This window comes from Vibrio mytili, assembly GCF_000830505.1.
GTDB classification, from domain to species: domain Bacteria; phylum Pseudomonadota; class Gammaproteobacteria; order Enterobacterales; family Vibrionaceae; genus Vibrio; species Vibrio mytili.
This window is the reverse complement of the sequence record NZ_JXOK01000061.1, coordinates 1-57,671: the sequence shown is the minus strand read 5'-3', so window position 1 is coordinate 57,671 and position 57,671 is coordinate 1. Positions and strand designations below refer to the sequence as shown.

General features: G+C 44.5%; 51 protein-coding genes, 2 tRNA genes and 5 pseudogenes (1 of these 58 running past the window's edge). 22 read left to right on the top strand and 36 right to left on the bottom strand.

The genetic code is table 11. From position 1 onward, the window contains the following. The 3 genes and pseudogenes from phnW to phnX all read left to right on the top strand — a co-directional run. Positions 1-38 (top strand): annotated as a pseudogene (gene phnW / locus SU60_RS15605) (2-aminoethylphosphonate--pyruvate transaminase) (it extends 1,077 nt beyond the left edge of the window). A gap of 6 nt (positions 39-44) precedes the next feature. Beyond that, positions 45-1,436 (top strand): aspartate aminotransferase family protein, encoded by a 1,392-nt coding sequence (locus SU60_RS15600; protein ID WP_041156330.1) that lies wholly within the window; start codon positions 45-47, stop codon positions 1,434-1,436. Positions 1,437-1,490: 54 nt separating this feature from the next. Next, on the top strand, positions 1,491-2,306 hold the full coding sequence (phnX, locus tag SU60_RS15595; RefSeq protein ID WP_041156329.1) for a phosphonoacetaldehyde hydrolase: 816 nt from the start codon (positions 1,491-1,493) through the stop codon (positions 2,304-2,306). A gap of 57 nt (positions 2,307-2,363) precedes the next feature. Here phnX and SU60_RS15590 read toward each other — a convergent pair whose 3' ends face one another. From SU60_RS15590 to SU60_RS15580, 3 genes and pseudogenes are all read right to left on the bottom strand, one after another. Continuing rightward, positions 2,364-3,758, bottom strand: coding sequence for an efflux transporter outer membrane subunit (locus SU60_RS15590; protein WP_041156328.1), 1,395 nt, complete (start codon positions 3,756-3,758; stop codon positions 2,364-2,366). Position 3,759: 1 nt separating this feature from the next. Continuing rightward, positions 3,760-5,721, bottom strand: a complete 1,962-nt coding sequence (locus SU60_RS15585) for a MacB family efflux pump subunit (RefSeq protein ID WP_041156327.1) — start codon at positions 5,719-5,721, stop codon at positions 3,760-3,762. A 9-nt stretch (positions 5,722-5,730) separates the two neighbouring features. Next, positions 5,731-6,890: pseudogene (locus SU60_RS15580) on the bottom strand (efflux RND transporter periplasmic adaptor subunit). 291 nt (positions 6,891-7,181) lie between these two features. On the opposite strand from SU60_RS15580, the gene SU60_RS15575 reads away from it, so the two are divergent. Beyond that, entirely contained in the window at positions 7,182-7,616 is a 435-nt protein-coding gene (locus SU60_RS15575; RefSeq protein ID WP_041156326.1) for a hypothetical protein, read from the top strand. A gap of 104 nt (positions 7,617-7,720) precedes the next feature. On the opposite strand, the gene SU60_RS15570 is transcribed toward SU60_RS15575, so the two are convergent. Continuing rightward, positions 7,721-8,260 (bottom strand): NUDIX domain-containing protein, encoded by a 540-nt coding sequence (locus SU60_RS15570; protein ID WP_041156325.1) that lies wholly within the window; start codon positions 8,258-8,260, stop codon positions 7,721-7,723. 67 nt (positions 8,261-8,327) lie between these two features. Continuing rightward, the gene (gene yjjG, locus SU60_RS15565; RefSeq protein ID WP_041156324.1) at positions 8,328-9,002 is read right to left on the bottom strand and encodes a pyrimidine 5'-nucleotidase; all 675 of its coding nucleotides are present in this window, start codon (positions 9,000-9,002) and stop codon (positions 8,328-8,330) included. Between the two features lie 123 nt (positions 9,003-9,125). Between yjjG and SU60_RS15560 the strand changes: the two genes are divergently transcribed. Continuing rightward, on the top strand, positions 9,126-10,040 hold the full coding sequence (locus tag SU60_RS15560) for a LysR family transcriptional regulator (RefSeq protein ID WP_041156323.1): 915 nt from the start codon (positions 9,126-9,128) through the stop codon (positions 10,038-10,040). A gap of 231 nt (positions 10,041-10,271) precedes the next feature. After that, on the top strand, positions 10,272-10,454 hold the full coding sequence (locus SU60_RS15555) for a hypothetical protein (RefSeq protein WP_041156322.1): 183 nt from the start codon (positions 10,272-10,274) through the stop codon (positions 10,452-10,454). Positions 10,455-10,589: 135 nt separating this feature from the next. Here the strand turns inward: SU60_RS15555 and SU60_RS15550 are convergent, their stop codons facing one another. Both SU60_RS15550 and SU60_RS15545 read right to left on the bottom strand, forming a co-directional pair. Continuing rightward, positions 10,590-11,144 carry a sugar O-acetyltransferase gene (locus tag SU60_RS15550; protein WP_041156321.1) on the bottom strand — a complete coding sequence of 185 codons (555 nt, stop codon included), beginning with the start codon at positions 11,142-11,144 and terminating at the stop codon, positions 10,590-10,592. A 152-nt stretch (positions 11,145-11,296) separates the two neighbouring features. Then, positions 11,297-11,695 (bottom strand): OsmC family protein, encoded by a 399-nt coding sequence (locus SU60_RS15545; protein WP_041156320.1) that lies wholly within the window; start codon positions 11,693-11,695, stop codon positions 11,297-11,299. Between the two features lie 184 nt (positions 11,696-11,879). On the opposite strand from SU60_RS15545, the gene msrB reads away from it, so the two are divergent. Further along, entirely contained in the window at positions 11,880-13,019 is a 1,140-nt protein-coding gene (msrB, locus tag SU60_RS15540) for a peptide-methionine (R)-S-oxide reductase MsrB (protein ID WP_041156319.1), read from the top strand. Positions 13,020-13,046: 27 nt separating this feature from the next. Continuing rightward, a complete protein-coding gene (locus SU60_RS21460) occupies positions 13,047-13,208 on the top strand; it encodes a DUF2256 domain-containing protein (RefSeq protein ID WP_084735899.1) in 162 nt (53 codons plus the stop codon). 9 nt (positions 13,209-13,217) lie between these two features. Here the strand turns inward: SU60_RS21460 and SU60_RS15535 are convergent, their stop codons facing one another. Together SU60_RS15535 and SU60_RS15530 are read right to left on the bottom strand one after the other, a co-directional pair. Beyond that, entirely contained in the window at positions 13,218-13,925 is a 708-nt protein-coding gene (locus tag SU60_RS15535) for an SDR family oxidoreductase (RefSeq protein WP_041156318.1), read from the bottom strand. Then, complete coding sequence (locus SU60_RS15530) at positions 13,925-15,469, bottom strand: cryptochrome/photolyase family protein (RefSeq protein ID WP_041156317.1); 1,545 nt, start codon at positions 15,467-15,469, stop codon at positions 13,925-13,927. The genes SU60_RS15535 and SU60_RS15530 overlap by 1 nt, the downstream gene beginning before the upstream one ends. Positions 15,470-15,824: 355 nt before the next feature. On the opposite strand from SU60_RS15530, the gene SU60_RS15525 reads away from it, so the two are divergent. Further along, entirely contained in the window at positions 15,825-16,838 is a 1,014-nt protein-coding gene (locus tag SU60_RS15525; protein WP_041156316.1) for a GGDEF domain-containing protein, read from the top strand. A 143-nt stretch (positions 16,839-16,981) separates the two neighbouring features. On the opposite strand, the gene SU60_RS15520 is transcribed toward SU60_RS15525, so the two are convergent. Then, entirely contained in the window at positions 16,982-17,560 is a 579-nt protein-coding gene (locus tag SU60_RS15520) for an aldolase/citrate lyase/malate synthase family protein (RefSeq protein ID WP_041156315.1), read from the bottom strand. Positions 17,561-17,732: 172 nt separating this feature from the next. Between SU60_RS15520 and SU60_RS15515 the strand changes: the two genes are divergently transcribed. Beyond that, the gene (locus tag SU60_RS15515; RefSeq protein WP_084735890.1) at positions 17,733-19,304 is read left to right on the top strand and encodes a DUF3612 domain-containing protein; all 1,572 of its coding nucleotides are present in this window, start codon (positions 17,733-17,735) and stop codon (positions 19,302-19,304) included. A 291-nt stretch (positions 19,305-19,595) separates the two neighbouring features. On the opposite strand, the gene SU60_RS15510 is transcribed toward SU60_RS15515, so the two are convergent. Next, a complete protein-coding gene (locus SU60_RS15510; RefSeq protein WP_041156313.1) occupies positions 19,596-20,957 on the bottom strand; it encodes a diguanylate cyclase in 1,362 nt (453 codons plus the stop codon). A gap of 138 nt (positions 20,958-21,095) precedes the next feature. On the opposite strand from SU60_RS15510, the gene SU60_RS15505 reads away from it, so the two are divergent. From SU60_RS15505 to SU60_RS15490, 4 genes are all read left to right on the top strand, one after another. Further along, a complete protein-coding gene (locus SU60_RS15505) occupies positions 21,096-21,695 on the top strand; it encodes an alpha-ketoglutarate-dependent dioxygenase AlkB family protein (protein WP_041156312.1) in 600 nt (199 codons plus the stop codon). 91 nt (positions 21,696-21,786) lie between these two features. Continuing rightward, the gene (locus SU60_RS15500; RefSeq protein ID WP_041156311.1) at positions 21,787-22,890 is read left to right on the top strand and encodes a DUF3541 domain-containing protein; all 1,104 of its coding nucleotides are present in this window, start codon (positions 21,787-21,789) and stop codon (positions 22,888-22,890) included. A 206-nt stretch (positions 22,891-23,096) separates the two neighbouring features. Then, positions 23,097-23,180, top strand: a tRNA-Leu gene (locus SU60_RS15495). 32 nt (positions 23,181-23,212) lie between these two features. Further along, a complete protein-coding gene (locus tag SU60_RS15490; RefSeq protein WP_041156310.1) occupies positions 23,213-23,833 on the top strand; it encodes a DUF2913 family protein in 621 nt (206 codons plus the stop codon). Between the two features lie 11 nt (positions 23,834-23,844). Here SU60_RS15490 and lhgO read toward each other — a convergent pair whose 3' ends face one another. After that, positions 23,845-25,095 carry an L-2-hydroxyglutarate oxidase gene (gene lhgO, locus SU60_RS15485; protein ID WP_041156309.1) on the bottom strand — a complete coding sequence of 417 codons (1,251 nt, stop codon included), beginning with the start codon at positions 25,093-25,095 and terminating at the stop codon, positions 23,845-23,847. A 131-nt stretch (positions 25,096-25,226) separates the two neighbouring features. Next, positions 25,227-27,262 (bottom strand): annotated as a pseudogene (locus SU60_RS15480) (PhoX family protein). A 302-nt stretch (positions 27,263-27,564) separates the two neighbouring features. Between SU60_RS15480 and SU60_RS15475 the strand changes: the two are divergent. The 5 genes and pseudogenes from SU60_RS15475 (at position 27,565) to SU60_RS15455 (ending at position 34,693) form a co-directional block, all read left to right on the top strand. Beyond that, positions 27,565-27,903 carry a YggL 50S ribosome-binding family protein gene (locus SU60_RS15475; RefSeq protein ID WP_041156308.1) on the top strand — a complete coding sequence of 113 codons (339 nt, stop codon included), beginning with the start codon at positions 27,565-27,567 and terminating at the stop codon, positions 27,901-27,903. Positions 27,904-29,502: 1,599 nt separating this feature from the next. Further along, a complete protein-coding gene (rimK, locus tag SU60_RS15470; protein ID WP_041156307.1) occupies positions 29,503-30,408 on the top strand; it encodes a 30S ribosomal protein S6--L-glutamate ligase in 906 nt (301 codons plus the stop codon). 55 nt (positions 30,409-30,463) lie between these two features. Further along, the gene (locus SU60_RS15465) at positions 30,464-30,892 is read left to right on the top strand and encodes an ATP-dependent zinc protease family protein (RefSeq protein WP_041156306.1); all 429 of its coding nucleotides are present in this window, start codon (positions 30,464-30,466) and stop codon (positions 30,890-30,892) included. Positions 30,893-31,139: 247 nt separating this feature from the next. Then, positions 31,140-32,344 (top strand): annotated as a pseudogene (gene emrD / locus SU60_RS15460) (multidrug efflux MFS transporter EmrD). 183 nt (positions 32,345-32,527) lie between these two features. Then, positions 32,528-34,693: a S9 family peptidase gene (locus SU60_RS15455; protein WP_041156305.1), complete on the top strand. Its 2,166-nt coding sequence runs from the start codon at positions 32,528-32,530 to the stop codon at positions 34,691-34,693. 60 nt (positions 34,694-34,753) lie between these two features. Here the strand turns inward: SU60_RS15455 and SU60_RS15450 are convergent, their stop codons facing one another. The 19 genes and pseudogenes from SU60_RS15450 to SU60_RS15360 all read right to left on the bottom strand — a co-directional run bounded on the left by SU60_RS15450 (position 34,754) and on the right by SU60_RS15360 (position 51,902). Next, positions 34,754-35,638 (bottom strand): metal ABC transporter substrate-binding protein, encoded by an 885-nt coding sequence (locus SU60_RS15450; RefSeq protein ID WP_052481549.1) that lies wholly within the window; start codon positions 35,636-35,638, stop codon positions 34,754-34,756. A gap of 34 nt (positions 35,639-35,672) precedes the next feature. Beyond that, a complete protein-coding gene (locus tag SU60_RS15445) occupies positions 35,673-36,551 on the bottom strand; it encodes a metal ABC transporter permease (protein ID WP_041156378.1) in 879 nt (292 codons plus the stop codon). Then, positions 36,551-37,279, bottom strand: coding sequence for a metal ABC transporter ATP-binding protein (locus SU60_RS15440; protein ID WP_041156304.1), 729 nt, complete (start codon positions 37,277-37,279; stop codon positions 36,551-36,553). Before SU60_RS15440 ends, SU60_RS15445 begins: the two co-directional genes overlap by 1 nt. Beyond that, positions 37,279-38,217, bottom strand: coding sequence for a metal ABC transporter solute-binding protein, Zn/Mn family (locus tag SU60_RS15435; RefSeq protein ID WP_041156303.1), 939 nt, complete (start codon positions 38,215-38,217; stop codon positions 37,279-37,281). Before SU60_RS15435 ends, SU60_RS15440 begins: the two co-directional genes overlap by 1 nt. Positions 38,218-38,227: 10 nt before the next feature. Next, positions 38,228-38,779, bottom strand: a complete 552-nt coding sequence (locus tag SU60_RS15430) for a DUF6162 family protein (RefSeq protein ID WP_041156302.1) — start codon at positions 38,777-38,779, stop codon at positions 38,228-38,230. Further along, a complete protein-coding gene (locus tag SU60_RS15425) occupies positions 38,776-39,114 on the bottom strand; it encodes a hypothetical protein (protein ID WP_041156301.1) in 339 nt (112 codons plus the stop codon). Before SU60_RS15425 ends, SU60_RS15430 begins: the two co-directional genes overlap by 4 nt. 72 nt (positions 39,115-39,186) lie before the next feature. Beyond that, positions 39,187-40,014: a DUF4198 domain-containing protein gene (locus tag SU60_RS15420; protein WP_041156300.1), complete on the bottom strand. Its 828-nt coding sequence runs from the start codon at positions 40,012-40,014 to the stop codon at positions 39,187-39,189. A gap of 14 nt (positions 40,015-40,028) precedes the next feature. Further along, complete coding sequence (locus tag SU60_RS15415) at positions 40,029-40,568, bottom strand: DUF2271 domain-containing protein (RefSeq protein ID WP_041156377.1); 540 nt, start codon at positions 40,566-40,568, stop codon at positions 40,029-40,031. A 41-nt stretch (positions 40,569-40,609) separates the two neighbouring features. Continuing rightward, complete coding sequence (locus tag SU60_RS15410) at positions 40,610-41,239, bottom strand: PepSY-associated TM helix domain-containing protein (protein ID WP_041156299.1); 630 nt, start codon at positions 41,237-41,239, stop codon at positions 40,610-40,612. A gap of 167 nt (positions 41,240-41,406) precedes the next feature. Beyond that, a complete protein-coding gene (locus SU60_RS15405; protein ID WP_041156298.1) occupies positions 41,407-42,579 on the bottom strand; it encodes a tetratricopeptide repeat protein in 1,173 nt (390 codons plus the stop codon). Beyond that, positions 42,576-43,196: an energy transducer TonB gene (locus SU60_RS15400; protein ID WP_041156297.1), complete on the bottom strand. Its 621-nt coding sequence runs from the start codon at positions 43,194-43,196 to the stop codon at positions 42,576-42,578. The genes SU60_RS15405 and SU60_RS15400 overlap by 4 nt, the downstream gene beginning before the upstream one ends. Then, the gene (locus tag SU60_RS15395) at positions 43,196-43,600 is read right to left on the bottom strand and encodes an ExbD/TolR family protein (RefSeq protein WP_041156296.1); all 405 of its coding nucleotides are present in this window, start codon (positions 43,598-43,600) and stop codon (positions 43,196-43,198) included. Before SU60_RS15395 ends, SU60_RS15400 begins: the two co-directional genes overlap by 1 nt. Continuing rightward, positions 43,597-44,151 carry a MotA/TolQ/ExbB proton channel family protein gene (locus tag SU60_RS15390; RefSeq protein WP_041156295.1) on the bottom strand — a complete coding sequence of 185 codons (555 nt, stop codon included), beginning with the start codon at positions 44,149-44,151 and terminating at the stop codon, positions 43,597-43,599. Before SU60_RS15390 ends, SU60_RS15395 begins: the two co-directional genes overlap by 4 nt. Continuing rightward, complete coding sequence (locus tag SU60_RS15385) at positions 44,151-45,515, bottom strand: MotA/TolQ/ExbB proton channel family protein (RefSeq protein ID WP_041156294.1); 1,365 nt, start codon at positions 45,513-45,515, stop codon at positions 44,151-44,153. Before SU60_RS15385 ends, SU60_RS15390 begins: the two co-directional genes overlap by 1 nt. After that, positions 45,516-46,283 carry a DUF3450 domain-containing protein gene (locus SU60_RS15380; protein WP_041156293.1) on the bottom strand — a complete coding sequence of 256 codons (768 nt, stop codon included), beginning with the start codon at positions 46,281-46,283 and terminating at the stop codon, positions 45,516-45,518. Between the two features lie 74 nt (positions 46,284-46,357). After that, positions 46,358-48,445: a TonB-dependent siderophore receptor gene (locus tag SU60_RS15375; RefSeq protein ID WP_041156292.1), complete on the bottom strand. Its 2,088-nt coding sequence runs from the start codon at positions 48,443-48,445 to the stop codon at positions 46,358-46,360. Positions 48,446-48,646: 201 nt separating this feature from the next. After that, positions 48,647-49,953 (bottom strand): annotated as a pseudogene (locus tag SU60_RS15370) (histidine kinase sensor domain-containing protein). Between the two features lie 68 nt (positions 49,954-50,021). Further along, a complete protein-coding gene (locus SU60_RS15365) occupies positions 50,022-50,687 on the bottom strand; it encodes a response regulator transcription factor (RefSeq protein WP_041156291.1) in 666 nt (221 codons plus the stop codon). A 261-nt stretch (positions 50,688-50,948) separates the two neighbouring features. Next, the gene (locus SU60_RS15360; RefSeq protein WP_041156290.1) at positions 50,949-51,902 is read right to left on the bottom strand and encodes a lactate/malate family dehydrogenase; all 954 of its coding nucleotides are present in this window, start codon (positions 51,900-51,902) and stop codon (positions 50,949-50,951) included. Between the two features lie 346 nt (positions 51,903-52,248). On the opposite strand from SU60_RS15360, the gene SU60_RS15355 reads away from it, so the two are divergent. After that, complete coding sequence (locus SU60_RS15355; protein ID WP_041156289.1) at positions 52,249-52,956, top strand: glycerophosphodiester phosphodiesterase family protein; 708 nt, start codon at positions 52,249-52,251, stop codon at positions 52,954-52,956. Between the two features lie 35 nt (positions 52,957-52,991). On the opposite strand, the gene SU60_RS15350 is transcribed toward SU60_RS15355, so the two are convergent. Continuing rightward, on the bottom strand, positions 52,992-53,474 hold the full coding sequence (locus SU60_RS15350; RefSeq protein WP_041156288.1) for a L,D-transpeptidase family protein: 483 nt from the start codon (positions 53,472-53,474) through the stop codon (positions 52,992-52,994). A gap of 196 nt (positions 53,475-53,670) precedes the next feature. Here SU60_RS15350 and SU60_RS15345 point away from each other — a divergent pair, with 196 nt between their 5' ends. After that, positions 53,671-54,666: a 2-hydroxyacid dehydrogenase gene (locus SU60_RS15345; protein ID WP_041156287.1), complete on the top strand. Its 996-nt coding sequence runs from the start codon at positions 53,671-53,673 to the stop codon at positions 54,664-54,666. A 73-nt stretch (positions 54,667-54,739) separates the two neighbouring features. Then, the gene (locus tag SU60_RS15340; protein ID WP_041156286.1) at positions 54,740-55,096 is read left to right on the top strand and encodes a YibL family ribosome-associated protein; all 357 of its coding nucleotides are present in this window, start codon (positions 54,740-54,742) and stop codon (positions 55,094-55,096) included. 363 nt (positions 55,097-55,459) lie between these two features. Here the strand turns inward: SU60_RS15340 and SU60_RS15335 are convergent, their stop codons facing one another. The 3 genes from SU60_RS15335 to SU60_RS15325 all read right to left on the bottom strand — a co-directional run bounded on the left by SU60_RS15335 (position 55,460) and on the right by SU60_RS15325 (position 57,565). Continuing rightward, positions 55,460-56,491, bottom strand: coding sequence for a hypothetical protein (locus SU60_RS15335; RefSeq protein ID WP_041156285.1), 1,032 nt, complete (start codon positions 56,489-56,491; stop codon positions 55,460-55,462). A gap of 42 nt (positions 56,492-56,533) precedes the next feature. Next, complete coding sequence (locus SU60_RS15330) at positions 56,534-57,352, bottom strand: hypothetical protein (protein ID WP_052481548.1); 819 nt, start codon at positions 57,350-57,352, stop codon at positions 56,534-56,536. A gap of 122 nt (positions 57,353-57,474) precedes the next feature. Then, positions 57,475-57,565: transfer RNA gene (locus SU60_RS15325), tRNA-Ser, on the bottom strand. Positions 57,566-57,671: the final 106 nt, after the last annotated feature.

Below are 57,671 nucleotides of genomic sequence, written 5' to 3'. Positions count from 1 at the left end.
ATGCCATGTACTGGCAACAACAGCAAACGCAGAGCTGACACGTGATGACTCAGAATACAAAACTCACTCATTTCCGTAGCGAAGGAGATGTGAATACCACCTCAGCCCGCCAAACGTGGCATGCTTCTATGGATGATGAGCGAACACAAAGCTTACTCAAGCGTGACGCGGATGTTTTCCTGCATCAAGCCATGTCATCACCGTGCCTTGACACTCTGGAAGCAGCGGAAGGCATCTATTTACAAGATGCGAACGGCAAAAAGTACATGGACTTTCATGGCAATAACGTCCATCAGCTTGGCTACGGTCACCCACATGTGATTAGACGTATAAAGGAGCAAATGGCCAAATTACCGTTTTCACCGCGTCGCTTTACGAACCAAACCGCAATTGAATGCGCCGAAAAACTCACTCAAATTTGTGGTGGCTCGCTCAATCGGGTGCTGTTTGCTCCGGGTGGAACATCAGCCATCGGTATGGCTCTGAAGCTTGCTCGCCACATCACTGGGAACTACAAAGTCGTGTCGTTGTGGGATTCGTTCCACGGTGCGTCTTTGGATGCGATCTCCGTCGGTGGTGAAGCCTGTTTTCGTCACGGTATGGGGCCTTTGATGGCGGGTGTCGAGCGCATTCCACCAGCAATATCCTATCGCGGGGCATTCCCTTCTTATAACGACGCATCAACCGAAAATCGCGATGTTCACTATGCCGATTATTTGGAATACGTGATTGAAAAAGAAGGTGGCATAGGTGCCTTTATCGCAGAGGCCGTCCGCAACACGGATGTTCAAGTACCTAGTAAAGCGTACTGGAAACGCATTCGTGAAATCTGTGACAAACATAATGTCATGTTAATTATCGACGATATTCCAAATGGTATGGGTCGTAGTGGCGAATGGTTTACTTACCAAGCCTACGATATCGAACCAGATATTCTGTGTATCGGTAAAGGTTTGGGCGGCGGTGTCGTGCCCATTGCTGCCATGGTGACCAAAGATAAGTACAACACCGCCAAACAAATCTCGATGGGACATTACACCCATGAGAAAAGCCCTATTGGTTGTGCCGCTGCGCTGGCGACCATTGAAGTTATCGAGCAAGAAAACTTGCTGGACAAAGCGAAATTAGACAGTGATTTCATTCATAAAAAACTCTTAGCAATGAAAGCAAAGTACCCATTGATTGGTGACGTTCGCGGTATCGGTATGCTGTGGGGAGTGGAGTTGGTTACCGATCGAAATACCAAACAGCGCGCGTTTGATGAAGCAGAAGCCATCTTGTACCAATGCCTCAACAACGGCCTGAGCTTTAAAGTGTCTCAAGGTAACGTTATTCAGCTTAGTCCGCCATTGATCATCACTCGCGAACAATTAACACAAGCACTAACGATACTTGAAGATGCCATCGCCAAAGTATGTAAAGACGTTAACCACTAAACTAGGTTGCATTAGAACGCCGAGTGCGTTTGGTGTAAGAAAGAAGGATTGAACATGAACAAATCACCAATTCAAGCGGTAATCTTTGACTGGGCTGGCACGATTGTCGATTTTGGCTCATTCGCGCCAACGAGCATCTTTATTGAAGCATTTAAACAAGGCTTTGATTTTAACATCAGTCTCGAAGAAGCACGTGAGCCAATGGGTCTTGGTAAATGGGACCATATTAACGCGGTTGGTCGCATTGCTGCGGTTGATCAACGCTGGAATGAGAAATTTGGCCGCTCAATGACCAGCGAAGACATTGATGCTATTTACGCAGCCTTTATGCCTCTGCAAAAAGCCAAAGTCGCGGATCACGCCGCGCCCATTCTCAACGCCGTTAAAGTGGTCAATGATCTGAAAGCAAAAGGCATTAAAATTGGTTCCTGCTCGGGCTACCCACGAGAAGTCATGGACGTATTGATCCCTGTTGCCGCGGATTACGGTTACCAACCTGACTGCGTAGTCGCGACGGATGACTTACCACAAGGTGGTCGCCCAGCGCCGTTCATGGCTTTAAAAAACGTCATTGAACTTGGCGTATCAGACGTGAAAGCGTGCATCAAAGTAGACGATTCTGCACCCGGTATTTTTGAAGGTCACAATGCCGGAATGTGGACAGTTGGTCTGCTGCTTTCAGGCAACGAAGCGGGACTTACTTTAGGAGAGTATCAAGCGGCTGACAAAGCGACGCTAGACGTGGCTCGTGAAAAAGCACGTGCGAAATTTGTTAGCAGCTCCCCCCACTACTTGATCGACACCATTGCCGATTTACCTCAAGTGATTGCAGATATCGAGCGTCGGTTAGCTGCAGGTGACCGCCCGTAAAATTAAAGCAAACGCTCTATATAAAAAGCCCTGCACAAGTTCAGGGCTTTTGGTTGTTTAGGTATCGTTCGGCACGATGTCTGTGCCGCCTAATGATTGATATAGGGTTACCTGGGTAATAAATTGGTTGTATCGATTTTCAAGCAGTGAAGCTTGTGCGTTTCTTGTGCTTTCTTGCGCGTTCAAGTAATCCATAATCGACGTTGAACCGTACTGGTATCTCGCCGCATAAATCTTCTCGGCTGCGCTGGCTGCATCGTATTGCTCTTGTAAGCGATTTGACTGATAGATCAACTTTTCACGTTCCGACAAAGCATTTTCGACATCCTGAAATGCGGTGTATAACACTTTTCTGTAATTAACGATCGCAGTTTGAAAATCAATATCCGAAATCGCTTTGTTGTTCTCCATCTCACTCCATCGGAGGAATGGCAGGGTAATATCCGCCCCCAAACTGCCAATCGGGTTTGATAGCAAGTCTTTAAGAGCTTCCGAAGACCCTCCTAGAGCTCCCGTGAGAGTTAACTCGGGTAAATAATCGAGATCAGCAGCATCTTTGTTTGCCAACGCCGATTTCACTTTATAAATCGCGGCTTTGATATCCGGGCGACGAATTAACAAATCGGCTGGTACACCGACATTTAACGATGGAATACGCTCCTCAGGTAACATTCGAATGTTGTCACCCATTGTCTTTGGCGGCTGATTGAACAAGATAGCAAACGCATTATTGGCTTCTACCAAGCTTTGCTCGAACGCGCTTTGCTGGGCTTTAAGGCTCGCCAGTGCACTTTTCGCTTCCAACACATCAAGCTGATCAACCGCCCCCAACTCATATTGTTTCTGAATAAGATTCAGCGTTTGCTGCGCATCGTCAATGTTATGTCGACCTAACTGCAAACGCTGCTTCAGGTACCCAACTTGCCAATAGAGCGATGCCGTTGTCGCCACCAAGCTTTGAGCAGTGGCTTCACGATCTTGTTGACTTGCCATTGCCGTCCATTTCGCCTGATCAATATCAGCAGATATTTTCCCCCACAGATCAAGCTCATAGCTGACAGACAAATTGGTGCTGTAACTATCGGTTGATTCGCCTGAGTCTAACGACTTTGCAACTTGCCCGGATGTCGATGAGTTGAAGGTTGGGAACAAATCATCTTGCGCTAACCCTAACTGCAAACGCGCTTTCTTTAAGGTCAATGTCGCCAGCGCCATATCGTTGTTTTGTGCAAGAACCTGATTGATGTAGCGGTTCAAATTTGAATCGTTAAACGCCAACCACCAAGGATCAACGGCAACATCACTGGCAACCTGAACCTGTTGCCAGTGGGTCGGCACTTGAACTTCTGGAGCCTGGTATTCTGTGCGCATCAAAGAACCACAGCCAGACAGGAAAAGCGCAACTATTGCCATCGCAACACAGCGTGCGTTAAATTTCAGTGTCTTAGTCATGTTAGTCTCTCGCTAATGCTTCTATGGGATCGAGTTTTGCTGCGTTGCGCGCTGGCAAAAAGCCAAACGCAATACCAATCAGTGTTGAACAGATAAACGCCCAAAGAATAGAGTTCATCGAGTAAATCATTTGGAAGCTGCTGCCGGACGAACTAAATATAAAACCAACCAGAAACGCTAAGCCAATGCCCGTTACTCCGCCGAATAAACAGACCAGCACTGCTTCTATCAAAAACTGTCGTAGAATATCGGCCTGCCTTGCACCGACCGCCATTCGCACACCAATTTCTTTGGTCCGCTCAGTAACCGAAACCAGCATAATGTTCATAACACCGATACCACCAACGATAAGAGAAATCACTGCAATCGCAGAGATAAGCAACGTCATCGTTGCCGTAGTCTTCTCAATATTTTGGCGGATGGTATCCGTGTTAATAGTAAAGAAGTCTTGCGTACCATGACGCATTTTGAGTAACTTGATGATACTTTGTTCCGCCGCACTGCTTGGGGCATTTTCATCAATCCGCACTGTGATTCCATTCAGGTATCTCTGTCCCATCATGCGCCCAGACATGGTCGTGTATGGCACCCAAACTTTCAGGGCTTCACTGTTCCCAAATGCATCATTTTTCTTCTGCGTGACGCCAACTATGCGCACTGGCAGCGAGCCAAGGAAAATCACTTCGCCTATCGGGCTACGATCAGCGAAAAGCTCTTTTCTAGTATTGTCATCTATCACCGCTTCTTGTGCCAGTGAGCCAACACTGTCTTCGTCCCAAAACTGCCCTTGTGAGATTTCATAGCCTCGTACACGGAAGTAGTCTTCCCCAACCCCTTCCGCTGAGGCTGAGGCATCCTGATTGCCATACCGTACCGTGACACTGTTAGATAATGAAGGCGTCACACTGTCAACAAATGGTAGGTTCTTTAATGATTCAGCATCGGCCGCCGTTAGCGTTCTAACCCTTCCAGAGCGACGATCACCGAATCCCTGTCCGGGCCGAATATCGATGGTATTTGTACCCATGGAAGCAATATTAGATAAAATCTGCTGCTGAGAACCGTTACCCAATGCAACCACAGATACGACAGAAGCGATGCCGATAATAATGCCCAACATAGTTAAAAAGGTACGCATTCTATGGCTGGACATAGCAAGCAACGCCATCTTTAGCGCATCAACAAAACTATCCAATTTCCACCACTTACTGGCGTCTTGATGACTCTGCTTGTTGGTTGTTTGCGCCGTTTGCGCCTGCTGCTGGTGATTGGTTTGGGTATTATGTTTGTCGGAGATGATTTCCCCGTCTTTGATTTCGATAATACGATCAGCAAAATTTGCCACGCTCATATCATGCGTCACTAAAATGATCGTGTGGCCCAATTGGTGAAGTTCTCTAAGCAGAGCCATCATCTCCTCTCCGCTATGGCTGTCTAAGGCACCAGTCGGTTCATCCGCCAGAATCACTTCACCGCCATTCATTAGAGCACGAGCCACACTGACCCGCTGCTGTTGCCCGCCGCTCAACTGATTCGGTTTATGCGTTAGTCTCTCTCCCAAACCGAGTCGTGAAAGTAAAAACTCTGCGCGCTCAGTGCGTTGACGATAAGGCACGCCAGCATAAACCGCCGGCACTTCAACATTACCCACCGCGGTCAAATCACTGAGCAGATGGTATCTCTGAAAGATAAAACCAAAATATTCGCGTCTTAGTTGCGCCAGTTCATCCGAACCGAGTGCCGATACATTTTGTCCATTGATGAAGTAACGCCCGCTGGTAGGCTTATCTAAGCAACCCAGCACATTCATTAGCGTCGATTTGCCTGAACCGGAAGCTCCCACGATTGCTACCATTTCACCGCGTTTAATCTCTAAATTGATGTGGTTAAGCACAGTGAGTGACTCGTCACCAGAAACAAAGCTTCGCGTTAAGTCTTCGACCTTTAATAGTACCTGACTCATGCTAGAACCTCATCCTAGGTCGCCACCACGGCCAGATGAGCTAGCATCCAACGTTGAGCCAAGAACCACCTGCTCTCCTTCTTTCAAACCAGAAAGAACTTCTACCATCACTTTATTGTTGATACCGACTTTGACTGGCTTTTGTAACACTTGCCCATTTTCGAGAACCGGAACCGTGTAAGCCTCTTTGCCACTCGCTTTTTGCAATACTTGTGCTGGGATAAGTAATGTATCTTGAGACTCTTGCAAAACAATTGAGACTTGAGCAGTCATACCTATGCGCAAGATGCGGTTGGGATTCTCAACATCAAACACAGCGTTGTAATAAATTGCATCGCTATCAGAAATGGCTAAATCACTGTCGTCACCATCCATGATGGTTGGACCTGGCTCAATCGCACGTAGCGTGCCTTCAAATTTTTGACTTGGCTTACCAAGAATAGTAAACACGGCAGTTTGACCCGGATGAACAAAGATGACATCCGCTTCAGAGATCTCAGCCTTTACCGTCATTGTATCGAGCTTTGCCAGTTCAATAATAGTTGGTGTGGTCTGGTTGGCGTTGACCGTTTGGCCTTGTTCTACGGCGGTATAAACCACGGTACCGTCCATTGGGGCGTTAATCGTTGTATAACCAAGATCAACTTGAGCGCTGTCTACATTTATTTTGGCCTTTTCAATTTCCGCCTCAAGCTGCGCCAATTCCGCTTTGTAGATAGTTAAGGATGCTTCCGCTTTTTCATACTCAGCTCTTGAGCTCGCATTTGCGGCCAACATGCCTTTCTGACGTATATATTCATAATGAGCTTGTTTAATTTGAGCCTGCTTGGCTGTGTATTGTGCATTGAGGCTATTGAGTGACGCCTGGGCTTCTTTCAAACTGTTTTGTTGCGTCAAACTGTCAATTTGGGCAATAAGATCACCTTGCTCAACCTCGTCACCCAGACTGACTGCTAAACTCTGGATTTGACCAGACACCTGAGCGCCCACATTGACGAGCTTCGATGCTTGGAGCATCCCATTGGCAAGAACGGCTTTTTCGATATGACCTTTCGCACGGGTTCTGTCGCATATCCTGCGACCGGTTCGGGACGTTGCAAAAAGTAGCCAACAGCCGCACCAACGAGAATAATCCCACACAAAAATAGCCATTTTTTCTTATGATTCATAGAAATTGAGAAGTAAATAGTTGTTACTATTTTATACTGCTAATGGACGTATAGGCACAAGGTGAGGAGTCGTAAAGATAAGTAAATTACCACTAGTGTCTTGTAAGTGACTTTTGAATAGACTGCAGAATCGGCGTCAGTAACACGCAAACAGTTACGCAATAAATTGCACTAAAATCCAAAAGTTCAGCTATTATCGTACGATGTTAGCAAAGCGTCATTTCATTCACGAATCAACCAAAGCGAAATATAAAGTCATCGAATTACACTTCATCAAGCTAAGGGACACATATGAAACTGTTAAAACTCATAACTCTCTGCCTATTGATCGCTGTTGCATCTTTTCAATCGATCGCCAGTGATAATGATTGGAATACCATTGCCGATAAAACCGTCAGCTTTAAATCCGAAACCGATACCGTGAACCCTCTATCACCCTTTGCAAAAACACGTTTTAGCCATATCAAGATAAAGTGCACCCAAGGCACCGTAAACTTGAAAAGCATCAAGGTAATCATGAGTAATGGAAAGGAGAAAACGTTCGATAGCCTAGGGGTTCTTACCAAAGGTATGTCATCAAGAAGTCTGAGCCTACCAACCAAAGACGATGCAAAAATCGACAAGATAGAATTGGGCTACGAATCGGTTGGTAATACTGCGCTGCAAGTCGCAGGCGTAACTAAAAAAGCAAAAGTCGAAATCCTAGGTAAGAAGGTAGACAAATAACCTTCAGCACTTGCTTTGCCTCTGTACCCAAGCAGTTAAGACTTGCTTGGGTACAGCGCCCTGAATAGTAAAGCTCTTTATAGTACTGTTTATTAGGGCTTTTTTTAAATCAAACCTTTCAGCTTCGCCAACCCATAGGCGGCGATAGTGACACTGTCTTTAATGGTGCCATCTAGCATCATCTGCTCGAACTCTTTAACAGTAAACGCCTGAGTAATCAGATCCTCTTCTTCGCTGTCTAGCTGATTCCCTACTTCAGTAAGATGAGTTGCGAAGTAAACATGGCAAGTCTGATTTAAGAAACCATAAGCAGTAAACTGCGCACCCACGTACTCCATTGACCCCGCAAGCATACCTGTTTCCTCACGTAGCTCTCCTTTGGCGAGCTCGAGAGGATCAACATCAGGATTCGACTCCCAAGATCCTTGAGGAATTTCCCAACAACGTTGGCTTATCGTATAACGATACTGCTGAACCAAATGAATCATGCCATTATCGACAGCCAGAATCGCGACAAAGTCTGGCTTGTCTACCACACCATAAATACCTTCGGCTCCGCTTTGACGTTGAATTTTATCCTCACGAACGGTCATCCATTTATTCTGATAAACGACTTTACTGTCTAACGTCTTTATATCTGTCATGGTTTTCCCTGCTTTTTTAGACTTATATTTTATCGTCGTCCACTACGCTTACTGTACTGCGAATGAGCTACGCGACCAAAATATTCTTTAACTCGCAAAGAGACTTAACGGTATAACTCGGAGTGATTTTTTCATCCACACTTGCGCCCGCAGTGTTGAGCCAACACGTTTCAATCCCAAAGTTATTGCCTCCAAGAATATCAGAATGCAGATTATCGCCGACCATCAATACGCGGGTTTTACACGGTTGCCCCATTTGCTGCATCGCGTATTCAAATATGCCCAAATCTGGCTTTGCAACCCCCACCTGCTCAGAAATGACCACGTGGTCAAAATAGTGCGCCATGCCAGTGCGTTCAAGTCGAATAGCTTGAAGCTCTGTAAAACCATTGGTGATGATCCCCATTTTAGCCTTACCTTGGAGCGATTCCATCAGCTCTTTAGCACCCGGCAATAAACGGCATATGTCAGCCATGGCATCTAAAAATGCACTGTTTAGTTCTGCCGTGGTGGTATTGAGCTTTTCTGCCCATTCAGTAAAACGACGATGTTTTAATTCATCCGCGGTCACTTTACCGTCTTGATAATCGACCCACAGAGGCTTATTCACTTGTTGATAGTGAGTAAAGTCTTGTTCGGTAAAGTCGACACCTTTGCGTGAGAACATCAACTGCAAACCTTTGAAGGCGTCAAAGTGAAACAAGGTTTCGTCAGCATCAAATAGAATCCAATCGTACTTCATTTTCTCATCTCTATATCAGACCATGTTAATAAGAGCCCAGTTTAGATTGTTTTCTTCCTGAAGATAATCTCTATAATAGGAAATTAATTGTATCTTTAAATTCAACAATCACTGGAAATTCGTGTGAATACACTCGCCTCTCTACCGATATTTGTGGCGGTGGTTGAGTGCGGCAGTTTTTCGCTTGCCGCAAAACAGCTCAATCTTACCAAATCTGCTATCAGCAAACGCATCAATCAACTTGAAGACGAACTCGGCATCCGATTGCTTAACCGCACTACACGCAAGTTGAGTCTGACCGAAGCGGGGAAACGATATTTTGAATATGCTTCCCAGGCTGTCAACCTCGCTCAGCAAGGCATCGATGCCGTATCGGAGCTACAAGGCTCTCCGCAAGGCATACTTAAGCTTACCGTACCGATGTCGTTTGGTGTCTTGCACATCGCACCTTTAATCAGCGAGTTTCTTGCTCGATACCCTAAAATTGAAGTGGACTTGCATCTTGAAGACAAAATGGTCGACTTAGTAAAAGACGGCTTTGATCTGGGGATTCGAATTGGCAAGTTAGATTCTTCAAACTTGGTAGCAAAGCGTCTTGCGCCATGTAAGAGTGTGCTATGTGCCTCACCACAATATCTGGAGCAACACGGAACGCCTCAAAAACCAAGTGATTTGGTCATGCATAATTGCCTCCTCTATTCTTATTTCCGCGGCGGAGTAGAATGGCTATTCATTCACAATGGTAATGAATACAAGGTACTACCGCGGGGAAACTTTGTCGTCAATAACAGTGAAGCGATCCGCCAGATGCTGCTGAAAAGTTCCGGAGTTGCTCAACTTCCTACTTTTATCGCTTCTCGTGATATTGCTGCTGGCAACCTCAAGCCGATATTGGAAGGCTATGACCTCCCAGAACACGCGGTTTATGCTGTCTTTCCAGAACGAAAACACATGCCGTTAAAAGTCAGAGTGTTTATTGACTTTATCAGTGAAAAGTTAGGGACAGACATGCCTTACTGGGACCGTTATGATAAGTAACCTCGACACAAGCCCGAAATAAAACGTTGATCTAAATCAAAGAATTTACCGCCTATAAAGCATAAAGAACAGCACCATTTGGTTAAACTAATGTTTCACTTTTAACCACTGCGTAACAGCAAAAAGCCCGTTAATGTTAATATACTCAAGTAACCTTAAGGTGTTTGTTCAGCGAGAAATTCTCTTGAAGTCACTTGAGTATAAGACTCAACATACATCAAGGAAAACGATATGAAAGTACTTATTCAATATACTCAATCGGGCAAATATCGAGATCAAGCTTGGGAAACATCAACACTAAAAATAAAAGGTGATATTCAAGCAGTCACGCCTCCTTGCGCAGCACAACTTATTAAACAAAATAAGGCAAGCCTAGTCATGGCTGATGGCGATCAAATTATTATTCAGTCTTAATTTGAATAGTGAAAATGACGACAAAACGTGAGTTGCAAAATGCGCGATTTCTATTGTTAGCGCTCACGTTCTGTCCACTAACAAGGAGACCCGCTAGAATCTGCACAACCGAGCTAGCTGGTTCAGAATATACGTTTATGTTTCCTCATTTAATCGACGAATCAATTTAGCTGGCGTACCGCCATACAGGCTGTCCGGTGGAACATCACTGTTAACGACAGAGTTCGCGGCAATCACCGAGCGTGCACCGATAGTCACGCCTTGGTTGATGACGACATTCCCTCCAATCCAAACATCGTCTTCCACTGTGATTGGCTGGCAAAAGGTTTCCCAATCACGGCGACGACGATAATCAAGCGAGTGAGACGCGGTATAAAATTGCGCACTCGGACCGATAAGCACATGATTGCCAATGGTGATTTTGGCACCATCAAGCATCACAACGTTCATATTAATAAAGGTCTGATCTCCAATTTCAATGGTTTTACCAAACTCACAATGAAATGGAGCTTGAACAATACACAAACCAGCTTTACCAAACAGCGCCTTCTGCAGCTCGTCACGTTGACACTCATCCAAGTTATTGTTCAACGCTCGCAGTGCATGCTTGGCATGAATGCGTATAGAATCAATCGATTCGTCCATACCATTAAATAATTGACCTGACATCATTTTTTCTAACTCTGTCATAGGAACCCCCTATATCTTTCAACGACGTCTACAGTACGTGAACCAGGGAATAAAAAAAGAGAAAAGCACACGCTTTTCTCTTTCCTATTTTCTGAATATTACGCCGCAAGAGTTCTAGGCGTTTCTACAACAGATGCTTTTACCTCAATGGCTTAAACAATTTCCCAACTGTGGGTCATTTCAACCGCTTCACTAAGCATTAAACAAACTGAGCAATACTTCTCCAAGGAATCCGCTGCGACTTTGGCCACCACATCAGGATTCAGATCATCACCAGACACCTCGAAGTGAATGTTAACTTGGGTAAAAATACGTGGTGCTGTCTCACGACGTTCTGTGGTTAACTTCGCACTAACCGATGTAACTTTTTGATCTGCTGTTTTTAAACCATCTACGACATCTACGGAACTGCAGCCGCCCGCAGCCATTAAGACCATTTCCATTGGGCTTGGTGCGGTTGCACCACCATTACCATCCATTACGATAGCGTGACCAGATTGAGACTGACCTAGGAATTTAAAATCTTCGATCCATTTTACTTCTGCTTGCATGGTTTACCTCATTGAGTACTCGTCACAGTGACTCATCAGCCATTGTGTTCTATGCCGATACTGTAGCTTTCTCAAAGTAAAGGGCAAACAAATTTTTGGACTCGGTGTAATTTTTTCGTTCTACAACCTTTCTAATTACGTATCAAAGGAAAACAAACAACTGAAGATAAGGTTTGAGGTAGTTATGAAAGTAATATCTAAACTGTTGATTGGGCTCTCTCTCGTACTTCCGGTATTACTACTGGTGAGCCAGACGAGCAGTGCTGACACGATGGACAAGATGGACACAAAAAAAGACCTGCAGGTCGCGACACTCGCAGGAGGCTGTTTTTGGTGTACAGAGTCGGATTTAGAGCAACTTGACGGGGTTGTCGATGTCATCTCTGGGTATTCTGGAGGACATGTGAAAAATCCAACCTATCGCCAAGTATCCTCAGGAAAATCTGGCCATATCGAAGTGGTCGAAGTCAAATACGATCCAAGCGTCGTAAGCTACGAGCAAGTGCTAGATTATTTCTTCCGCCATATCGACCCAACCGACGATAAAGGATCTTTTGTTGACCGAGGACCGCAATATCGTCCAGCAATTTTCTATCACAATGCTGAGCAAAAACACATTGCCGAACAATTCATGATGGAAATCGACCAAGCGATGATCTATCCCAAACCACTGAAAACAGAGCTCATCAAATTTGAGACTTTCTATCCAGCCGAAGAGTACCATCAAGATTATTACAAAAAGAGCAGCTTGAAGTACAAGTACTACCGCTATGCATCAGGGCGCGATAAGTATCTGGACCAAGTGTTTGGCGATGATCGAAAAGAGCATCCTAAAACATTACGTCAGCTTATTAATGAGAAAAAACTGCTGAAGAAAGTGAAGCCATACAAAAAGCCTTCACAAGCGGAAATAAAGTCCAATCTCACCGAATTGCAATATTACGTAACTCAGGAAGACGGAACAGAAAAGCCCTTTGACAATGCGTATTGGGACAATAAAGCTGCTGGTATCTACGTTGATATTGTCACCGGTGAGCCGCTATTTTCCTCGACAGACAAGTACAAGTCAGGGACAGGTTGGCCAAGTTTCACTAGACCAATAAATCCAGGTTACATCGTGGAAAAAACTGATTACAAACTGTTGTACCCAAGAACCGAAGTCCGAAGCAAATTTGGCGACTCTCATTTGGGTCACGTGTTTGAAGATGGCCCAAAACCAACTGGGTTACGTTATTGCATGAACTCCGCTGCTATGAAGTTTGTCTCCGTCGATCAAATGGCGAAACAAGGTTATGAGGAATACTTGTACCTCTTTGGCAAATAAACCGGGCGGCGATGAGTGGATTTGAGTATGAAAGGTTTTAAAACTCATCTACCGACGAAAATCTGTCCCGTTTGTGCGCGCCCCTTCTCTTGGCGAAAGAAGTGGGCGAAAAATTGGCAAGATGTGGTGTACTGCTCTACACGCTGCCGAAGCAGCAAGCCGAAAAAGAAGCCTACCCTTAAGGCTTGAAACATGGTTTTACCATGGGAGTATTTCACCATCGTACGCCCAAAATGCCCCGCTATCTTGCGGGGTAGCTTTTTCCAGCAAGCCAAGCAAATCCTCCGCGACGTGTTGTGGTGTGAATAACTTACCGACTGGTACATTGTCCTGAAATGGCTCGGATAGCGCGGTATCGGTTGTCCCGGGGTGGAAAGCTAATACGACACCATTTTTTACAGTTCGTTGCCATTCAATCGACATCGTTTTAAGAAACATATTGAGAGCGCTTTTTGATACGCGATAACTGTACCATCCACCTAATCGATTGTCGGCGATACTACCCACTTTCGCAGATATAACCGCAAATTTAGGGGCTTGCCTGCGCTTTAACTGAGGAGTGAAATATTTTGCCAACAATAGACTGGGCAAAGTATTCACGGTGATATTGCGCATGAAAAAGTCTGGGTCTAACGCACCTAGGTTTTTTTCTGGTCCTTTTTCAGGGGTGTGCAACAGACCAACACAATTAATCACCCAGTCGATATCTTCAATCGATTCACTGAGCAGTTGAACTTGAGATTCGTTGCTCGCGTCTAATTGATGCCATGCAACACGCAGAGCCTGCCAAGCTGGTTTTTCTGTATGATATGTGGCGTGTACATCTGCATTAGGGAAACGTTTAACGGCCTCTTGCACCATAGCCAAGCCAATCCCCCCATTGCCGCCAACGATTAAAATTTTCATTATAAGCTCTCCAAATTAGCGATGTAGTGCTCAGCCGTCTGTAAAATAGCGTTGCGTTGTGCGGTTTCCATATTGTCCCAAGCCCGAAAAATCATCCCGATGCGAGGGTTGCGGGCCAAACGCTGCTCGTGCTTGTGCATGAAACGCCAATACAAACTATTGAATGGGCAAGAATCTTCGCCACTTCGGGCTTTATTATCGTAATGGCAGTTTTTGCAGTAATCGCTCATTTTGTGGATGTATGAACCACTCGCCGCGTAAGGCTTTGTCCCCACAATTCCACCGTCAGCAAACAGCGCCATGCCACGTGTGTTAGGCATTTCCACCCATTCAATTGCATCAACATAAATGCCGAGATACCACTCATCTACTTGGTCGGGGTCTATTTCGGTTAACAGACAAAAATTACCGGTCACCATTAAGCGTTGAATGTGATGAGCATAGGCGTAGTCTAGAGACTGACCAATCGCATTTTTCATGCACGCCATCTTGGTTTTACCCGTCCAAAAATAGCTCGGAAGTTGGCGCGCAACACCCAGTTCGTTCTTTATGGGATACTGTGGCATATTGGCCCAATACACGCCGCGGATAAACTCTCGCCAACCTAGGATTTGACGTATGAACCCTTCCACCTGGGCAATGTCTACAGCCGGGTTTGAATTGAAGGTGCTCAATGCGGCATTAATGACTTCTTGTGGGTGGAGTAATTTACTGTTGAGCGAAAAAGATAAACGACTATGATACAGGCTCCACTTCGCTCCATGCTCCGCCGTCATCGCATCTTGAAATCGCCCAAAATTTGGCAAACAAACTTGGCAGAAATGTGCGAGTAGTGACAAGCTTTGCGTGCGGCTTATAGGCCAAAGAAGCTCGCCTTCCATCCGACCAATGGTCTGAATGTTATGCCTTTGCAATCGTTTCACGACGTCATTCACATCTGAACTGAACATCAAAGGGGCGGGTAGTTCCTCAATATCTTTGCGCTTTAACTTATTGCGGTTGTTTGCATCGTAATTCCACTTGCCACCGATAGGATTACCATCCTGCATTAAAATGTTAAACCGTTTCCTCATGCGGCGATAAAAATGTTCCATCATGACGTGCTTCCCTTGCGGGAACTGCGTTTCTATCTCCTCAAAAGGCAACAAGAAATGTTCACTATCAACACAACGTATGACAACATCATTAATTTTCAGTTGAGCGAGCTGCTCTAGCAGCCGATATTCATCTGGTCTTTGATATTCAAACTTTATCGCGCCTACCTCGCGAGCATAATGTTTCAGTAAGTGTTCGAGATTCTCGAAGGGAGCAGTATCGTCTAGCGTAAGATACAACACATGATGCCCTTCACTTTGCTTTTCCTTAGCGAACGTTGCCATCGCAGAAAAGAAAGCGCATACCTTCTGAATATGATGCGTCACATAGGTATTCTCTTGCTTGAGCTCTGCTATCACGTAGATCACGTTATCATCGACTGACTGAAACCAAGAGTGATCACTGTTGAGTTGATCGCCCAAAATCAATCGTACCGTTTTATAACGCATTCGATACTCCCCACTTGCTTTCTCTTTGCCATCATCTCAACCAACGGTTGGTCCCATCGTTCTCTTTCCACGTGGTCATATACGGAATGGGGCTTTAAATCGATCGGTTGCAGGTACCTTCTTGAATACAAAACCGAAGAATGTAACCGTGTTTTCATACGATAAACCTCACCTCGACCACCTCATCGCGCTTGGTTCAACAAAAATGGCGTACTGACATTGAAACAATTTGAACCAGACCTCTTAAATTCATTTTAGACACGCATAAATTCAACAAAAGTAATAAAATTGAAGCGATTATCATGAAAATCCGTTAATCTACAGTCATTCCCTTTATTCTATTGCCATGTCAGGAATGAACGACGAGTTTAAGAAATCGACCGCGAACTTAAAGAAAGCGGTGCCATTAATGATAAAAAACTACGTAGCGACAACGCCAGCCAACTATGCGTTGTGGTATACGTATGTCGATAACACCATCCCAGAACTCAACTTTGAGCTAGACAAAGTACTGGAAGATTATGGTATTTGCCCACCAACAGCGACAACGCGTCTATACAGTACCTACGTAGCAAACAAATCAGAAACCAGTCTTGACGATCTACGGGCTAACATAAGCGTCATCCTGAACGAAGCTTCAAGCACAATGTGCGATACCCTCTCAGATACCGCGTCCTTCTCCGAGATGGTAAATAAAAGCTTTGATAAACTAGAAAAAGTGGAAGATGGCAACCTAAATCTTGAAGACGTGATGGTAGTTATTCGTCAACTGGTTTCGGAATCACATGACATTCGTCATTCAACAGCCTTTCTAAGCCGCCAGCTCAACAATGCCAGTGGTGAAATTGCTCGCCTTAAAAAGCAACTTGAAGAAGTACAAAAAGAAGCATTGTTCGATGGTTTAACGAACCTTTACAATCGGCGCGCATTCAACAAAGACATCACTGCATTAATTGAAGCAAATCAAGACATGTCGATCATCATGCTTGATATCGACCATTTCAAAGAATTTAACGACAGTTATGGCCATCTTTTTGGTGATAATGTTCTCAAAGCCATTGCAAAAAGACTGCAACAAAGTTGTCGAGACGGCGCGTGTGCTTATCGCTTTGGCGGAGAAGAATTTGCACTCATCATTCCCAACAAATCGTTGCGTATTGCACGCCAATATGCGGACACCTTACGCCGTATGCTAGAAAAGTTACGTGTTACAGATAAGCGCACCGGGACACAAATCCACAATATTACCGCCTCATTTGGTGTGGCCGAGTTCGAGAGCGGTGACACTGCCGAGTCTTTAATATTTAAGGCGGATGAGCACCTTTACGACGCCAAGCAACTTGGTCGTAATCGAGTGATGCCACTTTGATGTCGTGAGATGAATTCCGATTTTCGTGAGTTTAGTGCCAATAGATAAGCAAAAACCCTGCTCTCACAGAGACAGGGTTTATTTTTGTTTCACGTCCAGTGACAGGTTGTAAGAGACCAATATAATGGTCCATGATACGCCTCTCAACCCACCCGGTAGCAGTAGCTCAGCGTATAGTCGTCACCGTTTTTCGCGGTGTATTCTTTATCTTCACTGCATGCCATCGGTTTACCCTTTTGGTCACCTTTCACCAAACTTATCCAGTGACGCATTGCCGTAGGTGCATTGCCTGTGAGTTCTGGCGAAAACGTTGTCCGAGTTTCAAGTTGGATGTCATCAATGTCCATCAATTCAACACAACCTGTCCCCTTGTGACAACCAAACAGCACTTCAACATGGTTGCCCGAATCGTCTTTAAATAAAATTGATTTCGGATCTTCTTTTTCACCTGTGTATGCAACAAAATGTTTTGGGCTTTTCAGACCGCTATGTGTGCCATCTTTAAAATACGCCAACACATGACGGTAATCGATAACATAGCTAGAAACATCTTGGTGGGATCCGTTTTCTAAAGGAAACATACGGTCGAGCAACTGCTTAGCTTTTCCTTGCTTTTCGTTTTGCTGAGATGCACTTACCGCTTCGACGGCAAATACAGCTTCAGCGATAAATGGGCGTTGTTGTTGTGTCATTTCTTTATTATCGAAGTTCAGCATATTCATCGTCATATCCTCGTACTTGAACACTCTTTTAGAGTAAAAACTTAATACTCTCGTTTAAGTTTCAGGCAAATCTGTGAAGTTGATGGTTAATTTTCTTGCCTGCTTATTATGTAGACTAGCGAAAAATTGACTACAATTTCACAACAAAAATTTTACAATGTGAATTTTACAAATGTCTGTGTCAAAAAGCCTTATTCGTCAGTCTCACTTTCTAGGTACAAAAATTCGTAACCTGAGGAAGAATAACCATTTAACAATGGAAGACTTGTCTGCGCGCTGCGTTAGAATCAACCCAGAGTACGCTCCGTCTGTGTCTTATCTTTCAATGATAGAACGCGGTAAACGCGTGCCAAGCATCGATATGCTAGAAGTGATCGCTGAAGTTTTTCAGAAAGATCCAACTTGGTTTCTAGATGATGAACCAGAGCTCGACGCCATCACACCCAACAAGGGCAATCGAGGCGGAATCAACGGCATGGCGCTTGAACCGAGCTTCCTATTTTCCAACGACATCCTCCAAATCGCCATTCCGGAAATGCTGTCCCAAACCGGTATCACAGGACGTCAATTTGCCCACTTGTTAATTCGAGCTCATCAAGAAAACCATCAAAACCATTTCCCTGATTTAGAGCGTGCCGCTGAAGAAATTGGTCTAAAGCGCTTAAATCTGTCGGTAGAAGATTTGATCGACATTGCCAAAAGTATGGGGCTAGACATTCGTTGGATTGACCGCGCACCAAAAGATGTGATCGATGAACTTGGAGTGAGTGCAAAGCAACTGGTGACGTCTTTTATGGAAGCGCCCAATACTATTTATCTAAATACACGCATGCGTGACTATCCAACAAGACTCAAGTACGATTTGGCGGTGTACATTGGTCATCGAGTTTTACATAGCAGTGACGCAATGAACAATGTGCTTTCTATCGGACACCAGCACAACTGGGAACAAACTGAAACTCAGTTCTCCAACTCAGAACTTAATTCGCAAGACATTTTGCAAGCTTGGCGTGATTTCGAATCCAGCTTCTTTGCTGGTGCATTGTTATGCCCCAAAGTTCCGTTCCGACAACTCCTAGACCGCTCAGGGTACGAGATCAGTGTCCATAAAAAGGCAGGTGTTTCCCCGTCGGTCGCGATGCGTAGAATGACCGTCGTGTCTCCCTACCCTCACTGGCACTATTTCGATGCATATGGACCAGGTAAACTCAAAGCTGTTTACAGAGGGAATGGCATTCCGCTGCCTTGGGGCAACATGCGTAAAGTGAACGACCCTTGTCAACACTGGGCGGTTTTCCGACGCTTAGCACAACCGTTGGATACCAGTTCCGCACAAATTTCCATTCTCAACGTGGGTAATGAGCCACGCATTTACTGTTGCGAATCGATTAATGTTGCCGACCCTGCGGGTAACAACCGCGTATTATGTGCTGGCATCGATCTGAATCCTGCGATCTCTGCCCAAGGCGGTGATGCAATATCCATCGCAGAAGAGTTGAAATCACTCTGCGTGTCATCTGGAGGGAGCAGTGTCATCCCTAGACATATTAAAAAAGACTTAACAACTATCGCGAAGATCTTAAATATCAACTGGATAGAGCGCGGAATTCAAACAGAAGCGAGATTAATCTGTTCTAGAGGAGCCGTCTGTCCAAGACAACCAAGCTGCTACAGCCATAGCGGCGAGAGCAATTGCAATCAAGCGGACAATTTAAGCGATCAAGTTAACTTACTTGATATGTAACACTAGCAGTAGAAAAACAGCGGATACTAAAAGAAAAAACGCCAATCACAATAAACGTGATTGGCGATAGATAAATGTGAACAAAATGTATTCACTAACAACGTCAGTTGGCTAGGTGACCCTCGGCTTAATAAGGGTCACCTAACATATAGCATTATTCGTGCCAACATTAAAAATGTGTCATTCAAGCGGATATTGATGCATATCGTTGCTTTGTTAACCAGTTTATTTGCAATACGCAAATGCAAAATGCAAACAAAACCAATAAGCCACTCAATGCAGTGAAACTTGTTAATCTCGACTTTTGTGCTTCTGTTGATACATCTTTTCATCTGCCACTTTTAACATTTGCTCCGGCGAGAGCATTTTTGGATCAAACATCGCGTAGCCAATGCTGACCTCTAAATAAATAAGATGTTCGTCATAAATGATAGGAGTTTTACTCAAAACACCTTTTAGCTTAAAGATTAACGCTTCCAAACTTTGTTCAGATTGAGGATTATGCACGATAGCTAAAAACTCATCCCCCCCCATACGAGCAACAATATCTGACTTTCGTAAACCGCCTAAAATACGCTCAGCTGCCGCGATCAATACTTTATCACCAGCATTGTGCCCATAGGTGTCATTGATGCTTTTAAATCGGTCCAGATCGATATTAATCAAAGCAAAGCTATAGTCTTGTTGGTAACGTTGAGCAATTTCAAATTGTCGCTTGAATGAATGCATAAAGTTCCGACGATTCGGCAAACGAGTCAGCTCATCGTGCAACGCTCGTTGGTTAGCGATGATGTAAAGTCGGTAAATCACGAAGATCGCAATGCTTAGCACCAATAACATCGGATAACCAATCAATCTCACGATGTTCACCTCGTACCATGGTAACTGTTCTTTGAGTTTATCCCCAGAAAACACAGCCATGCTCCATCCACCATAAGGAAAATGGACCACCTCTTTCGCATACAATTTGCTTGGATCATTTGCGGTACCAAAGAAAATGTCCCCGAACTCCCCACTGCTATCATAACCTCGTATGGTTAAAGGGTAACGATAAGAAAAATCGAATACTCCAGCATCTTGGAGTAGCGAGTCAAAATTGATGACAGCGCTGATCACGCCCCAATAGTTCTCGTTGAGCGGCGCATCACTAAAAACCGGTAATCTGGCAATCAAGCCGCGTCCGCCTTGAACCAATGAAATAGGTCCGGCAATAAAGATTTCTTGTATCTCTCGCGCTTTTTTCACTTGCGACCACTGGTTAGGAAAATGTCGATACTCCAACCCGAGCACACTTTCATTTCCTTGCAACGGAAAAACGTGAGTAACCACGTCATTTGGTGCAATCCCGATAGTCGAAATATGTTTACTCTTGCGCTGTATTCGCTCTGCAGCCACTCTCAAATCTCGTTCATCACGGTTTGGCAACAAGGAGATCAATGTAGCTAAGGTGCTCACTTTATAAATATCTGCCATGAGAATCGCTTCTAAATTAGAGCGAATGACTGACAGTTGATCTTTTGCCTCAATTTGATCGCGTCTTTGGTAAACGTTTTGCTGATCGTGGTGAACCAGCTCAATAATCCCTACACATGAAGCGAAAAAAGTAAGAAAAAAAGATACAAAATAACACGGCTTTTTGGGTGAATAGCGCATTGGTGTCCTACTGATTCACAGACTCACTCTTGTGGCGAGCTTTTATAATTTATTGTTAAAATCGTTATTTAAGAATACTCAAACATTGTAATAAAGGTAATCTTAATCTGAGTTTTTTTATGAACTAGGAAACATTAAGTGCAAAAAGAAAACTATTTATGTGAACAGCCACATTGGCGAGCAGTGGATCAAGGTAAAATATACTATCACCCAAACTTTCTGAGTTTATTGGAAGCCGATGAATATTTTACTAAGTTACGTACCACGTTACCTTGGCAGCAAAAGTCCATCACCTTGTTTGGTCGTTCAGTATTACAACCGCGCTTGCAAGCCTGGCATGGCGATGCCACCTATACTTATTCAGGGTTGACCTCGGAGCCTCACCCTTGGACCCCGGAATTATCTGAACTAAAGCAACGCTGTGAGTCCATCGCTCAAGAGCCATTTAACTCCGTGTTGGCGAACCTATACCGAAACGGGCAAGACTCGATGGGATGGCACCAAGACAATGAGCCAGAATTGGGAACCAACCCGGTTATTGCTTCTTTAAACTTGGGAGCCACTCGCCGATTCTTATTAAGAAATTTACATTGTAAAACGCAGATAGAATATGAACTTTCTCATGGTTCACTATTGATCATGGCAGGCAAGCTGCAACACCATTGGAAACACAGTGTTCCAAAAACTGCAAAACCAAAAGGTGAGCGCATCAATCTCACTTTTCGCTATATTTCTTAATAAGATCCGTCGATTGTTTTACCGGAGCTTTACATAGATTTTATAAGTTAGTGGTACGTTAAGTTACTCAATGGCTCTATGGGAATACGCTATGCAAATCAAACCTCTATCTCTGGCAGTATTACTCTCCTGTTCACTGGCTCTCAATGTTCACGCTGCTCAAAATGAAACATCTAGCCTAAGCTATTCTCAATCAGCGCAATTAATTAAAGAGACTTACGAACGCGAACTGTTTACTTTTTCGGCCTTTAAAGAAGGCCACTTTGGCCTGCGTATGTATCGACAAACGCTTGATGACCAATATCTTGCTGCCATTTGGACCGATATGGCACAAGTGGCCAGCCGCTTAAACTACATCGCAAACGAAGTCGTCACACCAGAAGATGTGGTTTTGTATTCTTCTCAGCGACTTGCACAATACCAAAACAAAGATGACGAACGCAGTCAGCGCCGCTATACGGTGACCAAACATCATCCCGAATATCTCTACCTTGGTATTGACTTGTTGGGCGCAATGGCGCGAGCTGATGAATACGGTCTGAAACATAAAAACGATAAAACGTTAAGAAGCGTAATTCAACGCTATGACTTCACACGCTATGCCACCGATCGTGAAATGATCGAAGCGTGGGCCGCACAGTTAGCCAATCAAGTGTATTGGTTGCGCCAACTTGGAGAGCAAGACGTGGTTGACGATTTCACAAAAGCGTTCCGTGAGACGTACCCTGATGAAAAAGACAAAAAACTCTCAGCTCAACAATACGGCAACAAGCTCTATGGCATGACGCACATTATATTTGCTGACTCTCAGTACTACCAAAAATCAGTCAGTGAAACTCAGCACCAATGGATTTACGACTACTTTCGTAACAATATCGACACCATATTATTGCGTGCAAAAGAGGATGTGATTGCAGAAGTGGGGATCTCATTCTTACTCGCAGGCTTGGAAAACGACCCTGTTGTCGAGAAAACGAGACAAGCTATCAGAAAAGCAATTGACCCAGACCAAGGCATGATCCCGTCTATCGATGGAGACTTTGAGTTGGAATATGGTGAGCACCGCAACGTACTGGCGATTATGCTACTCGATTGGCAAGGGGTTAACCAAGCACCCACAACCCAAAACACCCCAAAAGCGTTTAAATCCGTGCCTTATGGATTGGTAGAGAAAGCTTTTGGTAATAAGCCATAGTGTGGTGAATTCAAATAGCTCTTACCTGCAGTTTAAGTAAGGATATTAGTACTCTTTTACTTATTAACACGTAAAAATGGCCAATAAATACGCAATCAAACTCGAAATGCGAAAAATGCGCTATTTTTGACTCGCCAAAAGATAGAGTTTGGTTATACAATTCGATTGCTTCTTACGAGGCCTCTGCTTATGCAGAGCATCATGATGCCGAGATGGTGAAATTGGTAGACACGCTAGCATGAGGTGCTAGTGCCTTTGGTGTGAGGGTTCGAGTCCCTCTCTCGGCACCATATCCTTTCTTATTCAAAGTCGTTTGAGTGTAATGCAAAGTTCTAAGCAGGTAAGACAATCCGCTGATGCTAACCAGCTTCTAAGTGAGCTTGCTGTACATGCATTACTGCATCTTCACTTTAAAGTCCATGCCTCTTCTGAAGCCCTTCCTTTAAAAGCGCGCAACGATCTACTGCAAAAATGGCTTAAGCCTAAGCTGAAAAGCAATCGTTACAAACTGATTAAAAAGCCGTTAAAGTCGATCACTCAACAGGCGAAAGGGGAAAATGGTAATCTCGAAGCCCTACTTGAACGCTGTGTAGGAGCAGACAAACCGAGTAACCCTCAACCACATTTGGACAGCTATCTATTGCTGATTAATGAAATCGAGAAGAAACTTGGCACAACCGTTATGCTCTCACGCCCTGAAGATGTGGATTTATCACACGACCAGCATGGCTGTCTGCTGTGTGTATTGTCGGAGAATTTGAACCAGCACTTTGACGATAATAACGCGCTCATCACACCGATTTCGATGCTGTTCCGCGGCCCGATGAGTCAACGTTCTCTGTTCTTAGGCAGCATTTACGCCAGTGGTACTTTTAACTATGAAGTGCAATACCAAGATGAGCAGTTTGTGCGTATCACTCTAGAATTAGCATCGTTGCTATAGCACAATTCAGCTCAAGCGGTTTCTGCCTCCTCACCTATATTTACTTGCGCGTCCAATTTATCTCTTACTTTATTGCAAATGTATTCCCCGATAGGCATGGCAGATGTGGCGGCAGGTGAAGGCGCATTGCAGACATGCAAACTTCTTGCGCTTTCAGCAAATAAAAAATCATGAACCAGTGTACCGTCAGATAGGACGGCTTGTGCTCGAATGCCTGCAGGATACGGTTTTAGATCCTGAGATCGAATGCTTGGGCAGTATTTATTCACTAACTTTAAATAACCGGGTTTCCACCACGAGTTTTTAAACTCAGCGATTCCCGTACGAAGGTGCTTGTGAGTAACTTTCCAAAATCCCGAGAAACTGAGCATTTGCAGCGTATCTCTAAGACTGAAATTAATCTTAGCATAACCCTCGCGTTTCCAACCTTGTACGGCATTTGGCCCAACGGTAACTGAACCGTCAATCATTCGAGTTAAGTGAACACCCAAAAACGGTAAATCCGGATCGGGAATGGGATAAATAAGGTGATTGACTACGTGATTGTGTTTGCTGTCCAGTCGATAGTATTCACCTCGATACGGGATGATTTGAAAATCCGTCTTAATACCCATCATTTTGGTCATGCGATCGGCCATTAAGCCACTGCATGTGACCAGGAACTTGGCATTGATATTCACGGGTTGCCCATCAGAATAACAAGTCAGCAACACATGTTCATCCTGCTCTTTGGCTGCTGAGACTTTCGTTCTCAAGCTAACTGTTCCACCAAGATTTTGAAATTCATGCGCCATGTGCTTGGTCACTTGTTGATAGTCGACAATACTGGTGGATTTTACGTAAATAGCGCCTAACCCAGTTATATTAGGCTCTGCGAGTTTCAACTGTGTTTGATCTAATAGCTCGACGTCAATCTCATTGACCTGACAACGCTGATAAAGCTCGTGCATCCGTTCCACTTCTTGATCGTTAGTCGCGACCAGAAGTTTGCCACAGTTTTCTACCGATATATTGTGTTCGGCACAAAATGCCAATGTACGGTCGACGCCGCGCTTACAAAAATCGGCTTTTAAACTCCCAGGCGCGTAGTAAACCCCTGCGTGGATCACACCGCTGTTGTGACCAGTTTGATGCTGAGCAAGCCGCGGCTCTTTTTCCACCAGCAAAATCGTACTGTCAGGATAACGTTGTTGTAATTGCCATGCCGTAGACACGCCGACGATGCCGCCTCCAACGATGACGTAGTCATAGACTGAATTCATAGCGCCTCTGTAATCGATTAACGAAAAATCAATAGGTATGTGAATCATAGTAAGGAAACGAGACAGAGGTAAAAAGGCCCTGATCGTGATCAGGGCCTTGTTTCTAGAAATCGACAGCAGATAGACAGATATTACACCGCGATCTCGCCACCATCTTCACGACGAATCACCACCGTAGACGCACGCGGACGAACCGTGGTTCCAGCAGGCGTTTCCTCGGCAGCATCATCACTGTATGGCCAGTTGCCTGGGTGTTGGATGTTCACAAACAAAGACTTGTGATCTGGACTGATAGTAAACCCAGTGACTTCACAGCCATTTGGTCCCACAAAGAAGCGTTTGAGTTGCGCTTGGTTATCGGCACTAATTACCGCTGGGTTGCCATCTTCGTCAGTCAAAGTCGAAGGTACAACCGCGAGCATTTGGTCGTTGGTGTACGAAGTGACTTCATCGGCACCATTATCAGTTTGAATCCAGAGAATACCTCGTGAATCAAATGATAAACCATCAGGCTCGCAAACTGGTTAAGCTCAGTTAAACTTGAACGGTTGGTATCTGCGTCACCATTTGCAGGCGCACCAAAGACAAAGATATCCCAAGTAAATTCCGTTGATGTTTCACCTTCATCCCAACGAATCACGTGACCAAACTTGTTGTTTAAGCGTGGGTTTGCCGCGTTTGTATCTGAAGTACGCTTTGTATTGTTGGTCAATGTCAGGTATACCGTGCCAGTGAACGGATCTACTGTACACCACTCTGGGCGGTCCATTGGTGTTGCACCAACAAGGTCAGCAGCGCCAGCGGTGTTAATGATGATAGCAGCCAATGAATCAAAATGATCCGCAAGTGTCCCACCGTTTGTCGTTACGCTATCCAACGTCAGTGGCAACCAAGTGCCTGAGCCATCTTCGTTGAAGTGCGCCACGTATAGTGTGCCTTCATCCATGTACTTGTCACCTGTCGCAAGGCGGTTACTTGGATTCGCATCCGCTGGATCCCATGCAGCTGCAGATTCAAACTTGTACAAGTACTCAAAGCGAGAGTCGTGACCAGAGTAGAATACGACTGGCTTGCCCTCTTCCAATTTACCGTACGCACAACCTTCGTGACGGAAGCGGCCAAGCGCTGTACGTTTTTTCGCACGCGAGTTTTGTGTATAAGGATCGATTTCAACGATGTAGCCGTGGCCATTCGCTTCGTTACGGTAATCATCCGTTGCTGATGCGCCAGTTGGAGCGACATTAAAGCGAGTGAATTCCTCCAAACGCTCTTCGGCGTTACCTGCTAAGGTATCCCAACCATAACGGGTGCCTTGAGCATCAACACCAATACGATCTTGATCTTCTGTGCGCGTCCCAGCATTAACAAAATAGCCCGGCCAGTTTTCTTCACAGGTTAAGTAAGTTCCCCAAGGTGAGTATCCATTACCGCAGTTGTTCAATGTACCACGCGCTTGGCTTCCGTCTGGTGAGAAACGTGTCGCGGTTAATGCGGTATGCGCGACTGGACCAGATAAGTCCATGACCGTTGCGCCCGTATAACGGCGGTTAAGCGGGTCAGCATCAACCAGCTTCCATTGATTATTCTCGAGCTGAATGCGCACAACAGAAACACCATGTGCGTTAATCTCTTTACGCACTTCATCAACGATAGTGCGAACACCATTTTCCACCGTAGGACCATTTGGATGCAATGCTCCTTGGTCGATGTATTCATGGTTAATACATAGCAAACCATCGGTTGTGCTGTCATTTAATGGGAAGAAGTGCATGCCGTCGTGGTGCATTCCTAGCGCGTTTAACTGATCATTTCCCGTATTTGTACCGTCACTCTTCCATGCGCCACCTTGAGCATTTAACGGGGTGCCCCAAGGTACCAATACTTGAGCCTGATAGCCTGAAGGAATAGAAACCGCGTCAGTTAACGAACCTGGAATTGAATCAAAATTCAGTACGGCGCTTGAAGCACTTGCACCTTTCGCTGTTGATGAGCCTGAGCTTGATGAGTTACAACCTGCTAATCCAAAGGCACCGAATGCCGTCATTGCACTGATACCTAAACCACCTTTAAGAATGCTGCGTCGAGATAGGCTCGCTTCTAATACATCTTCAAAAGGTTTGTTGTTGCTCTGGTTATAACGCGTCGCGTCAAAGGTTTCCTTACTCATGGTTTTACTTTCCTAATGTTAAATTTAGTTTTTAATCATTTATTTTATGAATAATGACTTTTATAAATAATTGAGCGAGGAGAATTTTGGCGAAAAAATATGACAGAAATGATCGACAACAATGAAAGTTATATTGCTCAAATATTACATCGCCGCTTGTGAGTCTCGAGAGCGTTAGCGGTTAATTAAAACTTATTCGAACAAATAATCATCACATGTGCACGTTCATTAGGATTTTACTTGGGTTGTGGTTGCATTAAATGTATAAGGGGCAGCAAACCTACCTACTCAAAGAGATAATCATGAAATTAGATAGAATTGAAAATAAAAGTCGCCGTATTCGCAAGAAACTGTTTCTGGGAGAATTCGCTATTTTAGGATTTGAGGTGAGTTGTGAAACCGACATCACTGACTTTGACCGTTATGATGTATTCGTTGATGAGTTTGTCGACTACATTGACGGTTTGGGCTTATGCTTCGGCGGTGGTGGACTAGAGCTGTTTGAAGGCTTTCTATGCTCAACAGAGCGCTACGGTAGCGCCACAGAAGAGCAAAAAGCTCAAGTCGTTGCTTGGCTACAAGCTCGCCCTGAAGTGAAAAGCGCACAAGCAAGTGACTTAGTTGACGCAAACTATCTATGAGTGCAAACAACCCTATAGCGTAAGCAGTATTTGGCACGGCACCCTTAGTTGAGAGTTAGAGGGCAATAGCGCTAAATAAGCTTACCGGTGAATTACAGAGAAAACATTTGTAGATCAGTAGAGCGAATTAAAACACGACAATTGTTTTAATTCGAAAAACTGTTTAAAAAGTTGGGAACTGTATACGGGGACGTTTTTGAGCTGGCAGAACAAGGAAGTCGGTCTCCCTTTGCCAGCTCTGTGTCGTGCTTATAATTAACGAATTGCGCTAATTATTAACAACTGATTTTTTAACTAAGATTTTTAGAACTATGAATTTTACGGTTATGATTTTTTAGCTGGTGTGTCTTTCGTATCTTTCCAGTATTGGATACGAACACGATGTAACTGAGCTCTTCTCATTTTTTTCATAGTGATTCTCCCTCATTTTGTATAAGTAACGCTCTTGGTGAGCTTATTGTCTAAGGTTATTTTTCCTATTGAATCTACATAGGAATCAGTAATTTAACCATGATTTTTTCACAGGACAGCGACAAAAAATAGACGCCTTTTGAGTCCTTGTTTCTATGCAAATGCACGAAAGATTGCGAGACACGATCAAACTACTCAACAGATATGACAGAAAAATGTCAACCAAGTTCCCGTCTGTATCTGTCATTGAAACTTCATAAGAACTTACGAAGTGAAAGTAAACTATTACCACAATTACAATTCAAAAGTCTAGTGTTAAATGTAATTATTTTCTCATTCTTCACAACAGTATTTTTTCCGCAATTAAACTGTGATCCAAAGCAAACGTTTGCCAAACGTAAAACGCCATTGATGAATATATTCACCACTAAAGTTGTGCGAGATCTCTTACAAAGAGTGTAAGCAAAAAGACCAGCCGTGATTAAGAAGCAAGCTTGTTTTTATTTTAACTGACTGAAAATTAATAACTTAACACCAGAAACACAAACAGGGCTAAAAAATATTTTTCAGAGAGTAATTGAGCGAAATCGTCAAAACATCAATACTGCAGTTGTCGACAGGATGTTGGCAGGAACAGGAAAAAGCCTAATGGATTAGGTATCTTCAGGACGAAGATTTGATGGCTTAGGACGAGTTATCAGCAAGGAAGTCACATACTCTAGGATAGAGTTCGCCCGTCAGGATGACAGGCCAGAATGGACACCGCTAGGAAGGCGATGAACAGGGAAATCGGTTAAAGGAATTAGCCACTATCAAGGATAGATGCAGGGAGCACCTATAGTAGCCGGATTGCTGCGAAAAAGAATAGACCCCGTCTGGGAAACCAGGCGGGGTTTTATTTTAGCGAGAACACCTTTCGTCGCGAATAGCCGCCGAGTATCGATAAAAGTTTTTTGTCGTTACGACGCGTATTTTTCTCTTTCTTCTCTTTATAAAACCACCTAAGGTTCGCACCTCTGACAAAGTGGTTACTCTGCTACTTTTCTATACCCACCATCCTCAAAAAAATACTTGGGTATAAAGCATTTAAAGTAAGTAGATCCTGTCATATCAGGATCATCTGCCTACGACATTCTATACTTAAACTTAATGTTTTTTATTTTGGTACTGACTGACTAAGGAATTGCCATGCGTATTGCTATCCTCTCTCGTAACGAGAATTTATATTCAACCATGCGCCTCAAAGAAGCAGGCGAAGAGCGCGGACATCAAATTGATGTGATTGATACGCTCCACTGCTACATGGATATTACGAGTAATAACCCCAAAATTCGTTATAAGGGTGAAGAGTTACCAGAGTACGACGCGGTCATTCCTCGTATTGGCGCATCAATTACATTTTACGGTGCAGCCGTAGTCCGTCAGTTTGAAATGATGGGTACATTTTGTGTCAACGAGTCTGTAGCAATCAGCCGCTCACGTGACAAACTTCGTTCGTTGCAGCTGTTGTCGCGTAAAGGCGTTGGCTTGCCACGTACAGGGTTTGCTCATCACCCAGACAACATCCAAGACGTTATCAAAAATGTAGGAGGGGCTCCTCTGGTAATCAAACTGCTTGAAGGAACACAAGGTATTGGCGTAGTACTGGCTGAAACGAATAAAGCGGCAGAAAGTGTCATTGAAGCGTTTATGGGGCTCAAAGCCAACATCATGGTGCAAGAGTTTATCGAAGAAGCAAAAGGGGCCGACATTCGTTGTTTCGTGGTCGGAAATAAAGTCATTGCAGCGATGAAGCGTCAAGCAAAAGAAGGGGAGTTCCGCTCTAACCTTCACCGCGGTGGCTCTGCGCAACTGGTAAGATTGAGCAAGGAAGAGCGTGCGACTGCAATCAACGCAGCCAAAGTTATGGGGCTGAATTTATGTGGTGTGGATATTCTTCAATCGAAAAATGGTCCTGTGGTCATGGAAGTCAATTCATCTCCAGGTCTTGAAGGAATCGAGCTGGCAACGAAAAAAAATGTGGCTGGAATGATTTTCGATTTTATCGAAAAGAACGCGAAACCAAATGCAAACCGCACTCGTGGTAAAGGGTGATAACGCCTAAATAGTATGGGGACCACTCATTGGTCTCCGCTAGGAAGACAAAAACATGAACAATAAAATAATCATTGGCAATGCGGAAGCGATTTGTTTGCCGGAGTTAGGCATTACTCACTTAGAAGCACGTATCGATACGGGCGCAAAAACGTCCTCACTGCATGTCGATAACATAGAGTGCTTTAAGAAAGATGGCCGTTTTTATGTCGAGTTCGATCTGCATCCGGATATTTACCATCTAGAGCAAGTCGTACGCTGTACAGCGCCATTAAAAGCCAATCGCAAAGTAAAGTCCTCCAATGGCACGTTTGAGCATCGTTGCGTCATCACGACGATGATGCGTATGAAAGATCAGCAGTGGCCAATCGACATTACTCTAACCAACCGTGAAAACATGACCTACATGATGCTATTAGGGCGTCAGGCGATGTCAGACAAAGTATTGGTCGATCCTAGTCAGTCTCACTTACTGGCATCTTAACTCCAGATGAGCGCAAAGTCGCTCATCTCCCCCAGTTCCCTAAACGCATCCCACGCCCATTTTAGATTAGTTTTACTAATCCAAATCATAGATTTTTATCTTGCTTAACGCTGCTTATTTCAATTGCTAATTATTGGGCCAAGAATTAATATCTCGCCCATACCACCCAGTATTTCTAGAAAAACAATAGTACTCCATTCGGAGGACTCAGCTATTTTACGTCTTAAACTTTTGGAGATTTTCGTAAATGTCAGCTTCATTTCCATTAGTCAAACTTACTCTTTTAATTGCTCTATTAACAGCGGTGGGTCAAATGACTCAGACCATGTATGTCCCTTCCATTGGTCATATGGCAAATGAGTTTTTTGTTTCTGCTTCATCTTTGCAGGCTGTGATGGCGTGCTATTTGATCCCATACGGCTTATCGCAGTTCATCTATGGTCCATTGTCTGATCGTCTTGGCCGTAAACCGATCATTGTTTCCGGTCTGTTGATTTACCTTGCGGGTACGTTAGTGGCTTTATTTGCCCATCAATTTGAATGGTTCTTGGTTGGCAGCTTTATCCAGGGGCTTGGTATTGGTTGCGGTGGTGCAATGGCACGAACCTTAACCCGCGATTGTTTTGACGGTGCCGAACTCCATCGAGCTAACAGCTTGATTAGCATGTGTATACTGTTCTCACCATTGATGGCGCCACTTTTAGGCGGTTATTTAACTGAAGCATTTGGTTGGCGATCCAGCTACTTGTTCCTAGCATTATTCGGCGTGGCAGTTGTGATCACCATGATGACGAGCATGATGGAGACACTACCTAAAGAGAAGCGCCATTATGAAGCCGTCACACAAAGCTACAAATACGTATTGTCTGACCGACGTTTCCAAGGCTTTTTGATCTGTCTCGTCGCGACGTTCGCTGGCGTTGGCGTCTTCGAGGCTGCAGCTGGTGTGCTCTTAGGTGGTGTCTTAGCTTTACCTGCGACCACGGTAAGCTTACTGTTTATTATACCGATCCCGGGATACTTAATTGGTTCGGGGTTGTCGAGTTATATTGCACGACGCCGATCCATGCGCCGCGCGCTGAACGTCGGTTTGGTGGCCATTTTTATTGGTTCCGCGACGATATTAGTACCTGGCCTGTTCGGACTTACGACCGCTTTAACCTTAGTCGGCGGAGCACGATCTATTTTTTAGGTGCGGGCATCTTGTTTCCTGCAGCAACAACGGGCGCAATTTCTCCATTCCCATGCCATGCGGGGACGGCGGGGGCAGCGCTCGGCGGGATGCAAAACTTAGGAGCGGGTGTAGCTACCCTCCTCGCCTCTCTATTCCCAGCGCATAATCAAATGCCTTTAGGGTTACTGATGATGGCGATGTCGTTCATTGCTATGCTGGGGCTTCGTTGGATCAATCGTAGGCCAGACCATACCAACGAGATACCACAAGTGATCTAGGTTTCACCGTAAATAACATCAGGGTATGCGAAAGTATGCCCTTTTTTTTGCCACCTCGTATATCCTGTTCTCATAACAAGTAATGTTGATTTCATATTCAGACTAATGCTTGCTACAAGTAATACCATTAATCACAGTAGTTCAGTCATCAGATATGAATTGATCAGATATAAGGACTCACCGATGCGTTTCACTCTTACTATGTTAACCATACCATTAGTACTGGCCAGTGGATGCAGTCATCAAGGAAATTCGACCATGAATCATCAGTCTCAATTGCAAACTATTGCCCAACAAACGCTGGCCCCTGTGGCGAAAAAAATCCCCCACACTATGACCATACATGGAGACACTCGCATCGATAACTATTACTGGATGCGTGATGATGAGCGTAAAGACTCAGAAGTCTTGCAGCACCTCGAACAAGAAAACCAATACGCGGATACGGTGCTTAAACACACCGAAGCATTGCAAAAAGAGTTGTTTGAAGAAATTAAAAACCGAATAGCTAAAGACGATAATTCCGTGCCCGTTCGTAAAGGAAGCTATTTCTATTCGAGTGAGGTTTCTGGCGACAACGAATACGAAGTTCATCTGCGCTCTAGGGATTTCGCTGGCACTGATAAGTCAGTCATCTTGGATGTAAATGCACTTGCTAAGGGGCATGAGTTCTTCAATATTGGTGGGTTGTATGTCAGTCCTAACGAGAACTTGTTGGCGTACGGGGAAGATACGTTAAGTCGTCGTATTTACACCATAAAAGTTAAAGATTTAACCTCCGGAAACTATCTTAAAGATGAAATTGAAGGCGCATCGAGTGCCATCGCTTGGCAAAATGACAACCAAGCGTTTTACTACATTAAAAAAGATCCGCAAACCCTATTAGGTTATCAAGTTTATCGCCACACATTAGGCACTGCACAAAGTAAAGATGAACTGATTTATGAAGAGACGAATACCGCCTACTACACGCACATTAGTAAGAGTAAAGATGGCGAAGAAATCTATATTTGGCACTCCAGTACCGAAACCAGTGGTGTTTCCATTATTGATGCCAACGATCCTAAGTCGAAAGCAACACTGTTTTTGCCATTGAAAGAAGGCGTCGAATACAGCATTGCGAAATTAAACCACTGGTATTACATCTACACCAATGAACAAGCGGTGAACTTCCGACTGATGAAAGTGCGCAAGCAAGACATTCACGACCGTTCCAAGTGGCGAGATGTCATTCCTGCGGATGATGATGTTCAGCTCGTCGACTTCGAACTGTTCGATGATCATATGGTGTATGAACAACGTAGCAATGGCCTGTCAACGGTCACCGTGCGCGAACTATCTACGGGTAAGGAATTTCCACTGGAATTTCATGACACGGCATTTGCCGCCTATCTAACGGGGAACTATGAGTTAGATAATAAGAAGGTCCGTCTCTACTACAGTAGCTTGACGACACCGGGAACCTACTTTGACTTTGACCTCAAGACGGGCAAAGCAGAAATTATGAAGCAAACGCCCGTACTTGGCGATTTTAGTGCTGATAACTATCAATCTGAACGAATCATGATCAAAGCACGCGACGGCAAGCAAATCCCCGTTTCTTTGGTTTATCGTAAAGACTTATTTAACAAAGATGGCACCAATCCAATTTATCAATATGGGTACGGTTCTTACGGTTCAACTATCGAGCCCACCTTTGGTTCAACTCGCTTAAGCTTGCTTGACCGTGGTTTCGTCTATGTCATTGCCCATATTCGTGGTTCGGAAATGCTAGGTCGCCCATGGTATGACGATGGTAAAAAGTTAACTAAACAAAACACTTTCAACGACTTTATTGACGTAACGGAAGGACTCGTCGAACAAGGTTACGGAGCCAAAGACAAAGTATTTGCGGTTGGCGGTTCCGCTGGCGGACTTCTGATGGGGGCGGTGATTAACCAAGCACCTGAGTTGTATCGCGGTGTCGCCGCTCATGTCCCATTTGTGGATGTAGTGACCACGATGCTGGATGAATCTATTCCATTAACCACTAATGAGTATGATGAGTGGGGCAACCCGAACGACAAAGCCTACTACAACTATATGCTGAGCTACTCACCCTACGATAATGTCAAAGCCCAAGATTACCCCAACATGTTGGTGACGACAGGCCTACACGATTCACAGGTCCAATATTTTGAACCAATGAAGTGGGTGGCGAAATTACGTGAAATGAAGACGGATAACAATGTCCTCGTTTTCAAAACTGATATGGAAGCTGGCCACGGTGGCGCCTCTGGTCGCTTCAAACGAATAAAAGAAGACGCGTTGGAATATGCATTCTTTTTGGACTTACTTAATACGCAATAACATAACGATGAGGTTGGCCTTGTCCCTATAAAAAATACCCGCGATTTAGCGGGTATTTTTCTACCTAGTAAGCGCACAGAGATTACAAACCCCAACGGAAAGTGGGTGTTCACTATCAACACCTTGACTTCCCCAACGGTCAATCGCATCTATTTGCAATATGCGTTCAGCGCCAATCAGAGACGTGAGTAATTTTGAAGGTCGTTTATCGGTGACTAACCACAGCGTTTCATCTTGCTCAAACTGAGCTTTCAACGCACGCTGGTCGTGTTCCGTCCACTCAAATTCTGGCTTGAATTGACGGCCGACAACAAACAGCTGATTGCCGGAAGCAAAGTCTTCTAAGGCTTTACTCATTAACACGACTGAATCAATCCCTTTATCAAAAATAATCGACTGCTGTTGGTTGATGAGCGTCCGTACATTCAACATGAGTCGTTGTTGATTGCGCTCAATCACTTGTGCATGTTGTGGATAGACTTTTTGTAGGTCTTCACCAACAATACCCGCCATTCGGATCAAGTTAGTTGGATTTAACCAAGCGTATTTAGACCGGGTTCCGTTGCCTAACGTCAATGTTGCCACACCTTGAGCACGCGGTGAGAGCGCTTGTGACGCATCAATTTCTATTAAACGAATGTTTCCCTGCCGAGCGTAAATATAAGTCGGATCTTGCTCCCAGATCGCACTCAGGGTTATCGCTACCGTGGCTTCTTGCCCCGCGGTTTTAACCGTCGTGGCTCCTTTATCCGAAAACCAATTCACTAAACGCTCGATACCGTAACGCTTTGGCGGTAAGTAACGCGTTTCCACACTCGTACCTTTCATGAGCTGTTCTGCCAACATGTAGGTTACGGGTGTACTGGTAATGATATCTTTCGCGCTTGCTAACGATGCACATAAGGCCAGCGCCATTAAACTTATCGTCCGTATTTTTTTCTTCATAATTGCTGACTCAAAATTGATGACTTATAGAGGGTTATTTGGGTATATGCATAATTCGGTAAACCGTAGCGGTTAAGAAAAATATCGCAGAAACAATGATGATCGAAGCACCTGATGGTACTGGCAGCTGTAACTCCATAGGGAGAACGGTGCCAACCAAACACGCAACCGTCGCCAGTAGCGATGAAAGCAAAACAAAACTACCCATACGCTCAGTCAGCAACCTAGCCGTTGCACCAGGAATTAATAACAGTGCCCCAACCAACACCGCGCCGATAATTTTTACCGCCGCGATGGTCACAAGCGTGATCATCATTACAAACAAGTAATCGTACAATCCGGTATTAAACCCTCGTACCCGCGCAATGTCAGGACTGATACAGGTCAGCAATATTCGATTGAAGGTTGGGATCAGCAAAAGCAATATAATCAGGCAACTGACCGCAAGTATGGTGATGTCTCTGTCGGTGACCGTCAAAATCGAGCCAAACAACACGTTTTCCAGCATGTGAATATTGATTTTACGCGCCACGTACATCAATAACGCCGCCCCCACTGCCAAGGCAAGAGCAAGGAAAACCCCGACTAATGTGTCATAAGGCACATTGGTTCTGTTGCGCACAAAATGCAGCAGCAGCGCGAAAATCATACAAAAGCTGAACAAACCAATGATGGGATTCTCAGGTGGTTCACCGAGTAAGACACCAATCGCGATGCCCGTTAATGCCGCGTGCCCCACGGCCTCTGAGAAAAATGCCAGTCGTTTCGCAATCACCAAGGTTCCAAGCCCACCGAGTAACGGTCCTAGTATGAATGCCGCCACAATCGCATTCACCATAAATGCGTATGAAAAACTGTCGCTCAACCAACCTGCTTCAACGCCATTGGTTGCTAGCGCACGTAGCCAATCCATCATGCGGCTTCAACCCCTCCGGTATAGTGCTTAAACAGCGATTCAATACGATCTGGTTGAAGTACCTGTGAATGATGACCAGAGTCGATAATTCGACGATTGACCACATGAACATGCGCATCCAATCGACGCACAGCCGTTACATCATGATGCACCGCCAGAACCGTTTTCCCTTCTCGAACCACATCACGAATGAGCCCTTCAAGATAGCGAACCCCTTGTTCATCCATCCCTGTTGCTGGCTCATCTAATACCAATAAACGCGGATCATCCAATAAGGCCTGAGCAAGCAGTACGCGTTGTTGCTCACCCCCAGAGAGTTGTCCCATACGACGGTCACAACGCGTCGCCATGCCAACTCGATCTAGTAGCGCCAACGCTTTTTGGCTCTGCTTGGTTTTACTTCGCCAAAACAACGGCACGCGTGTCTGATTAAGGAGAACAAAGTCTGTAACCGTTAGTGGCAAGCTGGACTCAAACATGGCTTTTTGCGGCACATAGCCAATTTGGCTTGCGTTTAGTTGGTCACCGGCCCAATCCAAAGAAATACTTCCCTTAAATGGTGTTAAGCCCAAAACAGATCTCAGAACAGACGTCTTTCCTCCACCATTTGGCCCCATCACGACATGACACTTTCCCGCCTCAAACCGAGCAGTAATATCTTGTAAAATAACATGTTCACCGTAGCGTAAACTGACGCTGTTCAATATGATAGAGGGCCCCGTCATTAGGTAACCTCCTGAGAACGCTTACGCGCAACAAACTTCATGGCTTCAATCAATGTTTCTACATTTTCGCGCATCTCCAATTCGACCTTTTCGGCTTGGTAATCACCGTGAGTCATGTGCGAAAAACGGTAAAGTCGAACACCGGTCGCTTCTTCAATGGTGTCCACAAATCGGTTTGGCATATTGAGCTCATAAAACAACACGTCAATGCCGGACTCGCGGATCTTTTCGATCGTATCTTGCAACTGACTTGCGCTTGGCTCAACACCATGAGCGGGCTCAATGACGGCCGCAACATCCACACCAAATTCTTGCAGAATGTACCCGTAAGCATTGTGGGTCGTGGCAACTTTCATTCCTGCAGTATCCAACTCGCCTAGAGAAATCATGGCATCGCGCTTCATCAAGCGGAACTTCTTGGCATATTGGCGGGCATTTTGGCGGTAAAAAGCCGCATTGTCGGGATCAACCTTACCCAGCTCGCTGGCGATGGTATAAACTTTTTGTACCGTCGTAGATAAACCAACAAAGGTATGTGGATTCACCGCCCCTTGCCCCACAGATTGACCCATTGCTGGCAATAGAGGGACATCTTTATTGGCTTCTATCACAACCAAATCTTCACGCTGAGATGCTTGAATGACTTTTAAAGCGAAATCATCGTGACCAATGCCATTCACAACGATGACATCCATTTCACTTAGGCGTTTGAGATCGTTTGGTTGTGGTAAGTAGTTATGCGGGTTAAAGCCTGCATCCACCAGCGGGAGAATGTCCGCCTTATCACCGACAACAGCTTCAACGTAGCTGTAATAAGGTTGAAGGGTAATACCGACACGGAGTTTGTCCGCTGCATAGCCAGAAGAGGAAACAACAAGCAAAGCAGCCACGGCAAACACGCGACGTAGAAGATACGAGGTTTTGTTAGTCAATATCATAAATGATCACTTAGTGGGCGTGAGAATGAGAAGTTGATTGAGTCGTGACTATCTGCCGCCAGCCATTACCTTGACGCTGAGTAAGGTCACTTACGTCCGATATGCTTAGCCCATCATCCAGATCAGAAAACCAGATGTCTGCCTCCGCATTATGACTGTCTAAAAGCATTGAACTGGCTCCTTGCTCATCGTGTTTAATACCTAAATAGACACCATCCTTTAGTCGTTGCCATTGGTGCGAGCCTTTCCGTTTCCAACTTTGATCTTTGACAAACGGAGCGATCCAAAGCGCTTCCAGCTGTTTAATTTCTGGCCAAACGCCTGATTCCAAGTACAGGTCCCTAATTTCTTCATGCGCGAGTTTGATATCAGCAATAAACGCGATCTGCTCTTGATTCAAATCAGACATATGTACTTGGTAAGGCTCTAGTTGAGTTTCATTGGTCGACACTTGATGATGAGGTAATAATGTGGCTGCAAACGCAAGAATCACAATGATCATTAACGCGACCCACTTGCCTTCTCGACTCCCATTGTCTGGATGAACGGTTTGGGTTGTCATTTCTCGTTGATCTCAACAACATCAACTTCAACTGGGCTTTCATGGCCAGCATCAAACACCAAATAGAAGTCCGTCTCAGGGTTGGAGAATGTGGCGATGGATCGCTTATCGGTGGTCTCTTTTGCAATCAAGTTATCGTCGTAGTCGAACATTTCTACTTCATAACTAACCGCCTTTGAACCATCAGAATAACCGGCCTCACAAACCACAGTATTCTGCTCGAAATAGCAACTCATAAGAGGAAAGTGAGCAAAAGCTTTTAAGGGGATAAATCCACTGCAAAGTATCGCGGTGGTTAAAAGGTTGGCTTTTTTTGAGAGAGAAATGTTGTTCATCGCAATTCCAAAGAGGCTCGTGTATCCGAGCCCTCTTGTTTATTAGTGAGGTTTATCCGTGATACGGGCTTATCAATTCAGTTGAGCTTCAAACGTCAAATGCACATTAGCGCTTGCTTTATCCGCTAAAGGATCACCCATTAAGTCCCCTTTGTAGTTCGCTTTCATAAGGTAGCGACCCGCCACCTCTGGCGTAAACGTCACTTCACCGTTGCTATTACTCACAACCTCAATCTGCTCTTGATGATTACGATACAAGGTACCTTCACGAGTAATTTCCGCAGTCACACCACTTTGAAGCTTTCCATTGAAGTAGAACTGGAAGGTCACAGGCTCGCCTTCAATAATGTCTGACGGGTGCGTCACGGGCTTCATCTCAAGAAACTTACCTTCAATCTCGGATGCTTTGTCCGTCGGCATGCCCACCGTGATGTAACTCTCCGCTCGCGTGTAGCTCAGCATTGTGACCACATCGCGTGCTTGTTCTGGTAGCAGTTCGGCACGTTCGACCTTATTCGCTGGCGACCACTTCACGGTATCGCGACGACCCGCTTTGTACTGCGTGAAGTATCTCGGTTGATTATTGATCGCAACTTTATGCGTTCCTTGTTCAGTAAAAAAGAAGTCGAACATAGAACGGCGTTTACCACGTACAACAAAATTAGGGCGCTCTTTTCTGCCATCCGGCATGATCACAAACGCCTGATCACTCCCTGCTGGCTTATCAAAAACAAATGTGCCATGAGAAGCGGTCACATCGAACGTCAGCCAATCCCCACCTTCTTTTGATACCGTAAAATGAGAAGGTAAAACCCAGCGTGGATGTGCTTGTACTGTTGTTGCAGCTAACCCCACAGCTAGCACACCGACTAACGTCGCGGCTTTCACTTTGTTTATCATTGTTGCGTCCTTTATCACTTCACTTGGTAGTTGACGGTGATAGCCCCCGTCTCTTGAGTTGGTTCGATCTCGTAGCGTATTTCGCTATCCGCTAACGTCATTTTTTGACGTAAATAGTTACGTCCGCCGTGCTCACGTACGACTTCGATATATAGGGTGTAATCCCCTTGGTCTATGCGAATCCCCTGATCGTTGGTGCCATCCCAAACAAATCGGTATTGACCAGCGGGGCGAGTGGCCGATGTCACCGCATCCACCAATTCACTATCGTAACGACCAACTTTTCTCCACCAACTGCGTAGATCCTTGAGCCATTCGTCTTTGCCAACCCATAACTCAATCGTTTTGATCGGTTTGCGCTTTTCATCTTCAACCCACACAGCAACATAAGGACGTGCATACATAGATGTGTCGATTTTAGGCAGTTCAAACTCAACATCGATTCTCGCATTATCCGGCAACGGTTCGGCCAGCAATGACGACGGAGAGAGTGCTATCACCAAAGTAGCCGTACGTAAAAAACGACGACAAAAACAGTGGCAGGTAAGCAACATGTTTTTTTGGACCAACATAGTATTTTTCTCTGCATAAGCTGTTACGGAACAGCGACAATATAAATAATGAGCGACAAAGCCGTACCAAAACCCATCCATTGCAATGACGTTCTTAATGTCTTTTTCTTCGGCAGCAACAAACACACACCAGTTAACACAAAAAACACCATCAATAGCGCAGTGGCATCAATAAACCATTTCCATACATCACCGCTATTGCGTCCTTTGTGTAGATCATTAAGCAGTGCGACAATACCGTAGTGCGTCGTTTCCACTTCTGCCTCGCCTGTGGTCATATCGACGAACACCGTTGCGTTATAGCCCGGACCTTTAAAGTCCATTGATAGTTCACCCACGAGCAGTTCGCCCGCTTCCACTTCGGTATAGACATCCAAGGCCGAGGGCATACCACTAAGTTGCACTTCTTGCTTTAAGTACGCGATCACTTCTGAACGGTTCGGTTGAAAATTGGTTGAAGATAAAAATAAGCTTGCTGCGGGGATGACTAATGCATGCTGCTGAACAATAGGCTCATTCCGTTCAAACAATTCAGGACGATTTAGAGTAATCCCTGTTATCGCAAAAAATAGAGTGACTAGTAGCAACGCCATCGAAATATAGATATGTAAGCGTCTAGCCCAAGTCTGAACACCTTTGCTTTTTAGCAACATAAAGAGTCATCAGCCAAAAATTTAGAAGCTAATTTAGATGATAACTATTCGTATTGGCATTTAATTTACATTGTTTACATTGAGGAGATGCAGGTTCGAATGTTAGAAAAAAAAAAGACCCGAGCGAATGCTCAGGTCTCGATGAAACAGTGACTTAATATTAGGTATTACGAATTTTGGGTTCCACCTACTTTGCGCAGTTGGGTCAAATACTTCACCCAGCTTTGTGTTTGGTCGGAAGGTTTAATCTCATGCGCTCTTTTCGCGTTTGCGAGTGCATCATCAAAGCGTTTCAGTTTGTAGTAAGCGCGAGCTTTGACTAACGCCACATCAGCTCGACGGCCACGAACATTGTCTAATGCAGCAAGCGCCTGTTTATAGTGCCCTTCTTGCACTAGCAATTGGGAATAATTCCAGTAGTACTTTGAGTTAAGTTTGGCAGCGACTTGCCAACTATCAATCGATTTCTCCCACTCTTTTGCCATTTGCCAATACGTGGCTTGCTGCGCTTTAAGCGTGCTATTGGAGTTTACATCGACAAGCTCATTCATCACTAACGCCGCCCGCTCCGGTATCCCACGACTCCCATACAATTGAGCAAGCAGTTTTAGATCATTTTGACTTAGGTTCAAACCTTTTAGCTTAGCCAAAGCCAACGCATCAAGTGCACGCTTGTTGTCATTAATACGCATATTTAATGCAACGAGTTGACGCCACCACGCAAGCTTTTCAGGGTCAATCGCAATCAAACGCTTAATGGTACCAATGGCTGGCTTCCACTTTTTCAGTTCCATTTCAGCAGACAGCTTAATTGACAGTGGACCTAACTCGTCTCGTTTTCCATATTTTTCGTAGCGCGCCATGGCAGATAGCACTTTCTGCCACTGACTTAGCTGATAATGAGACTGAGCAATGCGTAACCAAATGTCATCGCCTTTTTGGCCCTTAGGTATGGATTGGCTCAACGCATAGTAGTGTGGCAGTGCTTTTGAATAGGCCTGCTCGTTCAACAAAATATCGGCCAACATTTTGCGCGTTTGCCAAGCTTGATCATCTTGCAGTAACTCGCTGTCAACCGCTTGACGCAATTGCTTAATCGCAGATTGAGTCCGCTGCTCTTGCCAATAAAAGATCCCAAGCATACGCGCAACGTACGCTTTGTCATAGGCTCTCGATAATTCGAGCGCCTCAAGTGTTGAAATGGCTTCTTTAAGATTGTCTTCTTGAGCCATGCTGTATGCCCGCTGAACTCGCACTGCGGTATACTGACTCAATTCATCCGCGGCCGAGGTAAAAGTGCTGACGATCAACAGCGCAGCGATTAAGAATTTTTTCATCATTTTGCTAACTTGAACTCCACTTTTGCGGTTTGTCCGAACTGCTCAATTGACACACCATTCTCAACTTTTGGCTGATATTTCCATTTTTTGACGGCACGTATCGCCTCTCTCTCGAACATACGACTTGGCTCAGCCTCAATCACTTCGATATCTCTTGGACGTCCAGCCTCGTCGATTGTAAAGCGCAAAACAACATAACCTTCGACCTTGCGTTTTAATGCCCGGCTCGGGTAACGAGGTTCAACACGATGCAAAGGCATAGCCTGCTGATTGCTCATCGTACCTTTTAGGTTTGGGGCGCTGATTGCGACGCCATCTAATGCAGTGTTTAAACCTAAAGCACTGATTGGCGTAACCTGACTCATCGCTTCAACTTGCGTTTGCGCCTGAGAGAGATCCATAGGTTCTGGGGCTTGTGGCGGCTTTGGCTGTTCAGGCACAGAGCGTTGACGGCGCTGAAGTTCGGCTTCATTTTCAACCATCACCATGTCAAAACGCACCGCCTCTGTTGCCTCTGGCACTCGTTTGTTGCCATTGTCGACCATCCATGCCATGAAGCTAAACAGACTCACTGAAATCAATAAGGACAGTGGTAGCGCAATAAACAGCCTTGCCATTAAGGAGCCTCCGCCGCCAACGCGATATTTTTCACACCCGCGCCTTTTGCCGCATCCATCACTTTCACAACGGTACCATTATAGGCATGCTCATCCGCTTGAATCACTAATGTCGCGTCGGGCTGGTCAAGCAGTAAGTGTTCAATCGAAGCCTCAACACGTTCAACATCCACCAATCGCTTATCGATATAAATATCATTCGCTGCTGTTACAGCAATAAAGATACCTGCGTCTTTCTGGCTCACGACATTTGATGCTTGTGGGCGATTCACTTCGACCCCAGATTCACGCACAAATGAGCTAGTAACAATAAAGAAAATCAACATAATAAAGACGATATCCAACATGGATGTTAAATCGACTTGTGCTTCGTCTTGTTGATTAGGTCTGCGTCCGAGTCTCACTTCTGACTCCTTAAAGATTGTTCTAATTGAATAGCTCTGCGCTCACATACTTTGCTTAAACGAGCATGAATAAACATCCCCGCTAACGCGGCTACCATGCCGGCCATTGTCGGCAAGGTAGCAAGAGAAATACCCGATGCCATCAATTTGGGATCGCTGCTTCCCTGAGAAGCCATGACATCAAAAACGGTAATCATTCCGGTAACGGTCCCAAGTAGGCCAAGCATTGGGCAGATTGCCACGAGTAATTTGATGGTTGACAGATTTTGGCGTAGTTCAATCTTCGCTTTTGCCACCCATCCTTCGCGGATTTGATGCGCGTACCAAGAGTGGTGATCAGATCTCAATTGCCATTGCTCTCGGAGCTGCTTTTTTACCTTAGGAAATACGGAGGTAAGATAGATCACACGCTCCATTACCAGTAACCAGCACACCGCAACAACCGCTGCCAACCACCAGAGAATTTGGCCACCTTGCTGCATAAAGCTCATCAAAGTCGTGGCCCAATCCTGACTGATCAAACCCAATGTGTTGAGTAGGATCTGCTCCATTACGCTGCGTGCTCCGCTCTGTTGTTCGCATTATTTCTGTCTTGCGGTAGGTCCTGTTCTGCCTGCTCGGCAACCAACCCAATACCTTGCTTCTCAAGAATATTGCGGATACTTTCGGCCTGAGAGCTCAAGACGTTGTGCGCTAGAAGCAATGGCATCGCAGCCACCAAACCAAGCACTGTCGTCACCAAGGCCATTGAAATACCACCCGCCATGACTTTCGGATCCCCGTTGCCAAACTGAGTAATCACTTGGAACGTTTCAATCATACCCGTTACGGTACCAAGCAAACCCAGCATTGGCGCAAGCGCAGCAAGCAACTTGAGCATGGAAAGGCCTTTTTCCAAATGCGTTTGCTCATCAACCACAGCTTCAAGCAGGCGTAATTCTAACGCTTCAACACTGCGGTGCTTGTCTTTTTGATAAACGCTCAGTACTCGACCAAGTGGGTTATCACCGGCCTGCTCCGGGGTCTTCAACTGTTTTGCAATTTTTTGCCGTGCAATAACTAGCGATGCTCCGCGAACCAAAGCAATCACTAAACCAATAGCAAGCAAACCAAGGATAATTTTACCCACGACACCACCAGCGCTAATGCGATCTTGTAATGTCGGAGAGTGAGCTAATTGCTCTAGTAGCGTGCCGCGCGATGGGTCGATGACAACCGCATCTACGTCACCCGAACTCAATGTCTGAGCGGTTGGGCCATTGTCTGGCTGGCGAAGGTAGTTCACTGCATCGCCACGTTGTCCGTTCCAGTTCACGTATCCATTGTCACTCAATAATGCCATCGCACCTAGACGCACACCATCAACGGTTTGCTCTCTGCCTTCGCCATCTAACAAAGTAAAAGAGACATGAGCAAGTTCACCACTGGCTTTAATTTGCTCTTCCATGCTGTGCCACATTGCATTCAACTGAGGCAGCGTCGGTAGAGATTTAGCGGTAACTATTGCGTCAATATCGTCCTGATAAGAATTTGCGTCTACACTGGTAACAGATTGTTTTAGTTCAGAATCTAGCTCCTTGGCACTTTGACGTACGACCCCAAACAACTCACCCAAACTGCCAGATTCCAAACGGAGCTTTTCTTCCAGTTGGGCTAGCTGCGCTTCATTCTCGCTGAAAGATGTACTCAAAGAATCTGCTTCAGCTTGAATCGCAGCGCGCTCTGATACTAGACGGTTTTTAAGCGCTTGTAGTTCCTGCTCTGTTCGTTTGAAGCCAGCTTCTCGTTCCGCGTTGTGCGTGCGTTGTTGACGACTTTCTTGTTGAGCTTTCTGTACTAGCGAATCAGCAAATGATGCATGAGAAGTCATTACTGCGATGGATATCAACGCAATAGATAATAGTCTTTTCATCATTTATTTGCCCTCCGCAATGCTCAGCGATACCGGTAAGGTAAGAATATCAGGCGCAATTTGCTTGTTTGCCATCGCAAATGCTTTGTCCAATTCCACTTTTTGATCGGTGGAGACTGGCTGCCACTCTCGCTGCTGCTGGGACCAGCTCCAAAAGGTTTCTCCTGATAGACTCCGTGCCACTAAAGTTGCACGACCTAAATATAAGATGTCTGCCTCAACCCGTTCGTTGGCCGCGAGTTCGATCTTCCCTTGATACACACCAAGTTTCGTTCCGTAGTCCATCTCTATTTGGTACGCCTCTAGAATACGGCGAAATTTTTCTGCATCGGCGACATCTGCGCGAGTCATCATTTCATCGAGTTTAGCGATACGCTCTTCACGTTGCGCTTTTCGAATTGGCTTATCATTCGCCAGAATCGTTTTTAAACCATCAAGCATGTGATACATCAGTGGTACAACACCCTGACGCGTATGAGCTATCTGATCAATTTGCTCATTTAAGTTTTCAACTTCCTGATTTTGGTTTTCTACGAGACTTGCAAGGTGGTCTCGATAGATTTCCAAGTTGCTCACTTCTTCTTGCAATTGCTCAATTTCAGACTCTAACGTCAACGCTTTTTCTGCGCTTGCATCAATACGGTTCTGGCTGACCGCAGAGGCTCGGTTAGTTTTGCTCTGCACTGCTTGTGCATCGTTGAGATTCTCCGCGTGAGCAGGAATCAAAACCGATGAGATCAATAGTGCGATACTTGATTTCATTAGATTCATACGAGTTTTAATGTAATTTCCTAAAAACGAGCAAAGGGGAAGATGCCCTTCCCCTTCGCTAAGCCAATTTGTTATCAGTACTTAAACTGAATCGTCGCCATGTAATTTCGGCTTTCGCCAATCACTACACCGCTTGCTCCATCTTGTTGGCTATTCGTGCTACCGCCACCCGCTAGGTAGTCGGTGTCGAACAGGTTCTCAACATTGAACCGAGTCACGATATCCAAGTTTTCATCGTACTGGTGTTTGTATGACACGCCCATATCAACACGCGCATACCCGTCTTTCTTAAAGGTGTTCGCTGCGTCTCCGTAGCGCTCACCTTCGTAAATCAAACCAAGATTCACATTGGTATTCTCTTGGACTTTGTAGCTAGACCAAAGACTTGCGGCAAACTCAGGAACGTCAGCAGGACGATTACCCTTGTATTCTGCACTCTCTTTAATTTCAGCGTCCAAGTACATAGCAGAAGCGGTTAACGATAACGCCTCTGTAACAAAACCTTGAGCAATAAACTCAGCGCCTTTATGAACTTGCTCACCATCTTGAGTTCTGTTGTACATTAAGTCACCAGCAACATCAAAACCGTCTTCTACGTCAAGAGCAATATTCTCTAGTGTGATATCAAATAGCGCACCAGACACAAACAAACGCTGATCGAACAATTCCCACTTAGTTCCGATCTCATAAGAGATACCACGTTCAGCATCAAGCTCTTCACCATCGTTTGTATATCTATCATCATTGACTTTACCCTGTGGCATGAAGCTCTCAGAGTACTGTACATAGACAGAACCGTTATTGCTTGGATGGAAAATCAAACCAAACTTTGGTGATACTTGATTTTCAGTCAGCTCGTCAGTGCTTCTTTCGTCGTAACGAACGCCCGCTAATACCTGCCAGTAATCGTTGATGGTCATCATATTCTGTGCGTAGATACCCCAGGTATCGTACTCACTCGTCGGCCACTTGCGCGAACTGGTGGTACTTGGTCTTGTTACTGTTTGTCCAGCAGGAACATATTCACCATCATGAAAAGCCATAAAGCGGTCATATTTGTAATCGAGGTAGTTAGCACCAACGAGAAGTGTGTTATCCGTCCCCAAAATTGAATAGTTTGTCGTGACATCAACGTAGGCGGTGTCAAACACCCAGTTATCAGTACGTTCGTTGCCTTTATGCTTTACTGTTCCATCTTCTTCATATTGGTCATAACGTGGGTAAGACTCTACATCAAAGCGCTTAAAATCTTGGCGGTTGACACCCGCTTTAACGTTTACGTTGTCCGTGACTTGTGCATTAATGTCGACACCGTAGTTTTCGACTTCGTTGTCAATCTTCGACCACTGAGCATCCCAAATATACTTATCACCGCGAACCGCTTTGTCACCAATAACATAAGCGCCCGAATCCACGTTACCCTTGTCTTCAGAACGATCGTAATGGGCGGATACCATAATGGTATCGGTAACATCGTAGTCAACCATTACGCCACCGACCATACGGTCTGTTTCGGGCTCTGTACCATCCCCATATCGGCGTGAAGAGCCATAACTTTCTTTGGCGAAAATAGCGCGAGCTCTTAGGGTTTCGTCTTGGTTCAATGCACCGCTTACATCCAATACTGTGCGAGAGCGATCATGAGATCCAAGATCTTGACTCAAACTAGCTTGAGTTTTCGCGGTCGGCTTCTTCGATACCATGTTAACCAGACCACCGGGCTCAGACTTACCATAAAGCAATCCAGATGGACCTTTAAGCACTTCAACTCGCTCCAAGAGCTCAATCGGCTGGCGGTAATGAGACCAATGTTGACGTCCATCTTTTAAGAAACCATCCGAGCTGCTCAATTCAAACCCACGTAAAGAGAACCGCTCGCGGTTTCGACTTGTACCACCAGCGCTAACACTTGCATCGTTGCGCAGTACTTCACCCAGTGTGCTTGCTCGTTGTTCATCAATCACAGTTTCATCAATCACTGCAACCTGCCCCGGGGTTTCAAGTTGCGTCATCTCCATACGCATTGCGGTACTGTTTGTATCCGCCTTGTAACCGAACTCTCGGCCTTCGACCACAAGATGTTCATCTGTTTGAACTTCAGCCATTACAGGTGCTGCCAGCACCGCACCGATCACTAACGCCAGGTGGCTCTTAGTTAACATATCCTTTCACTCCGAATTTTTTCGAAATACACATCTCCCTTGATGTATATCCGCTCAATTATTTCGCGGGTGAATATAAGTGATAATTATTACCATTTGCATTAAATTTACATTCTTTGCATTTGCCAACTTTTGTAAAGCACTCTCGATAAACAGAGTCTCTCACTGTGACATTAATCACAAAAAAGAGTTGGCCGTTCACTATTTTTGTTTGAATAAAAGTGAAATACATAATCCGCCTTTCGAGCGGTTTCGAGCCAAAACCTGCCCTCCCATAATACGCATCGATTCCTTAACAATCGCCATACCTAAACCATAACCACCTGACTTTTTGTTTCTCGATTGATCTAAACGCGTAAAGGGGTCAAAAATATCCCGCAGATTATGTTCGGGAATCCCAGGTCCATCATCGGAGACCGACAACACAACATAATGTTGCCCATCGTTGACGTGATTGGCTAATGACACCACTATCTCGGCTTGCTCTCCCGAATATTTGATCGCGTTACCAATCACATTATTCATACAACGTACGACCAATAATTCATCACAATATACGTTTGTATCACAAACGTCTGAAATTAAGGTCAATGTTTGCTGTGGCTTTAAATCGACTTTGTAACGCTCGACTTGTGGCGTGATAAGGTTTTCTAAATCAATCACTGCTCCGGTATTGTTGTAGCGAGTATTTTCAAGCCGACTGAACTCAAGGATCTCGCGTATCAAACTATTCAGATCTTCTGCTTCTTCTTCAAGTCGATGTACTAAGGCTTGCTCTTCTAACCCGACACGCTTTTTAAGCAAATGTAAGACTAGATTCTGCCTTGCGAGTGGCGTTCTGAGCTCATGAGACACGTCACGAATCAAAAGCCTTTGTTTTCTGGTCAGAAGTCGAATTTGTTCTGTCATGTGATCAAAATCTTGAGCAAGCTCGTTGAACTCAGTCGTCGTCGACTTCAACTCCTTCACTACGCTGACATTAAAGTCGCCGTTGGATAACTTTTTACTCGCTTCTCTCAATCGGTCCAATGGTTGCTGTAAGTTACGTGCCATCAGTAATGAAAACAGCGCTAAAATAACGGCAGCAATAACGACTTTTATAATAGAAAAGTACAGCACAAAATCGTTTGCAGGATGCAGTTGGTGAGGAATTTGAATCGCTAAATTATTGTTGTTTACTAAGGGAATGCTGATGATAGGTTGACTAACTCTTCCTTCTAATTGTGTATCGAGGCTTCTTCTAAATTGAAGCTTAAATTCAAAGTGAGGATGCATTTGGCGATGAGTCAGTGGTTGTAGTTGATCATCCAGAACAAAAACACGAAATTTCTGGGCGCGTGCCAATCCGCAATCTCATCCATGTCCCCATACCGAATGAGAACATTGGCCTGATGAGCAAGATCGAGCATTTCAATTTTAAGGCTATCCGGTACTTTTAGCATAGCTTTAACCATTGCTTGCTCAGCCAATGCCTGAAGGAGCAAAATACTGATCACAATGACGGACATATAACTAAATAGTTTGAAAGCTAAACGATCTTTTCGCTGTGCAATATAAGCCGTGTAGAATCGAATCATTAGATGTTTACGGCATCTAAATAGCTGTAGCCTTTACCCCTAAAGGTTTTAATACGTTGTTTAGACAGGCCGGCTTCGACTAATTTTCTGCGTATGTTGCTGATATGCATGTCTAAGTTGCGATCAAACGGGCTAAGGTCTTTTTTCAGCACTTCAGTTTGTAGCTCCGCTTTGGAGACGACAATACCTTGGTTTTTGACTAAATAACTTAATAAATCCGCTTCGGTACTCGTCAACGGTAAACTATCCAAGTTATCACTCATGCATTGAACAGTATTACTGATGGTTTGCCTTTGTCGCTCTAAGCCAACCCGTCGAAGCATTGCTTTGATGCGCATCAATAGCTCTGCAACGTTAAATGGCTTGCCGATATATTGATCCGCTCCCGCCTGATAACCATCTAGCATCGAATCTTCATCATTGAGTGCAGTAAGCATTAAAATAGGTGTAGCGAACCGCTGACATATTCGCCGTGCAACCTGTATTCCGCTCAAGTTGGGAAGCATGACATCCAGTAACACCAAGTCTACTGGGGCTTTTTCCATATACTGCAAGGCACTTTCACCACAATGCATTGCATGTACGGTATAGCCTTCATCCTGAAGAACGGCTTCCAATAGCTCACAAAGAGAAGCATCGTCATCTATGATCAAAACTCGCGACATAACAAACCAAAATACAAATAAAAACGATTTGCATTTTATTACTCATTTATAAATTGAACAACTAAATATTGTATGCTTTTTATATGAGTGCGATGCATGTAATAGGATCTTGGAATCGGATGAGGACATTGGCGTATTTGCGCTCTCTGTCGCTCATCCAAGCTTAATGGAGAGATAGGGTCTGAATATTGAGCGATTCCGAGAGTGAGCTCGCAAATAGATATGTCTAGGTACTGCTGTACTCTCGTAATGATTTCCTGCTTAGCAACTTAATCCGGTTGATTTCGCGACATCTTCAACAACCTGTCTCAAATTCTGACTTATTGATTGGAGTGTTTTAAGCTCATCCCCCGTAAACGGATGAGTGAGAACCGATTCGGCCCCATTTTTTCCAACAACAGTCGGCAAACTTAGCACGACATTACTTAGACCATACTTACCTGACATCATTGTACCCACAGGCAAAACAGAGCGTTCGTTGATCATCACCGCTTGAATAATTCTAAATACACTCGCCGCAATACCATGCACAGTATTTTGTTTGCGACGAAATATTTCAAATCCCGCCTGCTTGACTGACTCTAACAGCTCATCAGCGTCAATGCGTTTGATATTGTGCGTATCGCAATAATAATCGGCAGGCTGTCCAGCGATAGAAATCAAGCTTTTTGGGGTAAAGCAATGGCTACCGTGCTCGCCCAACACGTAACCGAAAATATTCTTCGGATCCAAGTCAACTCGGTTAGCAACGATACTCATTAAACGAGCCGTGTCTATAACGCAGCCACTGCTGATCACTCTACTTGATGCAAAGCTTGTGTTAGCAGTGATAAAGTGAGTCACAATGTCGCAAGGGTTGGAGACAACGATAAGCACAGCCTTAGGAGCAACTCTCTCAATATTACGAGCAATATCTACGCCAATATTTGCGTTAATTTCCGCTATATCTAAACGCGATTGACCTTGTTTGATTTGAGCCCCAGCGGTGATAACGACAATGTCGGCTCCCAACAAATCGAGATAATCGTTCGAGGGCACAATACGGGTATTTTTTGAAAACGTTAATGCCGCTGTATGACGAAAGTCAAACACCTCACCTTCCGCTCGTTCTAAATTTTGGTCTAACAACACCAACTCGCTCAGGCTACCTAATGTCAGCAAGTAGTTACACACGCCGACACCTACCGCTCCAGCACCAATGACACCGATTTTCATTTTCCTCTCCCTGATAATTTCATTGCCCCTGAAAAACAGTTCACCGTTTTACCCAAACAAGTGAACAATAAGAGCATAAATGTCCAATTCATTTATATTACTTAGAATTCTTTACCAAGCCAGAAATTTTATTCGACATAATAGGCCAGTAATCTACTCTGCTCATTCTTAATACGCGCCCATCACATACAAGCGTACTTTGCTGCCTCACTTCCTGATGGATACTAACGTAAGTCCAAGCTTTAGGCGTATCGCTAGCAACCATTTACACTATGAATTTTGAGGTTATTTAAAGAGAAAATAAGGCGTACAATCTGTTCATCATTCAAAGAATAAGAATAGTCTAATGAATACGCTGTTGATAGGTCACCGCGGAGTCGCAGGGCACTACCCAGAAAACACCAAAGTCAGTGTTCAAGCAGCCATTGATCTTGGATTAACGTGGGTAGAAGTCGATGTACAACCTACAAAAGATAAGATTTTAGTGGTTTGCCATGATCATACAGTGAACCGTTGTAGCAATGGGCAGGGACGAGTCGATGAACTCACACTTAATGAGTTGCGAACTCTCGATTTTGGCGAATGGTTTGATCGTGCGTTTTCAGGTGAGCGGATTATGACCCTTAAAGAACTGCTGGAATTAGCGGCCAAACATGACCTCAATTTGAATATTGAAGTCAAAGTGGATCGCCATCCAACAGAGGAAGTAGCCCAAATCCTCAAGCAAGTTCTTACCGACGGTCCTCTTTCAGACGAAAATATTCTGCTATCTAGCTTTAACCATGACGTGATTAGAGCACTCCACAAGCACTGTAAAGGCTTCCGCTTAGCAGTACTTAGTGAATTTTTAACCAGAAAAGACAAAAAACTGTTAGAAGATGTAGGTGCCGAGTACTGCAACTTAAACATTAATTGGATTCGCGCACGCCAAATTAAGCAACTGCAACAGTCAGGGGTCAAAGTGATGTGTTACACCGTTAACAATCCAAACAAGCTGAAGCATCTCCCGCAACTAGATGGCTTTTTTACCGATTATCCCGATCGATTCCTGTAGCGGGCATCACGTTAATGGGGCTGTCAGCAACACAATCACCACTCGATAGCAATGGGTGTTCCCATTTTGACGAGTTTGATGAATTCATCCATCTCTTCGTTAGTAATGGCGATACAACCGTTAGTCCAATCAAAGCTTTGAATAAAGTTAGGGTCTTGAGTTTCGCCGTTTTTTAGGCCATGAATTTTGATATCTCCACCAGGGTCAACGCCTTGGCGGTGCGCCTCGAGGCGATCGATAGCGTCTGGGTAGCTGATATGCACAGAACGATAGTAAGCAGAATCATCGAACACGTAGTCGAGTGTATAGCTTCCTTCTGGCGTTCGATTATCCCCACGCTCTTGTTTGTGCCCTTTCGGATTTGCACCTAATGCGATACGGTACTCTTTAATAGTGACACCATTATCCATCAAATACATTCTGCGTTTCGATTTATCAACTTTTACGAGATCAACAGCGGCATGAGCACCAGATACAAATGCACAACACAAAAGTAAAGAACACCATTTTACCGACATTGTCAGAACGCCTAATCAAACAAGCTAAAAGGAAATACAAGAAGTCGTTATGCTAGTCAGTTGGTGATAACAAAGCAAACTGATTATCAAGAATCAACGTAAAAAGAGTTATCTTCTCCGTGTAGAAACGCAAAGATGCTGAACGATAACCAGTGTAAATCCGTTTATAAATTTATAAAAAAATAGAGAGAAAGTTATGATTAACATTGCCTTTTTTAGTGCTAAGTCTTATGACGAACACTCGTTTAATAAAGCAAAAAATGACCGAGATTTTGAATTTCATTATCACGACTTCCGCTTGACCAAAAAAACCGCCAAGATGGCACACGGATGTGAAGTCGTATGTGCCTTCGTTAACGATGATTTATCTGAGCAAGTGTTAAAGCAATTGGCGTTGGGAGGTACCAAGCTCATAGCGATGCGATGCGCGGGTTTCGACAAAGTTGATCAACAAGCCGCAAAAGCGCTAGGAATACAAGTTATGCGTGTTCCAGCCTATTCTCCTGAAGCTGTAGCAGAGCACGCAGTCGGGCTAATGATGTGCTTAAACCGTCGACTGCACAAAGCATATCAACGTACCCGTGATGCCAACTTTTCACTAGAAGGCTTGGTCGGGTTTAACTTCTTCGGTAAAACGGTTGGTGTGATAGGTACCGGGAAAATTGGCGTCGCGGCTATTCGTATTTTTAAAGGCCTTGGCATGGAGGTATTGTGCCATGACCCTTATGAAAACCCTCAAGCAAAAGAATTAGGTGTACGCTACTGCTCTCTTGAAGAGATGTATACCAATGCCGACATTATTACTCTACATTGTCCTATGAGTAAGGAAAATTACCATTTGCTCAATACTAAAGCCTTTGAACAGATGAAAGATGGTGTCATGATCATTAACACCAGTCGAGGAGAACTACTCGATTCACTGGCAGCCATTGAGGCTCTCAAGCAAGGTAAAATAGGGGCACTCGGTTTAGACGTATACGACAATGAGAAAGAACTCTTTTTCCAAGATAAATCCAATGATGTCATTGTAGACGACGTATTCCGTCGTTTATCTGCTTGTCACAACGTCCTGTTTACTGGACATCAAGCGTTCCTAACACATGAAGCCTTGCATAACATCGCGACTGTAACACTTAATAACGTAGAAGCGTACTTCTCTGGGCAAACCTCAGGGAATGAATTGATCAACTAAATATAGGATAATAGAGCGAAGAATTTTAGCTATGCTATAATCCGCCACTATTTAAGAATTGAGTCAAATTACCATGAGCATTAAAACTGATATTCAAAAGCTGCACAACCGCGTAGATAACTGCCAACGTAAACTCGATGCAGCTCGGACTCGCGGTGATCACGAAATGATTTCTAAGTTTACTGACGAAGTTGAGCAGTTAACGAAAAAGCTTAATCAATTGAAACATAAGCAGAGTTACGAGCTAAATAAAGAGCGTAAGAGCCTGTTAGATATGCCATTTTCTCGTGAAATAACCAAAGAAGAACAGGCGGATATTGGTAAGCTCAAGAAGCGCGTTCGCGGCCTTGTGATTGTTCACCCGCTGACAAAAGTTGGCAAAGAACTGCGTCTAGATGTGATGACAGGGTTTGCTCCAAAAGAGTTCTAACAACACTGTTCTATACTCGCATATTAGAAAGCCCAAGCTACGTGACGCTTGGGCTTTTTTGTATTCGAAGTTCCGAAGTGAGATGCCTATGCTTTCTGTCTCATTAGCTAATACCAATCACAGTAAATAAGTGATCAGAAATAGCGTAGGAAAAATGCTTGAGAACAAGGCGCTATTTTTCGATAAGTAGTTATTCTACAATCAACCTACTTTATAAACGAAAAAGGCAACGAAGTTATCGAGTATTTTAACAAGCTAGAATGACCAGTTATTTACTACGATTGGTATAAATAACTGTGTTCAATGCACTTCATCAATACTCACCATTGCTTCTACCAACGGTGATTTATCCGTCATAAATATTTATGACAACTGCTGTAGCTTGTGCTCTACAACAGGATCGCCTGGCGCTAATTGTTGCGCGACTTCCAGTAGCTTTACCGCATCCTTAGGGTTTTCTTCCTGATGCTTGATAGCAATATCCACTAAAGGCTGAATATCAATTTGCGCTTGATGCTCCTTTACGTGCTCTTTTTTCTCTTCACGCAACACCTTGTGAGCCTTACTCAGGAGCCCAAGTCGATGTTTAGAATAACCATTCGCTTCGTTGAGGCTTTGATAATAATCCTCTTTTAAGCGTAGTGTTTTAGTTTGGTGGCGGAATTGGGCAATGTCTATTTGCTGGTGACGGATGAAGTCGACAGCCACTTGCTTATAAAACCCAAACTTACTCAAATACGTTGCATGAGTACCATGGCCCATTCCAAATACTCTAAGATGCTTTAGCTCTGGATAGCGTTTTGCATGACGTTTATCAATGTCATTTGTTGGATCATAAATGATATAACCTTTAGCATCACCAAGGTCGAGATCGTGGTAATTGCCCTTCCAATCAAACTGCTGCGCCAGTTCTGTACTCGAACGGTCATCCCACGGGACGATATCTTTATTTTTTGTACTCACAGGATGAAACAATAACACTTGATCCAGCCTAAGTAACTTGGCAAAAGCACCAACAGCGAAACCTCCCCGACTTAACCCATAGCCCAGACGGCTCTCGAAAGGTTCCAGTAATGTTGAAAGTTGTTCAAGGAAGAAAATCAAATTTCGGCTGCGAAACCAATTGCTTTTACCAAGATGTTGAAAAGATATAACGTTAACATGCTGTTTTTGGGCTAGCTTGTAGCCCCAAGGCGCAAAATCTGAATGTAAGTCCTGTACTTGAAAATTCGTACCGGCAGGGGAAAATGTAAACAATAACGGTTTATTGAGATCGACAAATTCATATTTAACGAAGACATCATCAAGTAGGTCTTCCCCAGTCATCGGTAATCTGGTTTGTTGGTCTTCTCGAGTAAGTGTCAACCATTCATCCAACCAGTACAGTAACTTCATTTATCCTCCATCTAAATTGCGCCTAGCAATTGTGTTAAAAATCTAGTTTTTAGTGTGTGTGATTTCCTTGAAACAGGAACCCTGATACTCATCCTCTTTTAAAAACAAAGCCGTTGTTTGCTCATTAAATTGGGCAATATCTATCTGTTGATGGCGGATGAACTCCTCCGCCACCAGGTTAAAAAAATCTGATTTATTTCCTTGTCCAGTTTGTGTGCCGTGTCCCATACCGATAACCCTGAGATGAATTAACTCTGGGTAACGCTCAGCATGCAGACGATCGATTTGATTGGTTGGATCATAGATAATATAGCCCTTCGCATTTCCCAACTCTCGATCACTATAATCGCTCTCCCAGTCATACTTTTGCGCCAGCTCTGTGCTGGGTCTATCATCCCAGGGCACCAACGTCTTATTCTTAGTACTAACAGGAGAAACTAGCAGGATATGGTTAAGTTTGAGTAGCTTGGAAAATGCACCTACGGCAAAACCACCCAAGCTCTGGCCATAACCCAGACGACAATTAAAAGATCCCAACAATTCAGATAACTGCTCTAGAAAGAAAATCAAATTGCGACTACGGAACCAGTTGTTCTTCCCTAAGTGTTGGAAGGAGATAATATTGACGTTAAATGACTGGATTAACTGATAACCCCAAGGTTTGAAATCCGCATCTAGGTCCTGTTCCTGTATATCAGTACCGGAAGGAGAGAAGGTGAAAATTAGTGGCTTAGTAAGATCGACGAATTCATACTTAACAAAGACATCATCAAGTAGATCTGCGCCAGTGAGCGGTAGTCTGATTTGCTGCTTTTTGTGGGACAGGGTTAACCATTCATCTAATAAGTACAATAACTTCATTAACACCCTTCATAAATATACACATCTACTTATCATCAACCCGACTTTAGCTCTTTTTTTGTACAAAACATTTTTAGGGCGAAAAAAAACCGCTGTAAGAACAGCGGTTTAATTTTTAAAAGTGGCGGAGAGATAGGGATTTGAACCCTAGATACGCTATTAACGTATGCCGGTTTTCAAGACCGGTGCTTTCAACCACTCAGCCATCTCTCCACAAATTGTTACTAAAATTTAGTCTTACACATAGATGCTAATTTTTAGTCTTGGATTTCATCTTTTTTAAAGATGAATACCTATTTAGTTTTGCCTTTAGATTGTT

Bases quoted from the DNA above. Each gene is read 5' to 3' on its own strand.
- SU60_RS15600 (WP_041156330.1), top strand. From the start codon at position 45: ATGACTCAGAATACAAAACTCACTCATTTCCGTAGCGAAGGAGATGTG.
- phnX (WP_041156329.1), top strand. From the start codon at position 1,491: ATGAACAAATCACCAATTCAAGCGGTAATCTTTGACTGGGCTGGCACG.
- SU60_RS15590 (WP_041156328.1), bottom strand. From the start codon at position 3,758: ATGACTAAGACACTGAAATTTAACGCACGCTGTGTTGCGATGGCAATA.
- SU60_RS15585 (WP_041156327.1), bottom strand. From the start codon at position 5,721: ATGAGTCAGGTACTATTAAAGGTCGAAGACTTAACGCGAAGCTTTGTT.
- SU60_RS15575 (WP_041156326.1), top strand. From the start codon at position 7,182: ATGAAACTGTTAAAACTCATAACTCTCTGCCTATTGATCGCTGTTGCA.
- SU60_RS15570 (WP_041156325.1), bottom strand. From the start codon at position 8,260: ATGACAGATATAAAGACGTTAGACAGTAAAGTCGTTTATCAGAATAAA.
- yjjG (WP_041156324.1), bottom strand. From the start codon at position 9,002: ATGAAGTACGATTGGATTCTATTTGATGCTGACGAAACCTTGTTTCAC.
- SU60_RS15555 (WP_041156322.1), top strand. From the start codon at position 10,272: ATGAAAGTACTTATTCAATATACTCAATCGGGCAAATATCGAGATCAA.
- SU60_RS15550 (WP_041156321.1), bottom strand. From the start codon at position 11,144: ATGACAGAGTTAGAAAAAATGATGTCAGGTCAATTATTTAATGGTATG.
- SU60_RS15545 (WP_041156320.1), bottom strand. From the start codon at position 11,695: ATGCAAGCAGAAGTAAAATGGATCGAAGATTTTAAATTCCTAGGTCAG.
- msrB (WP_041156319.1), top strand. From the start codon at position 11,880: ATGAAAGTAATATCTAAACTGTTGATTGGGCTCTCTCTCGTACTTCCG.
- SU60_RS21460 (WP_084735899.1), top strand. From the start codon at position 13,047: ATGAAAGGTTTTAAAACTCATCTACCGACGAAAATCTGTCCCGTTTGT.
- SU60_RS15535 (WP_041156318.1), bottom strand. From the start codon at position 13,925: ATGAAAATTTTAATCGTTGGCGGCAATGGGGGGATTGGCTTGGCTATG.
- SU60_RS15530 (WP_041156317.1), bottom strand. From the start codon at position 15,469: ATGCGTTATAAAACGGTACGATTGATTTTGGGCGATCAACTCAACAGT.
- SU60_RS15525 (WP_041156316.1), top strand. From the start codon at position 15,825: ATGAACGACGAGTTTAAGAAATCGACCGCGAACTTAAAGAAAGCGGTG.
- SU60_RS15520 (WP_041156315.1), bottom strand. From the start codon at position 17,560: ATGAATATGCTGAACTTCGATAATAAAGAAATGACACAACAACAACGC.
- SU60_RS15515 (WP_084735890.1), top strand. From the start codon at position 17,733: ATGTCTGTGTCAAAAAGCCTTATTCGTCAGTCTCACTTTCTAGGTACA.
- SU60_RS15510 (WP_041156313.1), bottom strand. From the start codon at position 20,957: ATGCGCTATTCACCCAAAAAGCCGTGTTATTTTGTATCTTTTTTTCTT.
- SU60_RS15500 (WP_041156311.1), top strand. From the start codon at position 21,787: ATGCAAATCAAACCTCTATCTCTGGCAGTATTACTCTCCTGTTCACTG.
- SU60_RS15490 (WP_041156310.1), top strand. From the start codon at position 23,213: ATGCAAAGTTCTAAGCAGGTAAGACAATCCGCTGATGCTAACCAGCTT.
- lhgO (WP_041156309.1), bottom strand. From the start codon at position 25,095: ATGAATTCAGTCTATGACTACGTCATCGTTGGAGGCGGCATCGTCGGC.
- SU60_RS15475 (WP_041156308.1), top strand. From the start codon at position 27,565: ATGAAATTAGATAGAATTGAAAATAAAAGTCGCCGTATTCGCAAGAAA.
- rimK (WP_041156307.1), top strand. From the start codon at position 29,503: ATGCGTATTGCTATCCTCTCTCGTAACGAGAATTTATATTCAACCATG.
- SU60_RS15465 (WP_041156306.1), top strand. From the start codon at position 30,464: ATGAACAATAAAATAATCATTGGCAATGCGGAAGCGATTTGTTTGCCG.
- SU60_RS15455 (WP_041156305.1), top strand. From the start codon at position 32,528: ATGCGTTTCACTCTTACTATGTTAACCATACCATTAGTACTGGCCAGT.
- SU60_RS15450 (WP_052481549.1), bottom strand. From the start codon at position 35,638: ATGAAGAAAAAAATACGGACGATAAGTTTAATGGCGCTGGCCTTATGT.
- SU60_RS15445 (WP_041156378.1), bottom strand. From the start codon at position 36,551: ATGGATTGGCTACGTGCGCTAGCAACCAATGGCGTTGAAGCAGGTTGG.
- SU60_RS15440 (WP_041156304.1), bottom strand. From the start codon at position 37,279: ATGACGGGGCCCTCTATCATATTGAACAGCGTCAGTTTACGCTACGGT.
- SU60_RS15435 (WP_041156303.1), bottom strand. From the start codon at position 38,217: ATGATATTGACTAACAAAACCTCGTATCTTCTACGTCGCGTGTTTGCC.
- SU60_RS15430 (WP_041156302.1), bottom strand. From the start codon at position 38,779: ATGACAACCCAAACCGTTCATCCAGACAATGGGAGTCGAGAAGGCAAG.
- SU60_RS15425 (WP_041156301.1), bottom strand. From the start codon at position 39,114: ATGAACAACATTTCTCTCTCAAAAAAAGCCAACCTTTTAACCACCGCG.
- SU60_RS15420 (WP_041156300.1), bottom strand. From the start codon at position 40,014: ATGATAAACAAAGTGAAAGCCGCGACGTTAGTCGGTGTGCTAGCTGTG.
- SU60_RS15415 (WP_041156377.1), bottom strand. From the start codon at position 40,568: ATGTTGCTTACCTGCCACTGTTTTTGTCGTCGTTTTTTACGTACGGCT.
- SU60_RS15410 (WP_041156299.1), bottom strand. From the start codon at position 41,239: ATGTTGCTAAAAAGCAAAGGTGTTCAGACTTGGGCTAGACGCTTACAT.
- SU60_RS15405 (WP_041156298.1), bottom strand. From the start codon at position 42,579: ATGATGAAAAAATTCTTAATCGCTGCGCTGTTGATCGTCAGCACTTTT.
- SU60_RS15400 (WP_041156297.1), bottom strand. From the start codon at position 43,196: ATGGCAAGGCTGTTTATTGCGCTACCACTGTCCTTATTGATTTCAGTG.
- SU60_RS15390 (WP_041156295.1), bottom strand. From the start codon at position 44,151: ATGGAGCAGATCCTACTCAACACATTGGGTTTGATCAGTCAGGATTGG.
- SU60_RS15385 (WP_041156294.1), bottom strand. From the start codon at position 45,515: ATGATGAAAAGACTATTATCTATTGCGTTGATATCCATCGCAGTAATG.
- SU60_RS15380 (WP_041156293.1), bottom strand. From the start codon at position 46,283: ATGAATCTAATGAAATCAAGTATCGCACTATTGATCTCATCGGTTTTG.
- SU60_RS15375 (WP_041156292.1), bottom strand. From the start codon at position 48,445: ATGTTAACTAAGAGCCACCTGGCGTTAGTGATCGGTGCGGTGCTGGCA.
- SU60_RS15365 (WP_041156291.1), bottom strand. From the start codon at position 50,687: ATGTCGCGAGTTTTGATCATAGATGACGATGCTTCTCTTTGTGAGCTA.
- SU60_RS15360 (WP_041156290.1), bottom strand. From the start codon at position 51,902: ATGAAAATCGGTGTCATTGGTGCTGGAGCGGTAGGTGTCGGCGTGTGT.
- SU60_RS15355 (WP_041156289.1), top strand. From the start codon at position 52,249: ATGAATACGCTGTTGATAGGTCACCGCGGAGTCGCAGGGCACTACCCA.
- SU60_RS15350 (WP_041156288.1), bottom strand. From the start codon at position 53,474: ATGTCGGTAAAATGGTGTTCTTTACTTTTGTGTTGTGCATTTGTATCT.
- SU60_RS15345 (WP_041156287.1), top strand. From the start codon at position 53,671: ATGATTAACATTGCCTTTTTTAGTGCTAAGTCTTATGACGAACACTCG.
- SU60_RS15340 (WP_041156286.1), top strand. From the start codon at position 54,740: ATGAGCATTAAAACTGATATTCAAAAGCTGCACAACCGCGTAGATAAC.
- SU60_RS15335 (WP_041156285.1), bottom strand. From the start codon at position 56,491: ATGAAGTTACTGTACTGGTTGGATGAATGGTTGACACTTACTCGAGAA.
- SU60_RS15330 (WP_052481548.1), bottom strand. From the start codon at position 57,352: ATGAAGTTATTGTACTTATTAGATGAATGGTTAACCCTGTCCCACAAA.